This is a genomic window from Actinomadura sp. NPDC000929, from assembly GCF_040492065.1.
GTDB lineage: Bacteria > Actinomycetota > Actinomycetes > Streptosporangiales > Streptosporangiaceae > Spirillospora > Spirillospora verrucosospora.
The window spans coordinates 57,027-114,697 of sequence record NZ_JBEUPA010000007.1 but is presented as its reverse complement, the minus strand read 5'-3'; the positions used below and the strand labels follow the sequence as shown (position 1 = coordinate 114,697).

Annotated in this window: 47 protein-coding genes and 4 tRNA genes (1 of these 51 only partly in view); 33 read left to right on the top strand and 18 right to left on the bottom strand. The window is 73.2% G+C overall.

All coding sequences use genetic code 11. The annotated features are described in order from the left end of the window. Both ABWI04_RS04900 and ABWI04_RS04895 read left to right on the top strand, forming a co-directional pair. Positions 1–37, top strand: partial view of an inorganic diphosphatase gene (locus ABWI04_RS04900; protein ID WP_345180572.1) — the 3' portion only. The gene continues 464 nt to the left of window position 1, outside the view; only the last 37 of its 501 coding nucleotides appear in the window; its start codon lies beyond the left edge, outside the window; the stop codon is at positions 35–37. Positions 38–49: 12 nt separating this feature from the next. After that, positions 50–1,606, top strand: a complete 1,557-nt coding sequence (locus ABWI04_RS04895) for an FAD-dependent monooxygenase (protein ID WP_353831559.1) — start codon at positions 50–52, stop codon at positions 1,604–1,606. Here ABWI04_RS04895 and ABWI04_RS04890 read toward each other — a convergent pair. Next, entirely contained in the window at positions 1,603–3,081 is a 1,479-nt protein-coding gene (locus ABWI04_RS04890; RefSeq protein WP_353831558.1) for a phytoene desaturase family protein, read from the bottom strand. The two genes, ABWI04_RS04895 and ABWI04_RS04890, sit on opposite strands and share 4 nt — an antisense overlap. A gap of 79 nt (positions 3,082–3,160) precedes the next feature. On the opposite strand from ABWI04_RS04890, the gene ABWI04_RS04885 reads away from it, so the two are divergent. Continuing rightward, the gene (locus ABWI04_RS04885) at positions 3,161–6,001 is read left to right on the top strand and encodes a hypothetical protein (RefSeq protein ID WP_353831557.1); all 2,841 of its coding nucleotides are present in this window, start codon (positions 3,161–3,163) and stop codon (positions 5,999–6,001) included. Between the two features lie 31 nt (positions 6,002–6,032). Here the strand turns inward: ABWI04_RS04885 and ABWI04_RS04880 are convergent, their stop codons facing one another. Both ABWI04_RS04880 and ABWI04_RS04875 read right to left on the bottom strand, forming a co-directional pair. After that, positions 6,033–7,712 (bottom strand): ArnT family glycosyltransferase, encoded by a 1,680-nt coding sequence (locus ABWI04_RS04880; RefSeq protein ID WP_353831556.1) that lies wholly within the window; start codon positions 7,710–7,712, stop codon positions 6,033–6,035. Positions 7,713–7,752: 40 nt separating this feature from the next. Next, positions 7,753–9,483: an alkaline phosphatase family protein gene (locus tag ABWI04_RS04875; protein ID WP_353831555.1), complete on the bottom strand. Its 1,731-nt coding sequence runs from the start codon at positions 9,481–9,483 to the stop codon at positions 7,753–7,755. A 125-nt stretch (positions 9,484–9,608) separates the two neighbouring features. Here ABWI04_RS04875 and ABWI04_RS04870 point away from each other — a divergent pair, with 125 nt between their 5' ends. Continuing rightward, a complete protein-coding gene (locus ABWI04_RS04870) occupies positions 9,609–10,214 on the top strand; it encodes a dihydrofolate reductase family protein (RefSeq protein WP_353831554.1) in 606 nt (201 codons plus the stop codon). On the opposite strand, the gene ABWI04_RS04865 is transcribed toward ABWI04_RS04870, so the two are convergent. The 4 genes from ABWI04_RS04865 to ABWI04_RS04850 all read right to left on the bottom strand — a co-directional run bounded on the left by ABWI04_RS04865 (position 10,183) and on the right by ABWI04_RS04850 (position 14,575). Continuing rightward, a complete protein-coding gene (locus tag ABWI04_RS04865; RefSeq protein WP_353831553.1) occupies positions 10,183–11,019 on the bottom strand; it encodes a class II fructose-bisphosphate aldolase in 837 nt (278 codons plus the stop codon). The genes ABWI04_RS04870 and ABWI04_RS04865 overlap by 32 nt on opposite strands. Continuing rightward, positions 11,012–11,935, bottom strand: a complete 924-nt coding sequence (locus ABWI04_RS04860; protein WP_353831552.1) for a 1-phosphofructokinase family hexose kinase — start codon at positions 11,933–11,935, stop codon at positions 11,012–11,014. The genes ABWI04_RS04865 and ABWI04_RS04860 overlap by 8 nt, the downstream gene beginning before the upstream one ends. Continuing rightward, a complete protein-coding gene (locus ABWI04_RS04855) occupies positions 11,932–12,840 on the bottom strand; it encodes an SIS domain-containing protein (RefSeq protein ID WP_353831551.1) in 909 nt (302 codons plus the stop codon). Before ABWI04_RS04855 ends, ABWI04_RS04860 begins: the two co-directional genes overlap by 4 nt. Positions 12,841–12,919: 79 nt before the next feature. Next, a complete protein-coding gene (locus ABWI04_RS04850) occupies positions 12,920–14,575 on the bottom strand; it encodes a hypothetical protein (RefSeq protein WP_353831550.1) in 1,656 nt (551 codons plus the stop codon). 373 nt (positions 14,576–14,948) lie between these two features. On the opposite strand from ABWI04_RS04850, the gene ABWI04_RS04845 reads away from it, so the two are divergent. Together ABWI04_RS04845 and ABWI04_RS04840 are read left to right on the top strand one after the other, a co-directional pair. Next, positions 14,949–17,900 carry a tetratricopeptide repeat protein gene (locus tag ABWI04_RS04845; RefSeq protein ID WP_353831549.1) on the top strand — a complete coding sequence of 984 codons (2,952 nt, stop codon included), beginning with the start codon at positions 14,949–14,951 and terminating at the stop codon, positions 17,898–17,900. A 132-nt stretch (positions 17,901–18,032) separates the two neighbouring features. Then, positions 18,033–18,389 (top strand): hypothetical protein, encoded by a 357-nt coding sequence (locus ABWI04_RS04840; RefSeq protein WP_353831548.1) that lies wholly within the window; start codon positions 18,033–18,035, stop codon positions 18,387–18,389. A 43-nt stretch (positions 18,390–18,432) separates the two neighbouring features. Here the strand turns inward: ABWI04_RS04840 and ABWI04_RS04835 are convergent, their stop codons facing one another. Continuing rightward, entirely contained in the window at positions 18,433–20,610 is a 2,178-nt protein-coding gene (locus ABWI04_RS04835) for a pectate lyase-like domain-containing protein (RefSeq protein WP_353831547.1), read from the bottom strand. Positions 20,611–20,929: 319 nt separating this feature from the next. Here ABWI04_RS04835 and ABWI04_RS04830 point away from each other — a divergent pair, with 319 nt between their 5' ends. From ABWI04_RS04830 to ABWI04_RS04780, 11 genes are all read left to right on the top strand, one after another. Next, a complete protein-coding gene (locus tag ABWI04_RS04830) occupies positions 20,930–21,691 on the top strand; it encodes a DeoR/GlpR family DNA-binding transcription regulator (protein ID WP_353831546.1) in 762 nt (253 codons plus the stop codon). Further along, positions 21,688–23,058, top strand: coding sequence for a 6-phospho-beta-glucosidase (locus tag ABWI04_RS04825; protein WP_353831545.1), 1,371 nt, complete (start codon positions 21,688–21,690; stop codon positions 23,056–23,058). Before ABWI04_RS04830 ends, ABWI04_RS04825 begins: the two co-directional genes overlap by 4 nt. Next, positions 23,055–24,251: a carbohydrate kinase family protein gene (locus tag ABWI04_RS04820; protein WP_345180607.1), complete on the top strand. Its 1,197-nt coding sequence runs from the start codon at positions 23,055–23,057 to the stop codon at positions 24,249–24,251. The genes ABWI04_RS04825 and ABWI04_RS04820 overlap by 4 nt, the downstream gene beginning before the upstream one ends. Before the next feature lie 59 nt (positions 24,252–24,310). Next, the gene (locus ABWI04_RS04815; RefSeq protein ID WP_353831544.1) at positions 24,311–25,669 is read left to right on the top strand and encodes an extracellular solute-binding protein; all 1,359 of its coding nucleotides are present in this window, start codon (positions 24,311–24,313) and stop codon (positions 25,667–25,669) included. Between the two features lie 90 nt (positions 25,670–25,759). Continuing rightward, on the top strand, positions 25,760–26,731 hold the full coding sequence (locus ABWI04_RS04810) for a carbohydrate ABC transporter permease (RefSeq protein WP_353831543.1): 972 nt from the start codon (positions 25,760–25,762) through the stop codon (positions 26,729–26,731). Beyond that, on the top strand, positions 26,728–27,519 hold the full coding sequence (locus tag ABWI04_RS04805; RefSeq protein ID WP_345180614.1) for a carbohydrate ABC transporter permease: 792 nt from the start codon (positions 26,728–26,730) through the stop codon (positions 27,517–27,519). Before ABWI04_RS04810 ends, ABWI04_RS04805 begins: the two co-directional genes overlap by 4 nt. A gap of 19 nt (positions 27,520–27,538) precedes the next feature. Further along, entirely contained in the window at positions 27,539–30,229 is a 2,691-nt protein-coding gene (locus ABWI04_RS04800; RefSeq protein WP_353831542.1) for a sugar-binding protein, read from the top strand. A 158-nt stretch (positions 30,230–30,387) separates the two neighbouring features. Next, on the top strand, positions 30,388–31,494 hold the full coding sequence (locus tag ABWI04_RS04795) for a S1 family peptidase (protein ID WP_353831541.1): 1,107 nt from the start codon (positions 30,388–30,390) through the stop codon (positions 31,492–31,494). Positions 31,495–31,605: 111 nt separating this feature from the next. Then, positions 31,606–32,172 carry a G5 domain-containing protein gene (locus ABWI04_RS04790; RefSeq protein WP_353831540.1) on the top strand — a complete coding sequence of 189 codons (567 nt, stop codon included), beginning with the start codon at positions 31,606–31,608 and terminating at the stop codon, positions 32,170–32,172. Positions 32,173–32,265: 93 nt separating this feature from the next. Further along, the gene (locus ABWI04_RS04785; protein WP_345180622.1) at positions 32,266–32,835 is read left to right on the top strand and encodes a TerD family protein; all 570 of its coding nucleotides are present in this window, start codon (positions 32,266–32,268) and stop codon (positions 32,833–32,835) included. Between the two features lie 6 nt (positions 32,836–32,841). Beyond that, a complete protein-coding gene (locus ABWI04_RS04780) occupies positions 32,842–34,455 on the top strand; it encodes a TerD family protein (protein WP_353831539.1) in 1,614 nt (537 codons plus the stop codon). Here ABWI04_RS04780 and ABWI04_RS04775 read toward each other — a convergent pair whose 3' ends face one another. After that, complete coding sequence (locus ABWI04_RS04775; protein WP_353831538.1) at positions 34,456–34,923, bottom strand: DinB family protein; 468 nt, start codon at positions 34,921–34,923, stop codon at positions 34,456–34,458. 16 nt (positions 34,924–34,939) lie between these two features. Next, positions 34,940–35,728: an ArsR/SmtB family transcription factor gene (locus tag ABWI04_RS04770; RefSeq protein WP_345180629.1), complete on the bottom strand. Its 789-nt coding sequence runs from the start codon at positions 35,726–35,728 to the stop codon at positions 34,940–34,942. 235 nt (positions 35,729–35,963) lie between these two features. Between ABWI04_RS04770 and ABWI04_RS04765 the strand changes: the two genes are divergently transcribed. Further along, positions 35,964–36,269, top strand: a complete 306-nt coding sequence (locus tag ABWI04_RS04765; RefSeq protein ID WP_353831537.1) for a hypothetical protein — start codon at positions 35,964–35,966, stop codon at positions 36,267–36,269. A gap of 370 nt (positions 36,270–36,639) precedes the next feature. Further along, positions 36,640–37,251: a Clp protease N-terminal domain-containing protein gene (locus ABWI04_RS04760; RefSeq protein ID WP_353831536.1), complete on the top strand. Its 612-nt coding sequence runs from the start codon at positions 36,640–36,642 to the stop codon at positions 37,249–37,251. A 1,030-nt stretch (positions 37,252–38,281) separates the two neighbouring features. Here the strand turns inward: ABWI04_RS04760 and ABWI04_RS04755 are convergent. From ABWI04_RS04755 to ABWI04_RS04745, 3 genes are all read right to left on the bottom strand, one after another. After that, a tRNA-Val gene (locus tag ABWI04_RS04755) sits at positions 38,282–38,353 on the bottom strand. A 31-nt stretch (positions 38,354–38,384) separates the two neighbouring features. Further along, a tRNA-Cys gene (locus ABWI04_RS04750) sits at positions 38,385–38,455 on the bottom strand. A gap of 40 nt (positions 38,456–38,495) precedes the next feature. Next, positions 38,496–38,567: transfer RNA gene (locus ABWI04_RS04745), tRNA-Gly, on the bottom strand. Between the two features lie 127 nt (positions 38,568–38,694). On the opposite strand from ABWI04_RS04745, the gene ABWI04_RS04740 reads away from it, so the two are divergent. The 9 genes from ABWI04_RS04740 to ABWI04_RS04700 all read left to right on the top strand — a co-directional run bounded on the left by ABWI04_RS04740 (position 38,695) and on the right by ABWI04_RS04700 (position 49,513). After that, positions 38,695–39,399, top strand: coding sequence for an ArsR/SmtB family transcription factor (locus ABWI04_RS04740; protein ID WP_353831535.1), 705 nt, complete (start codon positions 38,695–38,697; stop codon positions 39,397–39,399). Beyond that, positions 39,396–40,412: a chorismate-binding protein gene (locus ABWI04_RS04735; RefSeq protein ID WP_353831534.1), complete on the top strand. Its 1,017-nt coding sequence runs from the start codon at positions 39,396–39,398 to the stop codon at positions 40,410–40,412. The genes ABWI04_RS04740 and ABWI04_RS04735 overlap by 4 nt, the downstream gene beginning before the upstream one ends. Further along, on the top strand, positions 40,363–41,199 hold the full coding sequence (locus ABWI04_RS04730) for an aminotransferase class IV (protein ID WP_345180635.1): 837 nt from the start codon (positions 40,363–40,365) through the stop codon (positions 41,197–41,199). Before ABWI04_RS04735 ends, ABWI04_RS04730 begins: the two co-directional genes overlap by 50 nt. An 80-nt stretch (positions 41,200–41,279) precedes the next feature. Next, a complete protein-coding gene (locus tag ABWI04_RS04725) occupies positions 41,280–42,704 on the top strand; it encodes an extracellular solute-binding protein (protein WP_353831533.1) in 1,425 nt (474 codons plus the stop codon). Next, the gene (locus ABWI04_RS04720; protein WP_353831532.1) at positions 42,676–43,659 is read left to right on the top strand and encodes a carbohydrate ABC transporter permease; all 984 of its coding nucleotides are present in this window, start codon (positions 42,676–42,678) and stop codon (positions 43,657–43,659) included. Before ABWI04_RS04725 ends, ABWI04_RS04720 begins: the two co-directional genes overlap by 29 nt. Further along, positions 43,656–44,483: a carbohydrate ABC transporter permease gene (locus tag ABWI04_RS04715; protein WP_345180641.1), complete on the top strand. Its 828-nt coding sequence runs from the start codon at positions 43,656–43,658 to the stop codon at positions 44,481–44,483. The genes ABWI04_RS04720 and ABWI04_RS04715 overlap by 4 nt, the downstream gene beginning before the upstream one ends. After that, on the top strand, positions 44,483–45,637 hold the full coding sequence (locus ABWI04_RS04710; RefSeq protein ID WP_353831531.1) for an ABC transporter ATP-binding protein: 1,155 nt from the start codon (positions 44,483–44,485) through the stop codon (positions 45,635–45,637). The genes ABWI04_RS04715 and ABWI04_RS04710 overlap by 1 nt, the downstream gene beginning before the upstream one ends. After that, the gene (locus ABWI04_RS04705; protein WP_353831530.1) at positions 45,606–46,802 is read left to right on the top strand and encodes a CehA/McbA family metallohydrolase; all 1,197 of its coding nucleotides are present in this window, start codon (positions 45,606–45,608) and stop codon (positions 46,800–46,802) included. Before ABWI04_RS04710 ends, ABWI04_RS04705 begins: the two co-directional genes overlap by 32 nt. After that, positions 46,793–49,513 (top strand): glycoside hydrolase family 38 N-terminal domain-containing protein, encoded by a 2,721-nt coding sequence (locus ABWI04_RS04700; RefSeq protein ID WP_353831529.1) that lies wholly within the window; start codon positions 46,793–46,795, stop codon positions 49,511–49,513. The genes ABWI04_RS04705 and ABWI04_RS04700 overlap by 10 nt, the downstream gene beginning before the upstream one ends. Here ABWI04_RS04700 and ppgK read toward each other — a convergent pair. From ppgK to ABWI04_RS04685, 3 genes are read right to left on the bottom strand one after another with little or no spacing between them, the layout of a single operon-like run. Next, a complete protein-coding gene (gene ppgK / locus ABWI04_RS04695; RefSeq protein WP_353831528.1) occupies positions 49,510–50,322 on the bottom strand; it encodes a polyphosphate--glucose phosphotransferase in 813 nt (270 codons plus the stop codon). The genes ABWI04_RS04700 and ppgK overlap by 4 nt on opposite strands. A 28-nt stretch (positions 50,323–50,350) precedes the next feature. After that, positions 50,351–50,671, bottom strand: coding sequence for a DMT family transporter (locus tag ABWI04_RS04690; RefSeq protein ID WP_345180653.1), 321 nt, complete (start codon positions 50,669–50,671; stop codon positions 50,351–50,353). Then, positions 50,671–51,414 carry an SDR family oxidoreductase gene (locus ABWI04_RS04685; protein ID WP_353831527.1) on the bottom strand — a complete coding sequence of 248 codons (744 nt, stop codon included), beginning with the start codon at positions 51,412–51,414 and terminating at the stop codon, positions 50,671–50,673. Before ABWI04_RS04685 ends, ABWI04_RS04690 begins: the two co-directional genes overlap by 1 nt. A gap of 85 nt (positions 51,415–51,499) precedes the next feature. Between ABWI04_RS04685 and ABWI04_RS04680 the strand changes: the two genes are divergently transcribed. The 3 genes from ABWI04_RS04680 (at position 51,500) to sthA (ending at position 54,455) form a co-directional block, all read left to right on the top strand. Next, positions 51,500–52,123: a TetR/AcrR family transcriptional regulator gene (locus tag ABWI04_RS04680; protein ID WP_353831526.1), complete on the top strand. Its 624-nt coding sequence runs from the start codon at positions 51,500–51,502 to the stop codon at positions 52,121–52,123. A gap of 132 nt (positions 52,124–52,255) precedes the next feature. Then, on the top strand, positions 52,256–52,969 hold the full coding sequence (locus tag ABWI04_RS04675) for an SDR family NAD(P)-dependent oxidoreductase (RefSeq protein ID WP_353831525.1): 714 nt from the start codon (positions 52,256–52,258) through the stop codon (positions 52,967–52,969). 82 nt (positions 52,970–53,051) lie between these two features. After that, positions 53,052–54,455 carry a Si-specific NAD(P)(+) transhydrogenase gene (gene sthA / locus ABWI04_RS04670; RefSeq protein ID WP_353831524.1) on the top strand — a complete coding sequence of 468 codons (1,404 nt, stop codon included), beginning with the start codon at positions 53,052–53,054 and terminating at the stop codon, positions 54,453–54,455. Here the strand turns inward: sthA and ABWI04_RS04665 are convergent. Then, on the bottom strand, positions 54,452–54,865 hold the full coding sequence (locus ABWI04_RS04665; protein WP_345180665.1) for an SsgA family sporulation/cell division regulator: 414 nt from the start codon (positions 54,863–54,865) through the stop codon (positions 54,452–54,454). The genes sthA and ABWI04_RS04665 overlap by 4 nt on opposite strands. 287 nt (positions 54,866–55,152) lie before the next feature. On the opposite strand from ABWI04_RS04665, the gene ABWI04_RS04660 reads away from it, so the two are divergent. Continuing rightward, positions 55,153–55,578 carry a TIGR02611 family protein gene (locus ABWI04_RS04660; RefSeq protein ID WP_353831523.1) on the top strand — a complete coding sequence of 142 codons (426 nt, stop codon included), beginning with the start codon at positions 55,153–55,155 and terminating at the stop codon, positions 55,576–55,578. A gap of 86 nt (positions 55,579–55,664) precedes the next feature. Continuing rightward, a tRNA-Val gene (locus ABWI04_RS04655) sits at positions 55,665–55,736 on the top strand. 1,316 nt (positions 55,737–57,052) lie between these two features. On the opposite strand, the gene ABWI04_RS04650 is transcribed toward ABWI04_RS04655, so the two are convergent. Further along, on the bottom strand, positions 57,053–57,277 hold the full coding sequence (locus tag ABWI04_RS04650; RefSeq protein ID WP_353831568.1) for a helix-turn-helix domain-containing protein: 225 nt from the start codon (positions 57,275–57,277) through the stop codon (positions 57,053–57,055). Positions 57,278–57,671 lie beyond the last annotated feature (394 nt).

The following is a 57,671-nucleotide window of genomic DNA, read 5'->3' as shown; positions in this document are numbered from 1 at the left end:
GCGCGCCCGGGAGGTGGCCGGGAACGCCGCGACGTGATCGGGTGGACGCGTGAGGGACAGCGAACCGGTCGTCGTCGTGGGCGCGGGACCCGTCGGCCTGGTCACGGCGCTGCTGCTGGCGCGGCACGGCGTGCCGTGCGTGGTGCTGGAGGCCGCCGCCGGCCGCGACCCGTCCGGGTCCCGGGCGATCTGCTTCCAGCGGGACGTCCTCGACGTGCTCGACCGGGTCGGGTGCGCCGAAGCGATGATCGCCCGCGGCGTGACGTGGACGACCGGCCGCACCTACCACCGCGGGGACGAGCTGTTCGCCGTCACCTTCCCCGACGCGGGGCGCAGTGCCGTGCCGCCCTGGATCAACATCTCCCAGGCGGAGGTCGAGGCGCGGCTGCGGGAGCTGGCCGCGGCGGAACCGCTGGTGGAGGTCCGGTACGGGCATCGCGTCACCGGTGTGGGCCAGGACGGCGACGGCGTCGAGGCCCGCTCCGGCGGCGCCGCCGGGGAAACCGTGCGCGGCACCCACCTGGTCGGCGCGGACGGCGGGCACAGCGCCGTCCGGGAGCTGCTCGGCATCGGCTTCCCCGGCCGGACCTTCACCGACCGGTTCCTCATCTGCGACATCCGGGCGGACCTGCCGTTCCCGAGCGAGCGGCGGTTCTTCTTCGACCCCGAGTGGAACCCCGGGCGCCAGGTCCTGGTCCACCAGTGCCCGGACCGGACGTGGCGCATCGACTGGCAGGTGCCCGCCGACCACGACCTCGACGCCGAGCGCAGGTCGGGCGCGCTGGACGCCCGCATCCGCCGGATCACCGGGGACGTCCCGTACGAGATCGTGTGGGCCACCGTGTACCGGTTCCACGAGCGGGTCGCGGCGGCGTTCGCGTCCGGCCGCGCGTTCCTGGCCGGGGACGCCGCCCACGTCTACGCGCCGTTCGGCGCCCGCGGCCTGAACTCCGGTGTGCAGGACGCCGAGAACCTCGCCTGGAAGCTCGCGTTCGTCCGGCACGGCTGGGCCCCGCCCGCGCTGCTGCGCAGCTACGACGCCGAGCGCCGGGCCGCCGCCGGGGAGAACCTGCGGGTGACCACGCGCACGATGGAGTTCCTCGTCCCGCGGACCCCGCGGCAGAGGGCCCGGCGGCTGGAGTCCCTGGAGGCCGCCCGGACGCACCCGGACCCCCGCGCGATCATCGACTCGGGCAGGCTCGCCGAACCGTTCTGGTACCTGGACTCGCCGCTGACGACCCCGGCCGGGCCGGTGGAGGACTTCCCGCGCGGTCCCGGCGCCGTCCGCCCGCCGCTGCCGGGCGTCCTCTGCCCCGACGGGCCGTGCGTCGTGGACGGGGAACCGACCCGGCTGCGCCGCCTGTTCGGCAGGCGGTTCGTGGTCCTCACCCAGGGCGGGCGCGCCGAGAGGCTGCCGACCGACGTCCCCCACGAGATCCACGCCCTGGAATCCATCGACACCGACGGGGTGCTGCGGACGGCCCTGCGGGCGGGCCCGGACACGGTGCACATCGTCCGGCCGGACGGTCACCTGGCCGCCGTGCTGCCGGCCTACGACCCTGCCGCGGCGGTCGCGGCCCTTCACCGCGCCTGCGGGCGCTCCTAGCCGGCGTCCAGCACGGCGCGGGCAGCGTTGTGGCCCGGGATCCCGCTGACGCCTCCGCCCCGTCTGGCGCCCGCCCCGCACACCAGCACGCGAGGGTGCTCGGTCTCGACGCCCCACCGCCCGCGTTCCCCGGCCTCCTCCGCGAACGGCCACGACAGGTCGCGGTGGAAGATGTGGCCGCCCGGGAGGCCGACCGCGTTCTCCAGGTCGACGGGCGTCTTGGCCTCCAGGCACGGCGTGCCGTCCGGGGTGCGCAGGAGGCAGTCCTCGATCGGTTCGGCGAGCACCGTGTCGAAGGACGCGAGCGTCGCGCGCAGCGCCGCCGCGCGCGAGCCTTCGGGGTCCGCCCGGAACAGCCGCGCCGGCATGTGCAGGCCGAACAGCGTCAGGGTGTGCGCCCCGGCCTCCCGCAGCTCCGGCCCGAGAATCGACGGGTCGGTCAGCGAATGGCAGTACACCTCGGCGGGCGGGACGGACGGGATGCGGCCGTCGCGGGCCTCGCGGTAGGCCGTGTCGAGCTGCCTCCGGCCCTCGTTGATGTGGAAGGTGCCCGCGAACGCCTCCTCCGGCCGGAGGGACGGGTCGCGCAGCCGGGGCAGCCGCGAGAGCATCATGTTCACCTTGAGCTGCGACCCCTCGGCCGAACCCTCCCGCGGCATGTTGACCAGCACCCACCTGGCCGAGACGGCGTGCTCGGCGCCGTCGGCGTCCCGGAAGGTCACCTCCCCGGCCGGGTCGACGTGCAGGACCTCCATGCCGGAGCGCAGCTCGGCCCCGGCCGCGCGGGCGGCGTCGGCCAGGGCCCCGGTCACCGCGCCCATGCCGCCGACGGGCACGTTCCAGTCGCCGGTCCCGTTCCCGACGACGTGGTAGAGGAAGCACCGGTTGGCCAGCAGGGAGGGATCGGAGGTGTCGGCGAACGTGCCGATCAGCGCGTCGGTGAGGACGACGCCGCGCACGGTGTCGTCGGTGAAGCGCTCGTCCACGACCTCCCCGACGGGCCGCTCGAACAGGTCGCGCCACGCCTCCCGGTCGTCCACCGCGTCCCGGAGCTCCGCGCGGTCGCGCAGCGGCTCCAGCAGGGTCGGCGCGACGCGCTCGGCGACGTGCCCGGCCATCGCGTAGAACCTCCGCCAGGCGCCGGCGTCGCCCCTGAGGGAGGCGGCCGTCCGCGCGGGGTCCCCGTTGTCGATCAGCAGGCCGCCGTCGCCGACCGGCGTGTACGAGGCGAACCGCCGTCCGCGCAGCTCGACGCGCAGGCCGAGGTCCCGGACGATCCGCGACGGCAGCAGGCTCACCAGGTAGGAGTACCGCGAGAGCCGCGCGTCCACGCCGGGGAAGACGCGCGCGGAGACCGCCAGCCCGCCGAAGTGCCCGAGCCGTTCCAGCACCAGCACCCGCCTGCCGGCGCGCGCCAGGTAGGCGGCCGCGACCAGGCCGTTGTGCCCGCCGCCCGCGATGATCACGTCGTACATGACCACAGGGAACCACACGGGCCGCCGGATGCGGGGAAATCCGTTGGCCGGTGCGGGCCCCCGGAGGATGATGGGGCGAATGAAGATCCGGCTTTCTGGGGGTGTGGTGGCGTCCGGGCGCCATGCCTGGATCGCCCGCCCCTCCGGACCGCGGAGGCTGCTGGACGGGGCGGACGCGCACCCGGGGACGCCCGTCGCTCTCGGCCCCGAGGAGGCGCCGGCGGAGGACGCGGCGAACGCCGTCCGGGAACTGTCGCTGCTCGTCGCCGACGGGGGCGCCGTCGCGGCGGGAGCGGGCGTCGATCTCGGCGCCGGGTTCCGCTCCGCGCGGCTGGAGGGGGCGCGCGGGGACCAGCGGGACGCGGTCCTGGCCGCGCTGCGGGCGGTCGGCCTCCACGGCGCGCACCGCCTCGGCGACCGGGCCGGGGTGCTCGTCGCGCTCTTCGGGCCCGCGGTCACCAGGCGGGTCGGCGCGGCCGCCGGGCGGGCCGCCGAGGAGGGGCGCTGGGCGGCGCTGCACCTGGCGTCCGCGGCCAGCGACGTCCTCGGACCCGAGCAGCTCGAACAGGTGCTCGCCCTGGAGGCGCCCGAAGGCGTCGACCTCACCCCCGGCGGATCGCCGTCCGTGCTCGCGGGGTACCTGCGGCAGGTGCTCGGGCCGGTGCCCGCGCCCCGCAGGCTCGCGCTGATCCTGGACCTGTGGGAGCGGGTCGCCGAGCACCGGACCGGGCTGGCCCGCCGGGAGGCGCGGCTGGCGACGCAGAGCCGCCGCGACCGGGTCGCCGACCTGCGCAAGCGCCGCCGCCACGACGACGACGAGCACGTCCTGTGGCAGGTGCGCATGGACCTGGCGGACGAGCATCCCTCGCTCGCCGACATCGCGCGCTGGACCCCCGGCCGCTGGTACTGGCACGAGCGCCTCCAGCGCGTCTTCGCGGACGCGATCGCCGCCACCGCGCTGCTCCGGACCGCCGCGGCGGTCGCCGACCACGGCCTGGAGGACGGCCTTGGGCGGTCGGCGCCGGTGCTGCGCGCGGCCGCGTCCCTGATGCCCGACTGGGCCGCCGGGAAGGCGGCACGGCGCGTGCCGGGGCTGACCGGCCTCCCCACGCGTCCCGGCGCCTACGTCCGCGACCTCGCGCGCAGGCTGGACGGCGCCCGGCCGATGGACGCCAAGTTCGCCGCCTATGTCAGACCGCGGCTGGCCTGCGCCCGCGACTTCGCGCTCGTCATCGTCGAGGACGTCGGGCGGGTGATGGGCGACATGGTCGGGACCCACGACGCCCTGCTGCGCGAGTGGTCACCCAGCCTGGAGAGCTGGCGGCAGGTGGCAGGCTACGACCGTCCTCCCGCCGAGTGGGACGGCATCCTGCCGTGGAGCGGGCCGATGCTGGGCGACACCGAGCCGCTGCGCCGCAGGCTCACCCCCGAGCAGGACCCGGCGACCGTGGAGACCGCCGCCGACCTGCTCTGGTACGTCGACCTGATCGACGCCCTCGCCCGGTTGCACGGGCACGAGCGGGCCCAGCCCGCCCCGGGCACCGGCGATCCCTGGTTCGTCCACGACCCGCCGCCGGTCGTCGAGCCGCTGACCCCGCGCCTCGACTCGCTCATGGGCGCCGTCTCCGGCGCGGCGCAGCTGGTCGCGCTCGGCGGCGTCCCGCCCCGGGCGCCCCGCACGTGGGCGGCCCTCACCGCGGGCCTGGCGTCGGCGACCGCGATCGCCGAGGCCCTCACCGGCGACTTCGCCGTCCCCGCGCCGCTCGCCGCCCTGGACGGCGCGGCCGTCCCCGGGACCCGCCTCCGGCTCAAGATCGGCCGCAGTGCCCGGGACGTCGCCGAATGGGCGGACTACATGGGCAACTGCATCGCGGGACCGGCCTACGTCGAGGAGGCCAGGGCAGGCCGCAGCGGCCTCGCGGGCCTCTACGACGCCGACGGCCTGCTGGTCGCGAACGCGGAGCTGATGCCGCTGCGTCCCGCGTCCCGGGGCTGGCGCGTCAGCGAGATCGCGGCGAGGTTCAACGACCCGCCGGACGAGACCCTCGAACAGCGCTTCCGCGCGTGGGTCGCCGCGATCCCGGGCGCCGTCGAGGACGAGGCCCCGCAGGCGCCGGAGGAGCTCCCGCCGTCCCGGCCGGCGAGGCGGCGCGCCGCGCCCCGCCTCGTCGAGGAGACCGGTCCCGCCCTCGGCGAGCTCGCGGTCCGCTCGTGGGCGCGGGCCGCCCCGGAGGCGCTCGACGTCCTCGCCGCCGTGGCCGGGACCGGGCCGGACGCCGCGCTCGCCCGGCTGCGCCGCTTCGGCGGCCCGCAGCTCACCGGCGCCGTCGGCCGCGCCCTGGACGAGGGCGCCACCGATCTGGTCCGGCTCTGGACGGCCTCCGGCCACCGCCCCCTGCGCTCCGCGCTCGACGCCCTCGACCCGGCGCTGCGCGACCGCTACGACCAGCTCCCGCTGCTGCTCGGCGAGCCGCCGCTGCCGAAGACGCTGCGCAGGCTCGTCAAGCTCCCCGCCGTCGCCGACGCGTACTCCCTCGACCTGGTGGCGCGCCGCGTCCGCCGTGCGATCGGGGCGCTCGCCCTCCAGGACGACCCGGTCATCGCCCGCGCCTTCGCCAAGCCGACGGCCGCGCAGCCGCTGTGCGCGCTGGCGGTCGCCACCACCTGCGCCGCGCCGGCCACCGGCCTCGTCCCCGTGACGCCGCCGCGCACCACCACCGTCCCCGGCTACCCCGCAACGACGCTGGAGGACGAGGAGGGCCCCTGGCAGCGCGCCCTGCCCGCCGCCCGCGAGCTGGGCGCCGACACCGCCGTTTTCTGGGACGAGATCGCCGAGCACGGACTCCGCGTCCCGGCGTCCTGGCTGGCGCACGGCGGCTGGGCGGCGCTCTGGTCCCGCGCCCACACCCACCGCCGCTGACCCGCGGCCCCTCAGAGCCCCGGGGAAGGCGCTACGGGCGCAGGGCGGGCCGGCGGAAGATGGTGACCGAGTACCCGACCTCGTCGATCGGCTCGCTGGTGCGGATCAGCGGCGTCAGCCGCGGGTCGTTCTTGACGAGCCAGCTGTCGGAGACGACCAGCAGCCCGCGCACCTCGCCGGGCGGTGCGGTGAGCGGGTCGCGCGCGCGGATGCCGTAGGCGGACGGGACGCCGCTGCCCTTGAAGACCAGCCAGACCGGCTCGCCCGGATACCGCTCCCGGAGCCGGTCGGCGAGCCGCCCGAGGTCCTGGCCCCAGTCGGCGTTGGAGTCGTGCAGGCGCAGGTGGGTCTTGGACGGGCCGCCGAACGCCTCGTTGGAGTACGGCAGGTAGTAGGGGAAGGCGCGCAGCGAGCTGACCGCGACGAGCATCAGCAGCGCGACCGTCGCGGCCTTGGCCCACCGCCACGGGACGAGGACCGCGCCGCCCGCCGCCACCGCCAGGAAGACCGGGACGAAGATGGCGTAGCGGACGCCGAGGTCGCGGGACCCGGTCATCGCCACCGCCAGCAGGACGGCCGTGGGCGCGAAGAGGTACGGCGCCGCCGGACGCAGCCGGGGCAGCGCCGCAGTCGCGGCGATGCCCGCCGCCCACAGACCGAGCATCCCCAGCGGCGTCTTCACCAGCAGCGCGGCCGGCAGGTAGTACCAGCGGGAGCCGTGGTAGACGTCACCGAACAGGAAACCGGTCCACCGCATGTCCTCGAAACCGAACTGCGCGCGCATCCCGTCCTGGAAGGGCCGGGGAAACGGCAGCCAGCCGGCGGCGAGCCCGCGCAGCCCGCCGGCGGACGGCAGGTCGGCGGGCGCGGCCCAGCGCAGGCGCGGATCCACGGCGAGGTAGCTCGCCCACACCACCGCGACGGCCAGGACGCCGACGCCCGCCGCCGACAGCACGGCGGTCGCCACGGGACGGCGTTGCGGGCGGGACGCCCGGACCGACAGCGCCGCCAGGACGAGGAGCACCGGCAGCGCGGGCAGCGCGCTCATCTTCGTCGCCACGGCCGCGCCGAGCGCCGCCCCGGCGAGCGGCAGGTAGAGCCGCGGCCTGCGCCTCGCGCGCCAGAGCAGCCACACCGACGTCAGCAGCAGGCCGGCCGTGGGGACGTCCAGCGTGGCCAGCGACCCGTGCGCGATGACGTCGGGGGAGAAGGCGTACAGGGTCAGTGCCGTGAGCCCCCCGGCCGGGCCGGCGAGGTCGCGGGCGAACGCGAAGACGACCAGCCCGAACAGCAGCGTCAGCGCGATGACGGGCAGCCGCCCCGCGAGCAGCACCCGCTGGGGGTCGTTGCCCCACCGGTACAGGAACTGCCTCCCGAGCCTGTAGTCGCTGCCGGTGAAGGAGGCGCGCAGGTGCGGCCCGGCGAGCACCGCCCCCGCCCCGATGAGGAGCTTGCCGAGCGGCGGGTGCTCGGCGTTGTGGCGCAGGTCGTGCTCGCGGAGGTAGACCACGCCCGTGCTGATGTAGACGGGCTCGTCGACGGTCGGGCTCTGCTGCACGGCCGTGGTCGCCATCGCGGCGCCCATCTGGGCCAGCAGCACCGAGACGACCGCCGCGAGCAGCCAGCGGCGGCGCAGCGCGCGGAACCGGCCCGGCGCCTCCTCGGCCGAAGGCGCCGCGGGCCGTCCGGGCTCCGCGGACAGCGAGGTCACGCCGCCACCCCTTCCCGGGGAGCGTCCCCCCGATCTCCGTTCAGCCTCCGAACGCGGTCAAGAATCTGTCGCGGAACGCGCTCATCGGCCACACCGGGGTGCCCCTGCCGGGACGCAGGCCGTCCTGCCAGCCCCATCCGGAGATCCTGTCCAGGACGGCGCCGTCCTTCGCCACGATGGTGATCGGGACGTCCCGGCTCGCGCCCGGCCCGGTGATGAGCGGCGCGGGCTGGTGGTCGCCGAGGAAGACCAGCACGGTGTCCTTGCCGCCGTAGGTCTCCAGGTAGGAGACGAGCGTGTTCAGCGTGTACTCGATCGACGCGCGGTACTCGGCGCGGATGCGGCCGGGCGCCGGCCACGGCGCGTCGTAGCCCTTGCCCATCCCGTCGAAGATCGACCCGTCGCCGACCTGCTCCCACGGGACGAGCCGCGGGACGGACGCCCACGGGGCGTGGCTGGACACCAGCGCCGTCTCCGCCATCACCGGCGCCCGGTCCTCCTTCGCCAGTTCGGTGCGCTGGAGCGTCGACAGGGTGTACTGGTCGGGCATCGTGGCGAAGCTGAAGCGCGGGCCTCGGTAGCCGAGGTTCCGGTCGTCGTAGACCTTGTCGTAGCCGTAGAAGGACGCCTCCGGCCAGGCCCGCGTGATCGCCGGCATGAGCGCGACGGTCCGGGAGTCCGCGCGGTGGAACGCCCCGTTCAGCGTCAGCCGGTCGCTGTTCACCAGGGCGCGATACCGCTGCTGGTTGTTCACCCACAGGCCCGACAGCAGCGTGGCGTGCGCGAGCCAGCTGCCGCCGCCCGCCGTCGAGGACGTGAGCCAGCCGCTGCGCGCGGAGAACCCCGCCTCGCGGAGCCGCCGCGTCCCCTGGTCGAGGACGGCGCCGACCTGCGGCGCGTACTGCGGGCTCTCCACGGCCGACCGCCCGTAGCTCTCCACGAACGCCAGGACGACGTCCTTGCCGCGCAGCCCGGTCAGCAGCTTGTCGGGCGGCGCGTCGCGGAACCTGTCCACGGCGGCGGCCCTGGCGAACTCCTCGCGGTCGTTCAGGCTCGTCCTGACCTGGCGCGCGTGGTCGTAGGCGAGGACCGCCGCGCTCCTGGACGCCACCGGCACCCCGTGGACGAACTGCGCCCCGAGCACGGCGCAGGCGAGCCAGACCGTTCCCAGCACGCCGGCGGCCCAGGACGCCGGCCTCCTGTGCCGGACCGCCACGCCGCTCAGGCGCAGCGTCGACAACGTCGTCAGGACGACCACGCCGACCGCCAGCGCCACCGCCAGCACGACGGCCGCGACCGCCCCCGCCTGCCCGGACGACTCCTTGACGAACTCCACGGCCGGCCCCAGCAGCGGCCAGTCCAGCACCAGGTCGAACGGCCGGACGAGCACCGCGTCGAACCCGATGTCCAGCACCTTCAGCACGAGCAGCAGCCCGAGCACCGCCCCGGCGGCCCCCGCCGCGTACCGCCTCGCCCCGGCCGGCAGCACGAGGACCAGCGCGACGCCGGCCACGCCCTCGATCGGGACGCGCACGAACGCCCCCGGGGCCAGGAGGGCGAACTCGGCCGGCGCGACCAGCGCGACCAGCACGAGCAGGAACGCCGCGCCGGTCACCGCCCGCGCCGCGACGCGCCGCCGTCGCGAGCGCTCACCGGCCTCGGGGGCGGCGGCGGGCACGTCCTCGTCTGAGATCCGCTCCAGGCGGCTGTCGGTGGTCAGGTCGTCCTCCCAGGTTCGGCCCCCCGCCGCGTATGCGACACCCCACAGCACGTCCACGCCACGGCCGCGGGTTCAAAAAAATCTCATCTCCGGGGGTCCGGGATGTCGAGAACGCGGCAGTGGGTCCGATCCACTGGTGAAAGGCGCCGCAGGGGCGCCGCCAAGGAGGCACCGCAATGAGCAAGGTCACCTGTGACATCGGGATCTCGGTCGACGGGTTCGCGGCGGGTCCGAACCAGCGCCTGGAGGAGCCGCTCGGCGACGGCGGCGAGCGGCTGCACCGGTGGATGTTCGAGGAGCAGGAGGCCAACGCCGAGGAGATCGCGAAGATCACCTCGGCCGGGGCCTACATCATGGGGCGCCACATGTTCGGCCCCGACCGCGGCCCGGCGTGGAACCCGGACTGGACGGGCTGGTGGGGCGAGGAGCCGCCCTACCACGCGCCGGTCTTCGTGCTGACGCACCACCCGCGCGAGAGCATCGTGATGAAGGGCGGCACGACGTTCCACTTCGTCACCGACGGGATCGAGTCGGCGCTGGCCCAGGCGCGGGACGCGGCGGGGGACAGGGACGTCTCGATCGCCGGTGGGGCGAGCACCGTGAACCAGTACCTCGCGGCGGGCCGGATCGAGGAACTCCGCCTCCACATCGCCCCCGTCGTCCTCGGGGAGGGCGAGCGCCTGTTCGAGGGCGTCGGCGACCTGGCGCTGGAGCCGGTCGACGTGGCCCGGACGCCCCTGGTCACCCACGTCACCTACCGCGTCGGCGGCCCGCGCGGATGACGTGCAGCAGGCGGGCGACCTCGGCGGCGACCGCGTCGCGGCCGGCGGAGACGTAGCGGCGCGGGTCGACCAGTCCGGGATCGGCGGCCAGCCGGTCCCGGACGGCGGCGGTGAACACCTTGTTCAGCTGCGTCGCGACGTTGATCTTGGTCATGCCGTGCTCGACGGCGGCGGCGAGCCCGTCGTCGGGCACCCCGGAGGACCCGTGCAGGACCAGCGGGACGGGCACCGCCGCGCGCAGCCGGGCGATGAGCGCGAGATCGAGGACGGTGTCGCGGGTCAGCATCGCGTGGGACGTGCCGACCGCGACCGCCAGGGCGTCCACGCCCGTGGCGGCCACGTACCCGGCGGCCTCGTCCGGGTCGGTGCGGGCGTGCGGCGCGTGCACGCCGTCCTTCCCGCCGATCTCGCCGAGCTCCGCCTCGACCCACACCCCCTCGGCCCGGCAGCGGGCGGCGACATCGGCGGTGCTCGCCACGTTCGCCTCGTGCGGGAGGGCGGACGCGTCGAACATCACCGACCCGAACCCGAGGGCGACCGCCTCGCGGACGAGGTCCGGCGAGGTGGCGTGGTCCAGGTGGACGACGACCGGGACGGGCGCGGCGCGGCCGAGCGCCAGCACGGCCCGCCCGATCGGGCCGAGCGCGCCGTGGTAGGCGACGCAGTTCTCGCTGATCTGCAGGACCACGGGCGCGCCCGCCCGCTCCGCCCCGGCGACGATCGCCTCGGCGTGCTCCAGCTGGATCACGTTGAACGCCCCCAGCCCGCGGCCCCGCGCGTCCGGTCCGGCGATGACGTCACTCATGGGGGCGAGCGGCATGGTTCTCCTCGGTCCGGAGGGTGACACGGGGCAGCAGCGCGGGAAGCCCGGCGGGGTCGATCTCGCCCGCGACGGGGGAGCGGACCGCGCAGGCCGCCAGCGCGACGGCGCGGCGGAGCCGGTCCGGCCAGGGCAGGCCGGCGGCGAGGCCCGCCGCCAGCCCCGCCACGAGCGCGTCCCCCGCGCCCGTCGGGTTGCCCTGGAGAGGACGGTCGAGCGCGGCGCGCAGGACGCCGTCCGGGGTCGCGGCGAGGACGCCGCCGGCGCCGAGGGAGGCGACGACCGCGCCCGCGCCCGCCTCGCGCAGCGCGCGGATCCCCGCGGCCGTGTCGCCGGTGCCGCTCGCGCGGGCGAGCTCCTCGGCGTTCGGCTTCACCACGCCGGGGCGTCCGGCGAGCCCGAGGCGCAGCGCCTCCCCGTCGGCGTCCAGGATCACCGGTCCGGGCGCCGTGCGGGCGAGCCGCGCGTAGGCGTCCGGGGGGATGCCCGGCGGCAGGCTCCCCGACAGCACGACCACGGCGGCGTCCCGGGCCAGGGACTGGAAGGCGGCCAGGAACGCGGCCCACTCCGCGCCGGTCACCTGCGGACCCGGCTCGCAGAACATCGTGGCCTCGGCGCCGACGACGGTGACCGTCCGGCGCGACTCCGCGGCGACCGGAGTGAACGCCGCGGGCACGCCGAGGGAGCCGAGCCCCTCCTCGATGCGCCGCCCCGCGGCGCCTCCGGCCAGGCCGGAGGCAACGACCTCGTGCCCGAGGGCGTGCAGCACCCGGGCCACGTTGACGCCCTTGCCGCCGGGCCGCGAGTGCACCGCGGCGACCCGGTGGACCGCCCCGAGCCGCGCCTGCGGCACCTCGTAGGTGTCGTCGAGGGCGGCGTTCAGCGTGACCGTGAGGATCATGCCGCCGGGCCGCCGGGCGCGGCGTCCAGGACGACCGAGCGGGTGAGGTGCCGGGGGCGCTCGGGGTCCAGGCCCGCCGCGTCCGCCCGCGCGACCGCGAGCCGCTGCACCCGGACCAGTTCGGCGAGGGGGTCGGCGCCGGCGGCGCGCAGCAGCCCGCCGGTCGCGGCCACCTCCTCGCCGAGGCCGTCCGGGAGCCCGCCGAGCATCCACACCGCCCGGCCGGGGCCGGTGATGCTGATCGGCCCGTGCCGGTACTCCATCGCGGGGTAGGCCTCGGTCCAGAAGCACGCCGCCTCGCGCATCTTCAGGGCGGCCTCCTGCGCGAGGCCGACCGTCCAGCCGCGGCCGAGGAAGGTGATCTGCTCGACCTCCAGCAGCCCGGGCGGGAGCGGGTCGGCCACCGCGGCCTCGGCGGCGGCGATCGCGGCCCCCAGGTCCTCGCCGAGGTGCGCGCGCAGCAGCGCCAGCAGGGTGGTGGCGAACCGGGTCTGCACGACCGACTCCTCGTCGGCGAAGTCGAGCACGACCAGCCGGTCGGCGCTGCCGGCCACCGGCGTGCCCGGGTCGGCGGTGATCGCCGTCGTCGGGACCGAGCCGCCGAGCCGGTCCAGGACGGCGAGGACCTCGGTCGTCGTCCCGGACCTCGTGAGCGCCAGCACCCGGTCGTAGCGGCGGCCGTACGGCATCTCCGAGGCGGCGAAGGCGTCGGTCTCCCCGTGCCCGGCCCCCTCCCGCAGCGCCGCGTACGCCTGCGCCATGTACAGGGAGGTGCCGCATCCGACGACCGCCACCCGCTCCCCGCGGGCCGGCAGCGCGTCGCGCAGCCCGTCGGCCATCCCGGCGGCCCGCCGCCAGCACTCCGGCTGCGCGGAGATCTCGGTCATGATGCGGTTCCCGGCCATGAGCCCCTCCCGAAGTCCGATCCTTCCGGGACCTTATGCTCACTTGTGCTCGAAAGTGAAGACTACAGAGCAGAAAACATCATGAACGGTCGGGTGATTGCAGCCGCACCACGCGGACGAAGCGCACGTCCAGGTCGTCGCCCGCGCCCGTCGCGATCCGGAAGTCGGTGCCGCCGGGGAGGCGGTTGGCGAACGCGGGCCGGGGGAGCCGGAACGTCGCGGTCTTCCACGCGCCGTCGCCCGTGCGGCGCACCGCCGGCGAGCGCCCGCCCCGGTGCTCGATCCACCAGTCGCCCCTGCCGGCGTCCAGGTACGTCACCTTGATCTGCACCGGCCGGAGCCGCCCGCGCAGGAACCGGTCGTCGAGGTCGAAGTACAGGGACGTCTGCCCCTGCGCCCGGTCGGTGCGCAGTCCCTCGTAGGCGGTGCCGTTCTCCGGCCCGAGGACGCCGCTGTGGACGTCGGCGGTGGAGCGGCGGGCCCTTCCGTCGGGAGCAACGTCCCGCTGCACGAGCCAGCGTTCGAGGTTGCGCACCCACGGGCGCCCGGGCCACCGGCGGGCCCCGGTGAAAGGCCCCGTCGTGTCCTTCCAGTACGTGTCCTCGGCGTCGCGCAGTGCGGCCCACGCGTCAGGCGAATCGGAGGCGGTCTTGCCGATGCTCAACCGCACCCATCTCCAGTGCTGCGGATACTCCTTCATGTAGGAAGGGCCTGGGACCACGTAGACCCAGTTCGTCCGCAGTTGCAGCGCCTTGAGGTTCGACTGCCGGACGGCGTAGTACGGCTCGCTCGTGTGGTAGCCGCAGTCGTTGAAGCACTCGTTCTCTGTGGCGGCGACATGCCGCCCGTCATGGAGAGGCAGGGACTCGTCTACCGTCAGGTGCCCGTCGGGCTCGACGCGGCTCCCGTAGGACGGCGCCTCGCTCAGATGGAAGTTGAACACCTCGGTGATGCCGGTCCGGATGCCGAGCCCCGCGTCGACGGCCTGCCTGGCGAACAGGTCCGTCCTCGAACCCCACGGACCCCACGGGTAGTCCTCGCCGGTGAACACGAGCTTGCCGCTGTACGGCCCGAAGACGGCGGTCAGATCCCGCCAGGCGTGCCGGTACCACGACCGGTACTTCTCGAACGTCAGCCCCTGTTCCGCCGCCTTGCTGATCAGGTCGTAGTCGTACTCCGCCCACGTGAACGCGCCGGGGACGTAGACGAGCCTCAGCCGCGGGTCGGCGCGCAGGCCCTCGTCCACGAAGACCCGCCGGTAGAGCGCGAGCAGCCGCCCCCAAACGCACTCGTCCCAGAGGGGCAGGTGGTACTGCCCGTCGTAGTCGGGGCCGAGCGGCTCCACGCCGCACTGGTCCGCCACCCATTCGGGCGCCCACCGCGACCCGCTGGCGAAGATGCGGACCCAGAAGGGCCGCCGGTCCGCCAGTTGCCGGCTCAGCGGCGGGAAGCTCATGTCCTGGGCGGAGCCCGCGGTGCGGGTGTCCAGCGTTCCCGGGCCGTCCGGCTGGAGCTGGCGCCAGCTCAGGTCCAGGCTGCGCGTGCCGACGCCGAACCGCGGGGCGGCCGTCTCGGAGAACAGCCCCGAGTTCGCCGACGGACGGACCCAGCCCGGCAGCGTCCAGTCGTCGCCCGGCCGCACCCGCACGCTGCCGGCCACGGCGGTCGTGGGCCCGGCGCCCGCCACCGCCGACAGGACCACCAGTCCGGCGAGAACCGCCACGATCCGTTTCACGACCCGCTGCCCGCCCCTCGTCCTTCTCTGTCTCCGCGTGCGCGTTTCCGTTCGGAAACCATGCTCATCCTTCGGGTCTGAGCATGGAAGGGCAATTCGTGACCGGACCGCCGGTCGCGCCGCCGCGTCGTTTCGGAGGGGCCCTGGCGGGCCCGCCGCTAGCGCCGCCCGGCGGTCGACCTGGCCGATCATTTCGCGTCCCCGGGTATCGGGGGGACCGAAAAACCGATCCCCGTCCCTGCCGCGTCTCATGGACGTGCCCTGCCGGGCGCTTCGGGAGACGGCGCCACGGCCGGCCAGGCGGACGGGAGCGAGCTTGCGAGACCGACCGGCGAGACGGCGGCGCCTGTGGGGGCGGCCCCGTTCCCTGGCCGTGCATCGGGTCCCGGCCGCGGCGGGGCTGACCGTCGGCCTCGGCACCTATGCCGGATTCGCCGCCCAGGTCCCGCCGTCCGCAGGAGCGGGTCCCCTCGCGCTCGGCTTGTTCAGCTCCCTCGTCACGGGCGGCGGCACGTACCTTGGGCTCCTGCACGAACGGACGCGGCGGCTGCCACCGGCCAGGGAGCCCGGCGAACCCGCCCCGCCCCGGCGCACGGTGGCGGTGTCCTACCATCCGGCCGACTCGGCGTACGCGGAGTGGGTGGCGGCCGCCGTCTCCCTCGCCACTCCCGCGCATGTCGAGATGCGCCCGTGGGGTTCGCCGCCCGCTGCTCCAGACGGGGAGACCTGGGAACTGGTCGTGCATTCCTCCACGAGCGAGATCGCCCAGCGCGGGGACGAGTCCCAGAGTGACGGCCGGGACGGCGCACGACGGATCGAGGTCCGGGTCGACTCCTGCGCGGGCGACGCGGAGGCGGACGCCATCGACATCGAAGGCATGGCGGAGAGCGCGGCGTGCGCGGTCATCGTCCGCGGGCTCGCCGCCCTCGACGCCGCCGCCCCGGCTCCCGGACCGGACCGGCGCCCCTCCCGGCACGGGGTGCGCTTCCCCGGCGACGGCCCCCGCGTCAGCAACCTCCCTCCGCCCGACCCGGGCTTCGTCGACCGCGACGACCTGACGCGCCGCGTGCGGGCCGCCCTGACCCGCGGGCACGCGCCCGACGGCGCGACCGCCGTCGCCCTGTGGGGCCTCGGCGGCGTGGGGAAGACGGCCCTGGCCGCGGAGTACGCCCACCGCTACGGCGGGTGCTACGACATCGTGTGGTGGCTGAACGCCGAGAGCGCGGTCGAACTGCGGCACGGGCTGCTCGGGCTGGCGGCGGCGCTCGGCGTACGCGAGCAGCCCGACGCGGACCGGGTCGTCGCCGAACTGTGGCGGACGCTGCGCGGCGACGACCGCTGGCTGCTGGTCTACGACAACGCCGACGCCGACGCCGCGCCCGGCGCCGGAGGGAGCCCGGTCCAGCACTGGCCCGCCGGCCGTGCCGGGCATGTCCTGTTCACCTCCGCGCGGTCGGACTGGGGCGGGCTGATCGATCCCGGCGGCCGCGTCGAGGTGCGTCCCATGGCGCCCGCGACGGCGGAGCGGTTCCTGCGCGAGGGGACCGGCGACGACGACCCCGAGGCGGCCCGCGAGATCGCCCGGGTGCTCGGCGGGCTGCCGCTCGCCCTCGCGCACGCCGCGGCCTACTGCCGGCAGGCCGCCGTGCCGCTGCGCACCTACCGGCGGCTGCTGGACGACTCGCTCGGCCGGGTGCTGTCGCGCTTCCGGCCCGACGACCGGGTCCAGCCCGTGTCCATGACCTGGAACCTGCTGCTCGCCCGGGCGGGGGAGCAGCTGCCGGCGGCGCTCGATCTGATGCGCCTGTGGGCGATGCTCGCCCCCGTCGGGATCCCCCGCGACCTGCTCGACCCGGCGGTGCCGCTGCCCGGCGGGCTGGCGCACCTGGCGGACGACCTCGTCGAGCACGACCTGGCCGTCCAGCGGCTGGCGCGGTACTCCCTGGTCACCGCGGAGGCGGGTCGGCTGCACGTCCACCGCCTCGTGCAGACCGCCGTCCGGCTGGACACCGAATCCGCCGAAGAGTGGCTGGAGGCCGCCGTGGCGCTGCTCGACCGGCGGTTTCCCCGCGACGTCGCGGACAGCGGCCGGTGGGGGACGTGCGCGGAGCTCCTGCCCCACGTCCTGGCCGTCCAGGCCCGCCATCGGGAGCAGGGCGACGGGGAAGACCGCCCGCCGTCCAGGACGGAGAGAGCGCTCGGCGACCTGCTCCACCGCGCCGGGTCCTACCTGATCGAACGAGCCGGCTACGCCGAGGCGCGCGAGCCGTTGGAAACGGCCCTGGCGCTGCGTGAACGCGCGTACGGACGCGGCAGCCCCCAGTGGGCGGAGACGAAGCTCCGGCAGGGCGTCCTGCTGTACAGGCTCGCGGACCTCGCCGCCGCCCGGACGGCCATGGACACGGCTCTGCGCGTCCGGGAGGAGACGGCGGGCCCCGACGATCCGGCGCTCTTCCCGTTCCTGGTGTGGCGGTGCCGCCTGCTGATCGAGTTCTCCGAGCTGGGGGAGGCCCGCCGCGCGGCCGAGCGGGCACGCCGGATCCTGGAGTCCGCCGGTGTGCCGCGCGCGGACCTGCGCCGCGTCGAGGTCGACGACCTGCGCTGCACCGTGCTGTGGCGGGGAGGCCGGGTCCGCAGCGCGCTGGAGCTGAGGCGGCGGAGCGTGGCCGTCCTGCGCGAGGCTCACGGGGACGGTGACGCCCGCACTCTCCTGGGCCTCGGACGGCTCGCCTTCGTCGAGGCCGAGATGGGAAGCCTCCTCGACGATCCCGTGATGCTGCGCCGCGCACGGGACCGCGCCGCCGGAGCCGCCGCGAACCTGGCGCGCGGCTACGGCGACGAGCACTTCGAGGTCATGGAGCAGCACAGGGCCGAGGCCACCGCGCTGTGCGCGCTGGGCGACCACGCCGCCGCCGAGCGGCTGCTGCGGCGCGTCGCCCGGGCGTTCCGGGAGAGCCTGGGCGAGCATCCCACGACGGTCGCCGCCGAGACCCTGCACGCGACGGCGCTCGCCCGCCTGGGCGAGACCGGCACCGCGGACGCGATCCTGCGGAGGGGCCGCGAGCTGTACGAGCGCCTCTACGGCCCCGGCCATCCCTACGTCGCCGAGGTGCTCGCCAGGCACGGGCCCGTCCTCGCCGCGATGGGCGACGCGGACGCCGCCGCAGGCGCCCTGGTCAGAGCGCGCCGCATCTACGAGGAGCGGTACGGGCCGGAGCACCCCGGGCTGATCCCGCTCCTCACCGGCCTGGCCGAACTCTCCGGCCGCCCGGACGAGGCCGCCGAGCTCAGAGAACGCGCCGACCGCATCCGGCGGCGCCTGTGACGACGCCTGGGAGGAACCATCAACGTCACCGAATTCGCGGACACCTTCCTGACCACCCACATCAGGGCCCAGCTCACGCTGGACGGCGAGTCCGGGTTCGCCGTCGAGGAGTACTTCGGCTCCTCGCGCGACGTGCTCGGCGACCTGTTCACCGTCTGGTACGCCGGTCCCGGCGGCCGCCAGGCGGAGTGGCGCGACCCCGAGGCGGAGCCGCTGCGCGTTCGTGACGCCGCGCGCGGCACGGTCCTGTGGGAGCGCGACCGGCGGCGGAAGCTCGACGACTTCGGGACGCTTTTCCGCGCCCAGACCGAGCCCGTCCAGCTCGTCCTTCCGGTGCTGCGCGCGGAGTCCGGCCGGAGGCTGCTCCTGGACGGCACGCACCGCGCGGTCGCCGCCTACGGTGCCGGCGCGCCGGTCACCCTGTTCGTCTTCGCGCTGCGGGGCCCGGCGGGCCCGGAGATGCTGCCCGACCTCGTCCACCACCTCTGACACTGCGGGCCGCTCGGAGGCGGGCCCGCAGTGTCAGAGCGGATCAGGGATAAGCGACCACGTTGGCCGGGACCGTGCCGGCGCCGGACGCCTCCGGGCCCGTGTCGTTGACGACGTGCCGGATGACCCCGTTGCCGCCCAGCGAGACCGTGAGCAGGTCGTGGAACCGCACGCCCGGGCGGTCCGGGACCTCGAAGCCGCGCGCCGCCACGATCGACGGGTCGACGTTGAAGTAGCAGTAGCTGCCAAGCCCCCAGCCCTCGTGCGCGGTGACGGAGTCGGCGACCTTGTAGGCGGCGTAGCCGCCGGGGGAGTCGCTCCGCCAGGCGGACTGGTTCGGCGGGTCGTACGGCATCTCGTTCTGGAAGAAGACCGTTCTGCCGCGCTCGCCGTTCCAGACGAGCTGGTACTTCTGGTAGTGCTCGACGAACAGCCCGTAGGCGGTGACGTCGTCGCCGTTGACGACCACGCCGTTGGCGGCGGTGTTGACCGTCCAGCCGACGCCGCTCCCGTGGTCGGCGCGCCACGCCCAGATGTGGTCGAGCAGGGCGTCGTCGCTGTTCACCACTAGGCTTGTGGCCGCCTTCCCCGGCCCGGCACCGCCGATCCTGAAGAAGACATCCTGCACCGAGGCGGGGTCGCCGGAGTGGTCGGCGCCCGCGCCGTCGGGGCCGAGCCGGAGCAGCACCGGCGATTCGGCCGTCCCGGCGTCGAACAGCATCCCGGCCAGCTTGACGCCGTCGACGTCGGCCACGCTCATCGCCGCCGCGCCGCTGTCGGGGACGAGGGTCGGGTACCCGATGCCGAGCACCACCGTGTCCGGACGCGTGACGTTGATCGTCTGCCCCAGGTGGTAGACGCCGGGGGTGAGCAGCAGGTTGAGGCCCTGCCCCAGCGCGGCGTTGATGGTGGCGGCCGAGTCGCCCGGTCTGGCCACGTAGAACCGCGACAGCGGGATGGACGAACCGGGTGTGGAGCCGCCTGCCCAGGTCGTCCCGCGCGAGTCGCGCCGCAGCGCCGGGACGAAGACGCTGTACGCCCCGGACGCGTCGACGTACAGGTAGGGCTTCTCCCTGGTCACGGGGCTGGTGTTCAGGGTGGTGTAGGGCGGGTTCGGGAAGCTCTGGGCGGGCGCCCCCTCGACGCCGGAGAACACCATGTTCCACACGCCGTTGAGGTTGCCGCCGATCCGGCTGTCGCGCGTCAGCCACTGCTGCTGCGAGTACGGCTGCACCTGTCCGTCCACCTTGGAGTCGGCGATGTAGCCGCCGCTGGCCCAGCCGTAGCCGGTGGGGGCGAGGTTCAGGTCGCCGCGCACGTGGATGCGCCGGAACGGCGCGGCCTGCGCCACCGCCCACCGGTCCGACCCGCCGGACGGCGTGATCGACAGGTTCTCGGCGGACCGCCAGAAGTTCTGCGTGGCGTTGCCGCCGAACCAGCCCGCGTCCACGGTGACGCCGCCGTTGACGGTGACGTCGTCGGGATCGCGGCCGAGGCCGGCGATGGAGGTGTAGAAGCCGATGCGGGCGTTGACGTTGTAGCCGCCCGGCTTGAACAGCAGCGCGTACCGGGCCGTCCCGAACTGGTTGCTCTCCTGCTCGCGGAAGACCGCGTCGATCCGGCTCTGGACGTCGGACGCGCTCATGGACGGGTCGAACACCAGGACGTTGGGCCCGAGGTCGCCCCCGCCGGGGAGCGTGCCGCCGCCGGAGCCGGTGTGCACGGCAAGCCCGAACAGCGAGTATCCCCACTGCGTGGCGCGGGCCGTGCCGTACACGCGGACGTAGCGGCCCTTGCCGGCGACATTGACCGTCTGGGTTCCGCCGGTGCCGTTCGCGGTGGAGTAGATCGAGGTCCAGCCGGTGGCGTTGTCGGATACCTCGATATGGAAGGCCGTGGCGTAGGCGCTCTCCCAGGCGAGGACGATCTGGCAGACGTCCTGGACGGTGCCGAGGTCGACCTGGAGCCATTGCGGATCGCCGAAGGCGCTCGACCAGCGGGTCGCGGGATCGCCGTCGACGGCGGCGGAGGCGGGGAAGGACGCGTTCTCGGTGGAAGAGGCGGTCGCGGGCCGGTTCAGTGCCGCGTCCGACGAGCCGCAGGCCGCCGCTGCGGCACGTCCGGCCGGTGCGGGAACGGCGAGCGCGACGGCGAGCAGCAGGGTGAAGACGGCGGCCGGCCAGGCTCTCCTGGACGGCTCTCGGGGTGGGACGGGATGCATGCGCATCTCCTTCGCGTGGGGGGTGAGCGGGGGCCCTCAGAGCACGCGCGTTATTTCACATCATGATTTAAGGTCGAAATTATGCACCGGTCAAGAGCCCTTTTTGTCTCGGTTTGACCCTTCGTCCTGACAACCGGCGCGCCGCCCCGGACGCTCCGGCCCCGGTGCCTGTGGAACGTTCCGGGCCCTCGACAGCGACCGCTGACTTCACTGGCCCCCTGACCGGATCCGCGCACGTCAGAGAAGTGAATGACGGACTTCGCGCAGGTTTCCGCCGGGGTGATGACGGATGTCGAGCAGCGGTGTTACGTTCCACCGCGTGACATCGAGCATCCGACGGGCGCAGATCGTGTCGTCCCTGCGTGCCAAGGGCGCCGCCTCCGTGCGGGAGCTGGCCGAGACCCTCCAGGTCAGCGAGTCCACGATCCGCCGCGACCTCGACGTGCTCGACCGCAACGGCGAGCTGCTGCGCACCTACGGGGGAGCGGCGCTCTCCCCGCGCCCGGCGGCGCCGGAGATCTCGTTCGCGGCGTCGGCCGAGCACGACAGCGCCGAGAAGGCGGCGGTCGCGGAACGGGCGGCGGAGCTGGTGGAGGACGACATGGTCGTGGTCCTCGACATCGGCACCAGCACCCGGCTCCTCGCCCGGCACCTGCGCGGGCGTTCCGTCACCGTCATCACCGCCAACCTGGCCGTGCTGGACGAACTGCGCGACGACGACGCCGTCCGGCTGTGCCTGCTCGGCGGCGTCGTGCGGCGCAACTACCTCTCGCTCGTCGGCTCGCTCACCGAGACCGCGCTCCGCCAGGTCCGTGCCGACCTGGTGTTCCTGAGCTGCACCGGGGTGCGGCCCGACGGCCACGTCATGGACGACATGGAGGTCGAGACGCCGATCAAGCAGGCGATGCTGGAGTCGGCGGACCGGGTGGTGCTGGTCGCCTCCGAGGCGAAGTTCCCCGGCACCGGCTCGCTGCGGGTGTGCTCGCTCGACCGCGTCGACGCACTGGTCACGACGGCCGGGGCCGACCCCCGGACTCTGGAGGTCTGCCGGGAGGCGGGCGGAAAGGTGTACATCGCATGAAGCTGGCCATTCTCGGCGGTGGCGGGTTCCGGGTGCCCTACGTGTACCAGGCCCTGCTGCGCGACCCAGGCTCCCCGCGCATCGAGGAGGTCTGGCTGCAGGACTCCGACGCCGGCCGGCTGGCGGGGATGGCGGAGGTCCTCGCGGCCCTCGCCGGCGGTGCCGAGGACGCGCCGCGCGTGTTCACCAGCACCGGGCTCGACGAGGCGCTGGAAGGCGCCGACTTCGTCTTCGCCGCCGTCCGGGTGGGCGGCCTGCGGGGGCGGGTGTGCGACGAGCGCGTGGCGCTGGACCTGAACGTGCTCGGCCAGGAGACCACCGGCCCCGGCGGCATCGCCTACGGGCTGCGCACCATCCCCGTGATGCTCGACATCGCGCATCGGGTGAAGGCGCTCGCGCCGGACGCCTACGTCATCAACTTCACCAACCCCGCCGGGATGATCACCGAGGCGATGCAGGGCGTCCTCGGCGACCGGGTGCTCGGGATCTGCGACACCCCGTCCGGCCTCGGCATGCGGGTGGCCGCCGCGCTCGGCCTGGACCCGGACCGGATCCGGCTCGACTACGTCGGCCTGAACCACCTCGGCTGGATGCGCCGCGTCCTGCACGACGGCGAGGACGTCCTGCCCCGCCTGCTGGCCGACGACGAGCTGCTCGGGAACCTGGAGGAGGGCGTCGTCTTCGGCCGCGAGTGGCTGCGCGACCTCGGCCTCATCCCCAACGAGTACCTGTACTACTACTACTTCAACCGGGAGGCGGTCCGCGCCACCCTGGACGCGCCGCAGACGCGCGGCGAGTTCCTGCTCAAGCAGCAGGAGGCGTTCTACGAGCGGATCGCGGCGGCGTCCGGCGGCGCGGCCATGGAGCTGTGGCGCGAGACGGTCGCCTCCCGCAGCGCGAGCTACATGGCCGAGATGAAGGGCGCCCGGACCGGCGAGGCGCTCGACGACCACTCCGGCATCGACCCCGCCGAGGAGGGCTACGCCAGGGTCGCGCTGAACGTGATGGCCGCGATCAGCCGCGACGAGCCCGCCAGCATGATCCTCAACGTGCGGAACGGTGAGACCGTCACCGCGCTGCCCCCGGACGCGGTCGTCGAGGTGCCCGTCACCGTCGACGCCCGCGGCGTGCACCCGCTTCCCCTCGACCAGCCCGACCTCCACCAGGCCGGGCTCATGCAGCAGGTCAAGGCCGTCGAGCGGCTGACCGTCGGCGCGGCCGTGACCGGTTCGCGGACCGAGGCCGCCAAGGCCTTCGCCCTGCACCCCCTGGTCGACTCGGCGCGGATCGGCCGGCAGCTGCTCGACGGCTACATCGACCGGATCCCCGAGGTCGCCGCCGTCTTCTCCCGTGAGGAGTCGTCATGACAGTGGAAATCCTGGACGGGAGCCCGCCCGTGGACCGTCCCGCGACCGGCGAGGCCGCGGCCCCCGGGCAGCCGCCCGAGCCCTCCCTGGCCGACCCGTGCACCGAGCGCGTCCCGGCGGGCGAGCTGCTGCGCGGCGGGGACGACCCCGGCCCGGCGCCCGGGCTGGACGTCTTCCTGAGCGGCCAGGTCTTCATGGACATGATCTTCACCGGGCTGCCGGGGCTGCCGCCGCCCGGGACCGAGATGTTCACCGAGGGGCTCGGCTCGGCGCCCGGCGGCGCCGCCAACATCGCGGTGGCGATGAGCCGGCTCGGCCTGCGGGTCGGGCTCGCGGCCCCGTTCGGCGACGACATGTTCGGCTCCTACCTGTGGCGGACGCTCGCCGAGCAGGAGGGCATCGACCTCGGGCACTCCCGCCGCATCAAGGGCTGGCCCACCCCGGTCACGGTGTCGCTCGCCTACGACTCCGACCGCAGCATGGTCACCTACGCCAGGCCCCTGCCGGACCTCGATCCCGGCGAGACGGGCGACGCGGAGGCGGTGCTCGGCTCCCCGCCGCCGGCCGCGCGCGCCTGCTTCGTCGACATCGAGCATCCGGTGCCGGGCTGGGCGAAGGAGATGCGCCGGGCGGGCGCCGCGGTGTTCGCCGACATCGGCTGGGACGCCACCGAGACGTGGTCCAGCGAGGTCCTCGACCGGCTGGAGCACGTGGACGTGTTCCTGCCCAACGCCGTCGAGGCCATGGCCTACACCCGCACGACCACCCCGGAGGACGCGGCCCGCGCCCTTTCCGGGCGGGTCCCGGTCGTCGTCGTCAAGCGCGGCGGCGCGGGCGCCATCGCGATCGACTCGGCGACCGGCGAGGTCGCCGAGACCGACGCCCTGCCGGTGCGGCCGCTCGACGCGACCGGAGCGGGCGACGTGTTCGGCGCCGGGTTCCTGTTCGGGACGCTCGCCGGCCTCCCGCTCGCGGAGCGGCTGCGGTTCGCCAACCTGTGCGCGGGCCTGTCGGTCCGGCACCGCAGCGGCTCGCTCGGCGCACCGTGCTGGGGGGAGATCGCCGCGTTCGGCGAGTCCGGCGAGGTGCCCGAGTCCGCCCTCGAACCGTACGCCTTCGTCGTCGACTTCATCCCCGACTCGGCGACCGACACGGTCGTCCGGGCCGAACCCACCCTCCGGGCCGACCACTAGCGCGCCGTCCCCGACCGACGCGGACGCAGCAGGACAGAAAGCAATAGGGAGCCGTAGCAATGCCGACACTGACGAGGCGAGGAGCGGCCGCGGCGGCCGCGGCCCTCGCGACCCTGCTCGCGGCGGCGTGCGCCCCGGGCTCGTCCGGCGACAAGCCGGAGAGCAAGGCGCCCGCCGCGGTGAGCACCGACGTGGCCAAGGCCGGGAACGTGACCCTCACCGTCTGGGACCAGGAGGTCCAGGGCGGGCAGAAGAAGCAGATCGAGGAGCTGAACAAGCGCTTCGAGGCCAAGTACCCCAACGTGAAGATCAAGCGGGTGTCGCGGTCGTTCAGCGACCTGCAGAAGACGCTCCGGCTCGCGCTGTCGGGCGGCAGCCCGCCCGACGTCGTGGAAGCCAACCAGGGCTACGCGTCCATGGCGCAGTACGTCAAGGCCGGGATGCTCCTCCCGCTCGACTCCTACGACCAGGTCTACGGGTGGCGCAAGCGCTACCCCAAGGGCCTGACCGACCTGAACAGCGTCACCCAGGACGGCAAGCTCATCGGGTCCGGCAACCTGTACGGCGTCTCGCTGAACGGCGAGATCGTCGGGCTCTACTACAACAAGGAGAAGCTCGCCAAGCTCGGCGTGCAGCCGCCGAAGAGCTGGGCGGAGTTCGACCAGGCCCTCGCCACGGCCAAGGGCAAGGGCGAGGTCCCGATCGCGTTCGGCAACCTGGAGAAGCTGCCCGCGATGCAGCTGTACGGCATCCTCCAGGACGGCGTCGCCGACAAGGAGGCCGTCCGCAAGCTCGTGTTCGGCAGCGGCGGCTCCTGGACGGACGCCGCGAACGTCCAGGCGGCGCAGAAGCTCGGCGACTGGTCGAAGAAGGGCTACTTCACCAAGGACGCCAACGCCGTCAAGTGGGACGACACCCCCGTCAACTTCGCCAAGGGCGACGGCGTGTTCATGTTCGGCGGCACCTGGTGGGCCTCCGAGCTCAACGACAAGATGAAGGACAAGGTCGGCTTCATGCTGCCGCCCCCGGCGCAGGCCGGGTCGCCGTCGGCGACGATGGGCGGCGAGAGCCTGCCCTGGTCGATCACGTCCAAGAGCAAGAACCCGGACGTCGCCGCCGCCTACATCAACTTCATCACCTCCCCGGAGGCGATGGACGTCTCGGTCGAGACCGGCAACCTGCCGGCGCTCGCCGCGCCCTCCAAGCAGCCGGCCGGGCCGCTGCTGAAGGAGGTCGCGACGGCGTGGGGCGAGCTGAGCAAGAACGACGGCATCACCCCGTACCTCGACTACGCGACGCCGACCTTCGCCGACGCGTTCGGCGGTCCGCTGCAGGAGCTCGTCGCCGGGCGCAAGCCGGCCGACGAGGTCATGAAGGCGGCCCAGGACGACTACTCCGCCTTCCAGAAGAAGAAGTAGGGATCGGCCTTACCCGCCCCCGGCCGCGCCTCGCCTGCGGCGCGGCCGGGGAGCGGGACGGCGCCGGACGCACGACCAAGGAGCCCGCACATGACGACCGTCGCGCGGCGTAAGACCCCCAAGTCCAGGCGCGAGGCATCGGCCCCGCGCGCGGCACGGCGGCAGGGACGCGCCCTCTCCGGGTCCCCCGGGGAGCCCGGCCGGATCGGCTGGCTCTACGCCCTGCCCGCCCTGCTGGTCTACGGCGCGTTCCTGCTGTGGCCGCTGGCGCGGGGGGCGCAGTTCTCCCTCTACCACTGGGACGGCCTGGGCGAGGCGACGTGGGCGGGGTTCTCCAACTACACCGCCACATGGACCGACCCGTCGCTGCGCGGCGCGTTCGGGCACCTGCTCGTCCTCATCCTGTTCTACTCGGTGCTGCCGTGCTGCATCGCGTTCGTGCTGGTCGCGGCCATGTCGCGGACGAAGGTCCGCGGCCTGACGTTCTTCCGGACGGTGCTGTTCCTGCCGCAGGTCGTCGCGATGGTGGCGGTGGCCGTGGCATGGCAGTGGGTGTACTCCGCGGACGGGCCGGTCAACACGGTCCTCGGCTGGCTGCACGCCGTCGGCCTGCCGGACTGGCGGCGCGGCTGGTTCGGCGACTTCACCTTCGCCCTGCCCGCGGTCGGGGCCGTCGGGACGTGGGTGGGGATCGGCCTGGCGATGGTGCTGTTCCTCGCCGGGGTGCAGAAGATCCCGCGGGAGCTGTACGAGGCCGCGCGGATCGACGGCGCCGGGGCCGTCCGCGAGTTCTTCGCCGTCACCCTGCCCGGGCTGCGGCGCGAGCTGGCGGTGGCGCTCACGCTGACGACCATCATGGCGATCCGCAACTTCGACCTCATCTACATGGCCACCGCCGGCGGGCCGGGCGACGCGACGAAGGTCCCCGCCTACGAGGTCTACAACCGCACGTTCAACACCGGTGAGGTCGGCCTCGGCTGCGCGATCGGCGTCACGCTGGCGGTGCTGGCGTTCGCCGTCACGGCCGGCGTCCGGCGGCTCGTGGAAGGGAAGGACGCATGAACGTCCGGGCGGAACGGTTCGTCAACCACGCGATCCTCGTCGTCTTCTCGGTCATCGCGGTGTTCCCGATGGTCGGGGTCGTCGCGCAGGCCCTCCAGCTGCCGCACGCGGACCTGTCCACGTTCGGCACGGCCTGGCGCGAGGGCCATTTCGCCACCTACCTGCGCAACAGCGTCATCGTCACCGTCGTCACCGTCGTCACGGCCGCGGTGCTGTCGATCATGGCGGGCTACGCGCTCGGCACCATGCGGTTCCGCGGCTCCGGCGTGCTGTTCCTGGTGTTCGTGGCCGGGCTGACGATCCCGACCGAGGCCATCGTCGTCCCGCTGTACTTCGACCTGAGGTCGGCCGGGCTCGACAACACCTACGCCGGGCTCATCCTCCCGCAGGTGGCCATGTCGGTGGCGTTCGGCACGTTCTGGATGCGCGCCTACTTCCGCAGCGTCCCCCGGTCGCTGCTGGAGGCGGCGCGCCTCGACGGAGCGTCCGGCTGGACGACGCTGTGGCGCGTGCTCGTGCCGGTCGGCCGCCCGGCCATCCTCACCATGGTCCTGCTGACCACCATGTGGACCTGGAACGAGTTCCTGCTCCCGCTGGTGATCGTCAACTCGGACGAGGGGCTGCGCACCGCGCCGCTCGGGCTGTCCTTCTTCCAGGGCACCCACAAGACCGACTACTCACTGCTCATGGCGGGCGCGCTGATCATCGCCGCGCCCATCGTGATCGTTTATGTCTTCCTGCAGCGCCAGTTCATCGCAGGAATGCTCTCGGGGGCCGTCAAGGAGTAGGGAAAGAACAGGAGAGTTCATGCGAAGACTCGCCCTACCCGCAGTCCTGTCCGCCGCGCTCGCGGCCATGTCCGTCGCCTTCGCGGGCCCGCCCGCGCAGGCGGCCGGCCCGGGCGGGTCCGGTTCCGCCGACGGCCGGCTCGACGTCCTGTTCGTCGGGGCGCACCCCGACGACGAGGCCGGCGCACTGTCGACGCTCGGACAGTGGAACGAGTACGACAAGGCGAAGATCGGCGTCCTCACCGTCACCCGCGGCGAGGGCGGCGGCAACGCCTCCGGCACCGAGGAGGGCCCGGCACTCGGGCTGCTCCGCGAGAACGAGGAGCGGCGCGCCGTCGGCAAGGCCGGCGTCAACGACATCCACTACCTGGACAAGGTCGACTTCTACTACACGGTGAGCACGCCGCTCACCGCCGAGACCTGGGACCACGACAAGACCCTGGAGAAGGTCGTCCGGCTCGTCCGCGAGACGCGGCCGAAGGTGATCGTCACCATGGTCCCCGCCCCGCTTCCGGGCCAGCACGGCAACCACCAGCAGGCCGCGCGGCTCGCGACCGAGGCCTACTTCGCCGCCGCCGACCCGAAGGCCTACCCCGCGCAGCTCGGCGGCGAGGGGCTGAGCACCTGGGCGCCGGGACGCCTGTTCCAGACCGGCGGCGCGTCGGGGCCGGTCGGCTCCGGCTGCGCCGCCAAGGGGACGCCGTCCGCCGCGGCGTCGCTCGCCTACGGGGTGTGGGGAGGGCGCGCGTCCGCCCGCAACGGCGGCAAGACGTGGGCGCAGGTCGAGCGCGAGGCCCAGCGGACGTACGTCAGCCAGGGCTGGGGCGGGTTCCCGGACGTCCCGTCCGATCCGGCCCAGATCGGCTGCGACTACTTCCGGCAGATCCACAGCCGGGTCCCGTTCACGCTCGGCAACACCGACCCGTCCGCGATGCTCGAAGGCGCGGTGGTGCCCGCGAAGGGCGGCCTCCCGCTCGGCAGCCGGTTCTGGCTGACGACGGACGCGTTCGGCGTGACCGCGGGACGCGCCTTCAAGGTGACCGCGCACGCGAGCTCGCCCGAGCGGCTCCGGGCGGCGAAGGCGTCGCTCGCGGTCCCCACGGGTTGGAACGTGACAGGTTCCGGTGACCTGGGGACGGTCGGCGGAGCCGAGCGCACCGCGGCCTTCACCGTCACGCCCCCGGCCGGCGTCAAGGCCGGGCGCGCGCAGCTCTCGGCGACGCTGGCCGGCGGCTCGGCCACCGGCCAGACGGCCACGTCCGTGGAGGTCCAGCCCGCCGTCACCGGCGTCCTGGAACCGCTGCCCCGCGTCTCGGACTTCGACACCTGGGCGGGCAAGACGGGCGTCCCCGCACTGACGGGGCAGGTGAAGCGGGTGCTCACGCTGGCGTCCGGCGCGTCCCGGCAGGTGCGCGTGGACCTGTCCAACACGACCGCCTCGGCGCAGTCCGGCACGGTCAAACTGACCCTGCCCGCGGGCTTCACCGCCGACGCCGCGTCCAAGCCCTACTCCCTCGACGCGGGCAAGACGGGCTCGGCCACCTTCACCGTCACCAACACCGACAAGTCGCTGCCCACCTCCAACCAGGGCGGGACCGACGGCGACTACGACCTGACCATCACCACGACCTCCTCCTCGGGCGACGCCGACGTGCAGAACGGCGCCCTGGAACTGGTCCCGACGGCCGAACTGCCGAAGGCGTCCACCGCGCCCGCGGTCGACGGCAAGGAGTCGCCCGGCGAGTACCCGGGGCCCGAGCTGAACCTGTCCCGGCGCTGGGAGGGGACGGCCTGCGAGTCCGCCGACGACTGCTCGGCCACCGGCAAGGTCACCTGGACCGACAAGGCGCTGCACGTGCTGGTCAAGGTCCGCGACGACAAGCAGGGCACGGTGCTCGGCGCCGACGACTGCAAGCGGCACTGGCGCACCGACTCGGTCGAGATCGGGATCGACCCGCGCGGCGACTCCGAGAACACCTCCACCACGTTCAAGACCGGCATCTTCCCGAAGATGTCGGACGGGAAGCCGTGCTTCGAACGCGACGCTGACGCGCGCCAGGGCCCCGGCGAGGAGACCGCGCCCGGCATGCGGGTCGCCTCGACGGTCGCCGACCCCTACGACGGGTACGTCGTCGAGGCGGAGATCCCGTTCACCGCGCTGCCGACCGCGGTGGACCCGCGGCGCATGGGCCTGAACGTCTTCGTCTACGACTCCGACACCCAGGACAAGACCGGCCAGACCCGGATCGGCTGGTCGACCTGGAACGGCGTCCAGGGCGACCCGTACCGGTGGGGCCTGGTGTCCCTGCCCGGCCACACCCCGCCCTCGGGCATGCCGACCACGCCCCCGCCGCCGGTCATGCCGACCGACGCGACGCGGTCGGTGAACGCGCCTGAGTCGATCATCCAGGCCGTGCGCACGGGCGTCCCGCTCGCCGCCGGTCCCGCGGCGCCGCGCTCGGACACGGCGAAGATCGTGGGACGGCCGGCGGTCTCCGGCGGCTCGACCACCGTCAGGCTCCTGGCGACCGGGCCGGGCACCGCGCACGTCCACGTGTGGGACGGCAAGCTGCTCGGCACCAAGGAGGTCCGGATCCGCGGCGCGGGCACCACCACCGTGACCGTGCCGGGCGCGACCGGCACCCTCACCGTGGCCTTCGAGGCGGCGAAGGGAGGAACGGCGAGCGGCGCCGTCCGCCTGGGCGGCTGATCATGCCCCGCCGGGCCGGGGGAGCGGACGCGCCCCCCGGCCCGGCGGCATGCCGGACGGAATCCGGGCCGCGTTGAACTCCGTCCCGCCGGGGCGCGTATCCCCACGCGTAGATCGACACCCCGGAACCGGGAGGGTTCATGAGGCGCCGGAAGAGCGTGAGGAACAGTCGGCTGCGCACCGCGGTCGCGACGACCGCGGTGGCGGCCGGATCCGCCGGGCTCCTGGCCGGCTCGCTGTACGTCGTGCACGCCGAGGGACGGTCCGGCGGCCAGGAGGCCAGGCTCGCGGGCGACGCCCGCGCCGGGCGGCCCGCCACCGGGCAGGCCGCCGCGAAGGCCGCCCGGATCGCCGGCCGTCTCGGCGACCGCACGACCGGCGCCTACGTCGACCCGTCGGGACGCCCCGTCGTCACGGTCACGAACGCCACCGACGCCGCCGCGGTACGCGCCGCGGGGGCCGTCCCGAAGATGGCGGAGCGCAGCCCGGCGGCCCTCAGGAGAGTGACTGGCGCCCTGCGCAGCGCGTTCTCGGACATCCCCGGCACCGGATGGGCAGTGGATCCCGCGACATCCAAGGTCACGGTGTGGACGGACGACACGGTCACCGGCGCGCGGATGGCCGCCGTCCAGCGCACCGCGCGCCGGATGGGGGCGGCGGTCCGGATGGTCCGCATCCCGGGCAGCCTGCACACGCTCGCCCTCGGCGGCGACGCGATCTTCGGCCAGGGGGCGCGCTGCTCGCTCGGCTTCAACGTCGAGCGCGGCGGGCAGGGCTTCTTCCTCACCGCCGGGCACTGCGGCAACGAGGTGCGGACCTGGGCCGCCGACCAGCAGGGCGCCGAGACGCTCGGAACGACGGTGGACAGCGACTTCCCCGGCAACGACTTCGCGCTCGTCGAGACCGAGCAGGGCGCCGCGGGCCAGAGCGCGGTCGACCTCTACAACGGCCGGGCGCAGCCGATCACCGAGGCCGGCGAGGCCGTGGTCGGCCAGCGCGTGTTCCGCAGTGGCAGCACGACCGGCGTCCACTCCGGCAGCGTGACCGCGACGGGCGCCACCGTGAACTTCGCGGAGGGAACGGTCACCGGAATGATCCAGACGACGGTGTGCGCGGAGCCGGGCGACAGCGGAGGCCCCCTGTTCGCCGGCGGCACCGCGCTCGGCCTCACCTCCGGAGGCTCCGGCGACTGCCGGACCGGCGGCGTCACCTTCTTCCAGCCCGTCACCGAGGCCCTCCAGGTCTTCGGGGCCCGGATCGGTTGACAGCATCGGCGAAGAATCCCGGGCCGGATCCGGCCCGGGATTCTTCGCCGATGCCATTGACGCGGATTAACGGACGGGCGGACGATTTCCTCCTACATATGGGGGGAATTCATGAGGCGCGCCATTCTTGTTGTGCTGGCGTCCGCCGCGCTCGTGCCGCTCGGCGCCTGCGGGACGGAAAAGGCCCCGGTCGAGGCGGGTCCGTCGAAAGCCGTGGCGAACACGTCCCCGTCCACCGGTGCGAGCGCGAGCTCTCCGGCCACTCCGACGGCGGTGAAACGCACGGTCACGGAAACGCGGAAGATCCCGTTCAGGACGAGAAAGGTGAACGACGCGTCCCTCGCCAAAGGCGCGACCAAGGTGCGCACTCGCGGGGCCGCCGGACTCAGGACCCTCACCTATGAGGTCACCGTCGCCAATGGCGTGGAGACGGATCGGAAACTGATCCGCGCGGTGGTCACCAGGCGCGCGGTCACCCGCGTCATCGCGGTGGGCACGAAGCAGGCACGGCGGTGCGACCCCAACTACACCGGCGCGTGCGTGCCGATCGCCAGCGACGTCGACTGCGCGGGCGGCAGCGGCGACGGCCCCGGCTACGTGGCGGGCCCCGTCCGCGTGGTGGGCAGTGACATCTACGACCTGGACCGTGACGGTGATGGCATCGCCTGCGACACCTGAGTCGTGAACCGGATGACAAGGAGCGGATCGGCTGAAAGGCTGTGCCCGCACCATGTTCGGGGTGCCTTCGGAAACAGCGAGGAGGCGACGGCCGTGACCGTCTCAATGGTGAAGGGCCAGCGGATATCGCTGGAGAAGCCCGGCGGTGCGCTCAGCATGGTCCGGATGGGACTCGGCTGGGACGCGGTGAAGAAGAAGGGCTTCTTCGGCTCCCGGGAACGGGAGATCGACCTCGACGCCTCCTGCGTGCTCTTCGCCGACGGGAACCTCGCCGACGTCGTCTACTTCGGCAAGCTGGTCAGCGACGACGGCTCGGTCCGGCACACCGGCGACAACCTCACCGGGGCGGGCGACGGCGACGACGAGTCCGTCATCGTCGACCTGGCCCGGCTGCCCGTGCACGTGACCTCGCTGGTGTTCACCGTCAGCTCCTTCAACGGGCAGACGTTCAACGAGGTGGAGAACGCCTTCTGCCGCCTCGTCAACGAGATCGACGGCGGCGAGCTTGCCCGCTACACGCTGACCGGCGGCGGCGCCCACACCGCCATGGTGATGGCCCGCCTCTACCGGCACGGCGAGACCTGGAAGATGAACGCGATCGGCGAGCCCTGCCACGGCCGCACCTTCCAGGACATGCTGCCCACGATCACCGGTCTCGCCTGACCGCCCATGGCCGAACTGTCGCCCGGCGCCAACGCACCGCTGCCCGCCCGGCGCGTGACCGCCACCGCGTCCTGCGCCGTCCCCGTCGACGTGAGCGCCCTGCTCGTGGGTACCGGCCTGCGGGCGCGCTCCGACGCCGACCTGGTGTTCTACAACGCGCCCGAGGCGCCCGGCGTGCGCTGGTCCGGCGACGGCCGCCAGCGCGTCGAGGTCGACCTGGACGCGGTCCCCGCCGATGCCGCGGCGGTGCTGATCGCGGTCAGCCTGACCGGCGCGACGACCTTTGGCACGATGCCGCCGCCCCGGCTCGCCCTGACCTCATCGACGGGTGACCCGCTCGTCGAGTTCACCGTCCCGGGTCTGGGCCCGGAGAGGGCCATCATCGGGCTGGAGCTCTACCGCCGCGACGGACGCTGGAAGGTCCGGGCCATCGGCCAGGGCTACGCCGGAGGCCTGGCCGAGCTGCTCGAAGCGCACGGCATCGAGGTGGACGACCCGGGCGAGCCCGAGCCGGCCCCCGCCGTGGGCCCGCCCCCGCCGGCCCCCTCACCCTCGATCCCGCCGCCCGCGAGCCCGCCGCCCGCGGATTCGCGACCGCCGGCCCCGCCTCCGGCGTCGGAGGTCGGCTACGTCGAGCGGTGCTGGCTCGTCTGGGAGGACGCCAGCCGGTCCCTGGCGGCGTTCCACTCCTCCACCGAGCACGCGCTCGTCCTGCGCAACGAGGAGATCGCGGGGCGCAAGCCGCCCGGCGGCTTCCAGCGGCTCATGGAGGCGGCCGACCAGCGGCTCCGCGCCGACGCGGCGCAGCTCCGCGAGGAACTGGCCCGGGTGGAGCCGCAGGTCACCCCGGAGGCCGCGCCCTTCGACGCGCCGGCGTGGCTCACCTGGCAGCCCCGCGCCGACCTGGCCGAGGGCATGCTGCTCGGCCGCCTGTCCACCGCCGAGCTGCCCGCCCTGCAGGTGCCGCTCATCCTCCGGCTGCCGCTGCGGCGCGCCGTGTGGATCTCGCGGGGGACCATGCCGGGCGACTCGGCCGCCTACGCGTGGTCGCTGGTGACGCGGTTCCTGGCGGCCGTCCCGCCCGGGCTCGCCGGCCTGGAGGTGATCGACGCCGCGGGCCTGTCGGGCGCCGGCTGGCTGCACGGGTTCGACCCGTCCACCACGGCCCGCCTGCTCGGCGGCGGCGTGGCGACGGGCCCGGCGGCCGCCGAACGCCTCCGCCGCCTCCTCGACCTGGTCGATCTGCGCCGCATCGGCGGCGACGACGGCCCGGCCGCGGGACCGCCGCTGCGCATGGTCGTCGTCATGGACGCCGGCGCCGCGCTCGACGGCGAGGAGGCCCACCACCTCCTGCGCCTGGTCGAGGACGGCCCCTTGGTCGGGGTCCCGGTGCTCCTGGTCGAGACCGACACGCCCGCGGCGGAGTCGGTGCGCACCATGCGCGTCCGGCAGTCCTGCAACGACCTGCCCTCCAGCGAGGGCTCCATCGGCGACTCGTGGGTGGGCGCGGAATGGACGCTGACCCCCGACGTCCTCCCGGACACGGTGGGCGGCTCACGGGCTCCCGCCCTGTTCGCCCACGTCCTCGGCATCCACGCCCGCGCCGGCACGGCGCCGTAGTCACGGCTCCAGGGCAAGGATCTGCCGGGTGTGGCCGGGCAGCTCCGTCTCCGCGAGACCGCCGAGGAGGGCGCGCAGGGGCACGGGCTGGTCGACCAGGAGGTCGCCGTTCGACACGAGCCGGGTGGGCACCAGGGTGTCGAGTTCGGCGTCGTCGAGCATGGGCCCGAGCGCGCAGAGAGCGTCCGCCTGGGACGCGATGCGGTCCCGGAGCCCCGCGCCGCCACCGGCCTGCGCGATGACGCGCTCGATGGTCCAGGCCTCCTGGGCCATGCGGTTGTCGTAGGTCGCGATCGCGGCCGAGGCGACGGCGGAGACGGCGCTGATCGTGACGGCGCTGACGATGCTGACGTGCGCCAGGATCTGCTCCAGGTTCCATTCGCCCGGCGGCGGGACGGCATCGGAGTCGGCCGCGGCGGCGGCGTCGAGCAGAGCACGGTAGGCGTCCCGCAGCGGAGCGATGTCCATGATGTCTTCCTTCACGTCAGGCCTGCGTACCGGCCATCTCCCACGGCACCTGCGGGAGGACGTCGCCGGTCTCCAGCAGCGACTTGAGGTTGGCCACGACGGCCGGCCACCCCTGCGAGATGCCGTTGAGCATCTCCTCGTTGGGAAGGTTCTCGTGGGTCACGGTGAGCCGGACGATGTCGTGGTGCGGCTCGACGAGGAAGGTGACGACCGACGCTTCCCTGGTCGGCTCGACGCCGGGGGAGTCCTCGAAGGTGATGGCCAGGCGCGTCGGCGGTTCGGCCACCAGCACCCGGCCGACGCCGTCGACCACCCCTGACCCGTCGGAGCGCCGGTGCTCCCAGGGCGAGCCCGGCCGCCAGTCCGAGATGTTCTCGTGCCCCCAGTACCGCGCCGTCAGGTCCGCGTCGGTCAGGGCGCGCCACACCTGCTCGGCGCTCGCGCGGATGTAGGTGACATAGACATAGGTCGGGACGGTCGTCGGTTCGCCGGTCATGGCGTACTCCTCTGCCTGGGCCTTGATGGCGCTGAGCACTTGCAGGCGGGGCCTGTCGAATTCGGAGATCCAGCGCTCCTCGATCTCGTGGATCGGCGCCGGATTGAGGTAGTGGACCCGCTCGCGCCCCCGCCTGACGACGGTCACGAGCCCGGCCCCCACCAGGATGTCGAGATGCTGCGTCGCCGACTGCCGCGCCATGTCCAGCCGCTCGCACAGCTCACGCAGCGTCTGCCCGTTCTGCTCCCGCAACCGGTCGAGCAGAAGCCGCCGCGTGGGATCGGCCAACGCCTTGAAGACCGAATCCATCCCTCCAGAATCCACGCCCACATTATGCAGGCATCTACCTGCCTAACGTCAACACGCCACCTCACCCGAGGGGACTGCATCACAGCCACAGTGCGTCGCAGCCACCAACAGCGCCTCACCCCGAGCCCACACGACCGGTGTTCCTAGACCGGAGTCGGCGGAGAAAGAGGAGAACGAACCACCGGCCGCCGGGGCGTCCGAGGGGGCGGACGAACGAAGGGACCGAGCCGCGATCGTGGTGGCGATCTCGCTGCTGTACACCGCCCGCAACTACCAGCTCTCCCGCCCCGGCCAGGTCACCGACCGGTTCACCAAGGCATTGGAACGGCTCAGCGCGCCTGACATCGAACGCCCGGCTCGGCGGCACCTACGCCCTGGCCCACGTCGCCGCCGACTCCCGCCGCACCATGACGACGTCGTGGAGGTCCTGGAGACCTCCGTGCGCCGCCGCGCTCCCGCCGCGACGACGACGTTGCCCCCACGCTGGGCCGGCCTCGCCGCCTGCCCGACCGGCCCGAGGCGGACGTCCAAGCCGCGCTGACCGCGCACGGCACGCGGCCCCACCTGGATCACGAGGCTGCAACCTGGCGGATCGGGGCTGTGTGGAATCGGCAGGCAGCCGCCTGGCCGAGCTTTGGCGGACTGATAGGCGGGTGCACAGTCGAAATCCGGGAACAGCCGGCCGGCGCACCCGTGATCGCGCAGGGGGTGAAAATGCCGCCGACGCCGTATAAACTCCGCACCAGCGGCGGTTGAACGTCCCGCCCGCTCCGAGCCACAGGTGCCTACGCCACCCGGCGAAGAGGACAAGGTCCACCGGATCAGCGTTCCCGATTCCTAGCCGTATGTCTTCCCTTGCGGGCACAGGTCCCGGCGGGGTGCGTAGGACGCCGCCCGAGAGGACGAAGACCATGGTCAAGGACTCCGCCCGAAAAAGGGCGATCAGGGAGCGTATGGCGCAGACGGGCAAGAGCTACACCGACGCCGTCCGCGAGCTTGACCGGGAAGCCGCCGAGGCCGCTCGCCCCGAGCAGCGGGGGCCGGTGGTCACCTTCGACCGGTTCAGCAGCCAGGCACGCGACGTCGTAACCATGGCCCGCGAACATGCCCGATCACAACGGCACGGGACGGTTGGCACCGAACACCTCCTGCTGGGCCTGCTCGACGACAGAGCGGGCGGCCTTGCCTTCGAAATCCTGGACGACCTGGCGGGCAGTGTCGAGACTGTCGAATCGGCCATCGCCGCTGCATCGCCCAAGGACACGACCACCGCCCCGCAAGCGCTCCACTTCAGTCAGCACGCCGCGTTCGTGCTGGCCAAGGGCGCACCCCGGCAGGCGGACAAGACCGGGCACGGTTACATCGGATCCGAGCACATCCTGCTCGCCCTGCTCGCCCGTCACGACAGCCGCGCCTGCCAGATCCTCGCCGCCCTGGGGATCGCCTACGACCCCGTCAGAACCGAGGTCGTCGATCGGCTGACCGCCATGGGAGTGCTCAGCCGTTACAGCAACCCGCGCTGACGTACCCCTTTGGGTCCGTTACCGGTTCGGTTCCTCCGGGCGCCACCCGCCCGGAGGAACCGATCAATCGTCACCACCCCTCCCACAGGGCGTGTCGATCACGAAAGACGAGCCAGATCCAGTTTTCACGTGTCGTCGAGGATCTGAATGCTCACTCTGTGTCCTCGAATCGGGATGTGGGAGGACGCTCAAGCTGTGCCGATTGGGCGCAGCTCCGGGCGCAGGCCGCCGTTGAACGGCGCATCGCCCCCTCGCGCTGCGCCGGGCTCGGATCGGCACAACGACCAATCGCCCCATCCACCCCGTCCGCTGACATAGCGCAATACTCTCGCTACTCAAGGTCGTTTGCCCGTCCACTTCTGCGGGAGCCTCTTGTCAGGCGACTGGGGGAAGTTGTCGAAAGAACGGGGGCCGCCGGGCGGGACGAGCGCGAGGACTAGGGGGACGGCGGCCCGTGCGCGGCACTGCGGGGAAAACCAGCGGAGCAAGTTACGCAGTCGGTCAGACTGATCTGCCGATCAGGTGTGTCCCGCCGTCCGGCGGGTCGCTCCGCTTGGGGGTTGGGCGTGGCCGAAGAACGCGACCGGTGAGGACGACAGGTGACCGCGGTGAACGTGAACCAGCGCGCCAAGGCCGCCAACTCAGGGGCTTCCGCCGGACGAGCTGGCGCCCGCGCTCCGTTCCGTCCAGCAGGCCATGGAACGGCTGCAGGCCGCCGTGGAGCCGTTGTGGCCGAGCGCCGTTATGCCCGGGGGGGGGGGCTTCGCCGAAGAGAGAAGTACCCGAGCTGAACGACGACCTCAAAGGCACGAACGCGACCCCGGCCCGCACGCAGGGGGCGTGGGGGACGGAGTCCCCCACATCGGGGGTCTGGGGGTCGCCCCCCAGGAAAGCATTGCGGGCCACCGGGAAGGTGCCAAAGGCACCGACCACGACGGCCCGACTCGGGGGTCTGGGGGTCGCCCCCCAGGAAAGCATTGCGGGCCACCGGGGAAGGCGCCGAAGGCGCCGACCAAGGTAGCCCGACTCGTGGGCGATACTGGGATTGAACCAGTGGCCTCTACCGTGTCAAGGTAGCGCTCTCCCACTGAGCTAATCGCCCGGGTCCGTGTCCTCCGAAGAGGGACGGGTTGAGGTGGAGACGGGATTTGAACCCGTGTACACGGCTTTGCAGGCCGTTGCCTCGCCTCTCGGCCACTCCACCAGAAGGAGACCTTCTGGTCATAGCCTGAAAGGCCCCTCAGAGCGGAAGACGGGATTTGAACCCGCGACCCTCACCTTGGCAAGGTGATGCTCTACCCCTGAGCCACTTCCGCTTGCGCCCTGCGGCGACGGGGAAAACATTAGCGCGTCCGGGGCGGTGACGCGAACCGGTTTGCGGGGCGGGGCGGGGCGCGGATGCTTCGTCGCTGGTCGAAGGGTGGGTCGCCTAGGCTCGGTGGCATGGGCTCGGAACAGGTCGTGGGTGTGGACTTCGCGCCGGTGGCGGCTCTGCTGGCGGACCGGGCGCGGGCCGCGATGCTGACGGCGCTGCTGGACGGGCGTCCGCTCGCGGCGGGGGAGTTGGCGAGGACGGCGGGGGTGAGCGCCCAGACGGCGAGCGCGCACCTGTCGCGTCTGCTGGACGGCGGGTTCGTGACGGTCGTGAAGCAGGGGCGGCACCGGTACTACCGGTTGCGGGGCCGTGACGTGGCCCAGGTGATCGAGGCGCTGTCGCGGATCAGCCCGCCGGTGCGGGTGAACGGCCTGCGGCAGTCGCGGGAGGCGCGGCGCCTGCACGAGGCGCGGACGTGTTACGACCATCTGGCCGGGCTCGCCGGGGTGACGTTGTTCGCGGCGCTGGTGGACGGCGGCCTGATCGAGGCCGCGGACGGCGACGCCTACGAGGTGACGGAGAAGGGCGAGGAGCGCCTCGGGGCGCTGGGCCTGGATCTGGCGGCGCTGCGGGGGGCGCGGCGGCGGTTCGCCTGGCACTGCCTCGACTGGACGGAGCGGCGGCCGCACCTGAACGGGGCTCTGGGGGAGGCGCTGACCAGCCGGATGATCGAGCTGGGCTGGTTCGAGCGGGGCAGGACGCGGCGGGCGCTTGTGGTGACCGAGACCGGGCTGGCGGGCCTGGCCGATTCGTTCGGGTGCGTGCTCGGGTGAGTTTCGCCTATGCCGGGGGGCTGCTGGCGACCGGGCTCGCGGATGTGACCTCCGATCTCGGGGCGCTGGATTCGCGCGGCTGGTGGGCGGTCGTGGTGACCTATGAGGGGAAGGTCACATGCGCCCGGTTCGAGACGGTCAGGCCCGCGCCGCATCCGGGGGGTCCGTGGACCGGCCCGGGGGAGTGGACGAGTTCGCTGGACGAGGCCGCCTATGTCGCGGGCGTCGAGCGCATCCGCGGCGCGATCGCGGACGGTGTGGTCTACCAGGCGAATCTCTGCCGGGTGCTCTCCGCGGAGTTGCCCGGCGGCGCCGGCATCGCCGGGCTGGGGGCGAGGCTCGCCGAGCGCCATCCCGCGCCGTACGCGATGACGCTGAAGCTGCCCGGTCTGGAGGTGGCGTCGGCCTCGCCGGAGTTGTACCTGCGGCGGGACGGGCGGGTGGTCGAGTCACGTCCGATCAAGGGGACCGGCAGGACGGCGGAGGACCTGCTGCCCAAGGACCGCGCCGAGAACGTGATGATCGTCGACCTGGTCCGCAACGACCTCGGGCGGGTGGCGGAGACCGGGTCGGTGAGCGTGCCGGAGCTGTGCGCGCTGGAGGAGCATCCGGGGCTCGTCCACCTGGTGTCGGCCGTCCGGGCGCGGCTGGCGGGGGGAGGCTGGCCGGAGCTGATCGCCGCGACGTTTCCTCCCGGTTCGGTGACGGGCGCCCCGAAGTCGAGCGCGCTGAGGCTGCTGGAAGAGCTCGAACCCGTCCCCCGGGGGCCGTACTGTGGGGCCGTCGGCTGGGTGGACGCGGACTCCCGGCGCGGCGCCCTCGCCGTGGGCATCCGGACGTTCTGGGCGCAGGACGGCCTGCTGCGGTTCGGCACCGGCGCCGGCATCACGTGGGGGTCCGATCCGCTTCGCGAGTGGCGCGAGACCGAGCTGAAGGCGGCTCGGCTATTGGAGGTGGCTTCCGGTGACGGAGCAGGCCAGGATCTGGCTGAACGGGGAACTGCTCGACCCTGAGCGGGCGACGGTGTCGGTCTTCGACCACGGCATGCTCGTCGGGGACGGGATCTTCGAGACCGTGAAGGCGACGAACGGGGAGCCGTTCGCGCTGACCCGGCATCTGCGGCGGCTGGCCCGTTCGGCGGCGGGCCTCGGCCTGCCCGAACCCGACCACGACGCCCTGGCGCAGGGCACGCTGGAGGTGCTCGCGGCCGCGCCGAAGTGGCCGCTGGCCCGGATCCGCATCACCTACACGAGCGGCCCGGGCCCGCTCGGCTCCGCGCGCGGCGACGAGGGCCCGACCGTGTCGATCATCGCCGGCCCGCAGGATCCGTTCCCGGCGACGGCGGACGTGACGGTCGTGCCGTGGCCGCGCAACGAGCGGGGCGCGCTGTCCGGCCTCAAGACCACCTCCTACGCGGAGAACGCCCTGGCGCTGGCCTACGCCAAGGAGCGCGGCGGCGGCGAGGCGATCTTCGGCAACACCGCCGGGAACCTGTGCGAGGGGACGGGCAGCAACATCTTCGTCGTGCTCGGGGGCCGGCTGATCACGCCGCCGCTGGCGTCCGGCTGCCTGGCCGGGGTGACGCGCGCGCTCACGCTGGAGTGGTGCGGCGGCGAGGAGGAGGACGTCGCGCTGGAGGACCTGTACCGCGCGGACGAGGCGTTCCTGACCTCCACGACCCGCGACGTCCAGCCGATCCGGGCGGTGGACGGGACGGTCCTCCCGGCGGCCCCGGGCCCGATCACGGCGAAGGCCGTGGAGGCGTTCGCGGCACGGTCCGCCGAGCTGATGGACCCCTGAGCCAGAAAAACGATCTCCGGCTCTTTACGTGATCGAATTCTTCGTTCACGTTATGTGGTGACGCTTGTAGGAGGTCACCCATGGTCTTCTCCAGCAGGGGCTTCTCCAGGAGGCGGATCGGCGCGGCGGCCGCGCTCGCGATGGCGGGCGCGGCGCTCGCCGGGTGCGGCGGCGGGTCCTCGACGGACCCCGACCGGGGCAAGGACGCCAAGAGCTTCTCCCTGACGATCACCCGCAACGCCATCGAGGGCGGCAAGAACACCGAAGAGGCCGTGTGGCTCACCAGAACGGTGATCCCGAAGTTCGTCGCGGCGCAGAAGGCCAAGGGCGTCATCGCGAAGGTGACGTTCCGCGGCCAGGGCGTGGACGACGAGGTGTACAAGACCAAGCTGGCGCTCGACCTGAAGTCGCGCTCCGGCGCCGACATCATGGACATCGACGGCATCTGGGTCGGTGAGTTCGCGCAGGCCGGCTACATCCTGCCGCTCTCGAAGGCGGTCGGCGCCCCCGCCGGCGCCTGGGACGGCTGGTCCCAGATCCCCGGGTCGGTCCAGCGGCTGGCGATGTTCGAGGACGAGCGGTACGGCGTCCCGCCCGGGACCGACGGCCGCCTCATCTTTTTCAACAAGAAGCTGTTCGCGAGGGCCGGGCTGCCCGCCGACTGGCAGCCGAAGAGCTGGCAGGAGATCGTCGCGGCGGGGCGGGCGCTGAAGAAGGTCCCCGGCGTGACCCCGATCCAGCTCGACGCGGGCACCGCGATGGGTGAGGCCACCAGCATGCAGGGGGCGCTCCCGCTGCTGGCCGGGGCGGGCGCCGAGATCTGGGCGGACGGCAGGTGGACGGGCGACGGCCAGGCGCTCAAGCAGGTCCTCGGCCTGTACGCGCAGGTCTACGGCCGCGAGGGCCTCGGCGACCCGAAGCTCCAGCAGGAGGCCAAGGGGCGCGACAAGTCGTTCGAGGAGTTCGCCGCCGGCAAGATCGGGATCCTGTTCGAGGGCGACTACTTCTGGCGGGACGTCCTCAACCCGAAGACCGGCGTGGCGAAGATGGCCGGCCGCGACCAGGACGTCGGCTACGCGCTGATCCCCGCCGTCTCCCAGGGCCGCGGCGTGCGCGGGCAGTCGTTCGTGAGCATGTCGGGCGGCTCGGTGACCGTCCTCAATCCCAACACCCGGTACCCGCAGCAGGCCTTCGAACTGCTGGCCTTCATGAACTCCCCGGAGATGGTCAAGGCGCGGACGGCCGGCACCCCCGAGATCACGTCCCGGACGGACGTGAACAAGGAGATCCTCGCGGGCGACCCGTTCCTGACGTTCGTGTCGGAGAAGGTGCTGCCCGTCACGTCCTACCGTCCCGGCCTCTCGGCCTACCCGCAGGTGTCGACGGCCTTGCAGGAGGCCACGGCGAGCGTGGTGTCGGGCAAGAGCCCCGACCAGGCCGCCGCCGAGTACGGCAAGAAGCTGGAGGGGATCGTCGGTGGCGCCTCCCACGTCGCCCCGCGCTGACGTCGCGTCCCCGGCCGCGTTCTCCGAGGACGACGCGGCCGGGCTGGGACGGGGACGCGCCGCCGCCTTCGTCGCGCCCGCGCTGGTCCTGGTCGCGGTGTTCCTGGTGTTCCCCGCGCTCTGGACGCTCTACCTGGGCACGACCGACTACCGGCTCACGGGCGTCGCCGCCAGCGAGCCGCGGTTCGTCGGGGCCGTCAACTACCGGACGGTGCTCGGCGACGGCGACTTCCACCGGTCGCTGTGGCTGACGCTCCAGTTCGTCCTGGGGTCGGCGGTGATCGGGCAGACCGCGCTCGGCTTCTCGATCGCGTGGGTGATGCGCGACCGCGCGGGCCCGCTCAGGCGGCTGGTCGAGGGCCTGGTGCTGCTGGCCTGGATCCTGCCGTCCTCGGTCATCGCGTTCCTGTGGATCGCGCTGCTCGACCGCGACGGCGGGACCCTCAACGCCGTGCTCGGCACCCCGGGCACGGCGTGGCTGCTCGACCACCCGATGGCGTGCGTCGTCGTGTTCAACGTCTGGCGCGGCACGGCGTTCTCGATGATGCTCTACGGAGCGGCGATCGGGAACGTTCCACCGTCCCATCTGGAGACGGCTCGGCTCGCGGGCGCCTCCACGTGGCAGACGCTCCGCGACGCGGTGCTCCCGCGCATCAGGGGCCACCTGCTGACGAGCCTGCTGCTGGTCAGCCTGTGGACGTTCAACGACTTCACCCCCTTCCTGATCACCGCGGGCGGCCCGGACGGGCGCTCGGAGATCATGTCGGTGTACGTGTACCGGACGGCGCTCGGGGACGGCCGGCTCGGGTTCGGCGCCGCCATCTCGCTGATCATGATCCTGGTCAACCTGGTGATCGCGCTGGTCTACCTGCGGGCACTGCGCGACCGCGGCCGCGCCCCCGGCGCGGAGGCCGGCGCGGTGAAGGCCGGCGCGGCGGAGGGGGCGGCCGCGTGAACGGCACGGTGCGCGAGCTGCTGCGCCGGATGGGGCTGGCCGTGTTCGTCTCCGCCGTCCTCGGGTTCTTCGCGCTGCCGCTGCTCTGGCTGGCCTTCGCGCCCTTCGACGCGAACCCGGGCATCGCGGCGTCGCTGCCCGAGTTCACCCTGCACAACTTCCGGATCCTGCTGGACAACCCCTACGCGCTCGCGTCGCTGCGCAACTCGGTGCTGCTGGCCGCCGGGACGGCCGCGCTGGTCGTCACGACCGCGTCCCTGGCCGCCTACGCGCTGAGCCGGGTCCGGGTGCCGGGCCGGGACCTGCTGCTGTACGTCCTGCTCCTGCTGTCGTCGATCATCACCGGGACGGCCGCGATGGTGCCGGTGTTCCTGCTGGCCTTCAACCTGCACCTGATCGACTCGCGGCTCGGCGTGGTCCTGGTGCTGACCGGCGGGCTGCTGCCGGCGGCGATCTTCCTGCTGAAGGACTTCACCGACGCCACGCCCACGTCCTACGAGGAGGCCGCGCGGGTGTTCGGCGCCTCCCCGCTCCAGGTCCTGCGGCACGTGGTCGTCCCGGTCATCCGCCCCGGGCTCGCCACCGTGACGGTCTGGACGGTCGCGCAGGTGTGGGGCGACTTCCTCATGCCGTTCCTGCTCCTGCGGAACCCGGACAAGGCCCCCGCCTCGGTGATCATGTACACGTTCTACACCGAGGGCGGCCAGCCGGACCTGCCGCTGATCTCCACGTTCTCGCTGCTGTACTCCCTGCCGGTCGTGCTCATGTACCTGTTCGTCAGCCGCCGGTACGGGTTCCGCTTCCACGGAGGGATCAAGCGCTGATGGCGTCCATCACGATCCGGCGGCTGACGAAGGTGTACCCGGGCGGTGTGCGGGCCCTGGACGCGCTCGACCTCGACGTCGCCGCGGGCGAGTTCTTCGCGCTGCTCGGCCCGTCCGGCTGCGGGAAGACGACGCTGCTGCGCACGGTCGCCGGCCTGGAGGCGGCAACCGGCGGGACGATCCGCCTTGGCGACGAGGACGTGACGCGGCTCCAGCCGGGGCGGCGCGACGTCGGCATGGTGTTCCAGGACTACGCGCTGTTCCCGCACATGACCGTCGTGGACAACATCGCCTACCCGCTGCGCGTCAGGAAGCAGAGCCGCGCCGTCCGGCACGGGCGGGCGGCCGAGGCCGCCCGCGAGCTGGGCCTCCAGGGGCTGGAGCGGCGGCGGCCCGGGGAGCTGTCCGGCGGCCAGCAGCAGCGGGTCGCGCTGGCCCGCGCCGTGGTGGCCGACCCGCGGGTCCTCCTGCTGGACGAGCCGCTGTCCAACCTGGACGCGCGGCTCCGCCTGGAGGCCCGCACGTTCCTGAAGAGGTTCCAGCAGCGCCTCACGTTCACGTCGGTGTTCGTCACCCACGACCAGGCGGAGGCCCTGGCGCTCGCCGACCGGATCGCCGTCATGGAGGCGGGGCGGATCCGGCAGATCGGCACGCCCGCGGAGGTGTTCCGGCGCCCGGCGAACCTGTTCACGGCCTCGTTCATCGGCTCGACGCCGATGAACCTGCTGCCCGGCACGGTCCGCGGCGGGGCCGTCGCGGTCGGCGGGACCGAGATCCCCGTCCCGGAGGAGGCGCGCGGCCTCGTGCCGGACGGGCAGGAGGTCGTCTGCGGGGTACGTCCCGAGTACATGGAGTTCAGCGCCGAGCCGGTGAACGGGGCGTTCGGCGGGAGGGTGTCCGTCGTGGAGAACCTCGGCGCGTCCTCCCTCGTGACCCTGGACGTCGGCGGCGAGACGGTGCGAGTCGTCGTGGGGGAGGGCCGCGAACCCCGGCTCTCCTCCGAAGGGTGGGCGTCGCCGCGTCCGGGGCGCGTCCTGCTCTACCGCGACGGCGAGCTGGTGACGGGCGGCGGCGACCGGGCCGGACGGCCGGCGGCGCCCCTGACCGAGGAGGGAGGAGCGGATGACCGTGCACAGCGGACGGTGGACTCTTGAAGACCGTCTGGAGCAGGGGCTGCGCGAACTCCCCTTCGAGGTCCCGCGGGGCACGGCGTCCGTCACGGTGGAGCTCTCCTTCGACGGCGGCGTGATCGACCTGGGCTGCCATGGGCCGGGCGGATTCCGCGGCTGGTCCGGCGGGGCACGCCGCCGGTTCACGATAGGCGCCGACTGGGCGACGCCCGGGTACCTCCCCGGCGAGCCGGAGCCGGGCCTCTGGCACGTCTGGCTCGGGCTGCACCGGATCCCACCGGACGGCGTCCCGTACGAGGTCACCGTCACCACCTCTGGGCGGAGCCCAAGGCGGCCGGACGAGTCTCCGCCGCCACGTCCGCCGCGTCCGCCCCGCCCGGAACTCCCCGCCCCGGAAGGGATGCGCTGGCTCGCCGGTGACCTGCACTCCCACACCGTCCACAGCGACGGCACGCTCACCGTCCACGAGCTGGCGTGCCTCGCGGCCTCCCGCGGCCTGGACTACCTCGCGGTGACCGACCACAACACCGTCAGCCACCACCCCGAGCTGCCCGCCGCCGGCGCGCACGCCGGGATCCTGCTGCTGCCCGGCCAGGAGGTCACCACCGACCTCGGCCACGCGAACGTCTTCGGCGACACCGGCTGGATCGACTTCCGCGCGCCGAGCGCCGACTGGGCCGCCTCCGCCGCCGCCCGCGGCGGGCTCATGTCGATCAACCACCCGCTCAGCGGCGACTGCGCCTGGCGCCGCCCGCTGCCCGCCGAGCACCGGCCCCGCTTCGCCGAGATCTGGCATTCGTCCTGGTGGGACCGCCGCTGGGGCGCCCCGCTGGCCTGGGCGCAGGTGTGGCGGCCGCAGAGCGTCGTCCCGCTCGGCGGCAGCGACTTCCACGATCCGGCGCAGGAGAAGAGCCTCGGCGAGCCCGTGACCTGGGTCCTCGCCGAGGGAACGGACGTCCTCGGCGGGCTCGCGGCGGGCCGGACGGCCGTGTCCGCCGGCCTGGACGCGCCGGTGCTGCTGCGCGTCGCCGGCGAGCTCGTCGCCTTCGGCGCGGACGGGACCGTGCTGGTCGCCCCGGACGGGCGGCGGACCGCCGTCCGGGGCGACCGCGTCCGGATGCCGGCCGGCGGGGCGGGCATGCACCGACTGGAGACCCACGAGAACGAGGTGATCGCACTGTGCGGGTAGAAGGCCGGACCGGGGACTCGCAGATCGTCGTCGTGCCGCACACCCACTGGGACCGCGAGTGGTACCTGCCGTTCCAGCGCTTCCGGCTCCGCCTGGTGTCGCTGCTGGACGGCGTCATCGAAGGGATGGAGGCCGACCCGCGCTGGCACTTCACGCTGGACGGGCAGATGGCCGCCGTCGACGACTACCTGGAGATCCGCCCCGAGCGGCGCGAGCGGCTGGCCGCGCTCGTCCGCGAGGGCCGGCTGGCCGTCGGGCCCTGGCAGATCCTGCACGACGAGTTCCTGTGCTCGGGGGAGAACATCGTCCGCAACCTGGAGCTCGGACTGCGGCGCGCGGAGGAGCTGGGCGCCGCGATGATGGTCGGCTACCTGCCCGACCAGTTCGGGCACTGCGCCCAGACACCGCAGATCCTCAAGCTCGCGGGGATCGAGCACGCCTGCGTGTGGCGCGGCGTCCCGGACCGGGTCCGCACCCGCGCGTTCGCCTGGGAGGCGCCGGACGGCACCGCGATCCGCACCCAGTACCTCCCCGAGGGCGGCTACGGCAACGCCGCGTCGATGTTCGAGGAGTTCGAGGACGGCGCGTCCCTGCTGCCCGGCCGCGTCGCCGGGTTCGCGGAGGCGATGGGCCGCTGGTACCCGGGCGGCGGGCCGCTGCTGGCCATGTACGGGGCCGACCACACCGCGCCCGCCCCCGACCTCGCCGACCGGGTCGCCTCCGCCGGGCTCCCGATGCGGCTCGACACGCTCGCCGGGTACTTCGCGGGCGAGACGCCGTCCGTGGACGGCCTGCCCCACGTCCGGGGGGAGCTGCGGTCGCACGCCCGCGCCAACATCCTGCCGGGCGTGCTGTCGGCCCGCGTCCGGCTCAAGCAGCTGATGGGACGCGCCGAGCGGCTCGTGGAGCGGTACGCCGAACCGCTGACGGCCCTCTGGTACACCGGCGACGCCCAGCGGTTCCTCGACCTGGCGTGGCGCCGCCTCATCGAGGTGAGCTGCCACGACTCGGTCACCGGATGCGGCAGCGACGAGACCGCCGAGCAGGTCGCGGCCCGCATGGCGGAGGCCGAGCAACTCGGCCGCGCGGTCTGCGACCTGGTCACCGTTGAACGCGCCGCGACGGTGCCGCTCGGCTCGCACCTGGTGTTCAACCCGACCCCTGCCCCGCGAACCGGCCTCGTCACCCTGGACATCCCCTGCGAAGGGGAACCCGGGCTGGAGACGGGGGACGGGCGGCCCGTCCCCGTCCAGACGCTCGACGTCGCGCCCACCGTCCTGGACGACGCCGTCCACCCGGCCTCCGAACTGCCGATACTTCTGGAGCGGGTGTACGGGCGGGTCCTGTTCGGGCAGGAGATCCGCGACTGGACGGTGTCCAGGGAGGACCGCACGCTCACCTTCCACGTGACCTCCCGTGCCGACGTCCGGTTCGACATCGGCGAGGTGCGGGACGCCCTGCGCGACGCCGACGGGGACTGGCGCGTCCGGATCCTGGCCGATCCGCGCCGCACGGTCGCCGCGCTGGTCGACGTGCCCGCCCTGGGGCTCACCGCCGTCCGGCCCGTCGCGCCGGGCGACGCCGCGGAAGGCCTGGTGAGGGCCGAGGGGAACGTCCTGGACAACGGGCTGCTGCGCGCCGAGGTCCGGGAGGACGGCACGCTCCAGCTGCGCACCCCGTCCGGCCACGTCGTCGAAGGGGTCGGCCGCGTCGTGGACGGCGGCGACCTCGGCGACTCCTACAACCACGCGCCGCCCGCCGAGGACCGCATCGTCGGCGACCCCCTGGCGATGGACGTCCGGCCCGTCTGGGACGGGCCGCTCGTCGCCGCGCTCGACATCGTCCGGAGCTACCGGTGGCCCGCCTCCGGAGACCTCGCCCGCGACGCCCGGTCCGACGCCGAAGAGGACGTGACCGTCACCACCCGCGCGGAACTGCGCGCCGGCGAGCCCTTCCTGCGGCTGCGCGTCGCGTTCGACAACCGGTGCGACGACCACCGCGTCCGGCTGCACATGTCGCTGCCGCGCCAGGCCGGCTCGTCCTTCGCCGAGGGGCAGTTCGCGATCGTCGAGCGCGGGCCCTCGGCGGAGGGCGGCTTCGGGGAGCGGCCGGTGCCGACGTTCCCCGCGTCCGGGTTCGTCGCCGCGGGCGGCCTCGCCGTCCTGCTGGAGCACGTCACCGAGTACGAGGTGCTCGGCGGACGGGAGCTGGCGCTCACCCTGCTGCGCTCGATCGGCTACCTGTCGCGGGACCGCAACGCCTACCGCGACCAGCCCGCCGGGCCGCAGCTTCCCACACCGCAGGCCCAGTGCCGGGGCGAGCGCGCGGTCGGCTTCGCGATCATGCCGTACTCCGGTGCGGCGCCCGGAACCGATGTCCTGCAGGCCGCGGAGGCATACCGCCATGACCTGCTCACCGCCGCCGGTTACGGACGGGCGGCCACGCCCCTCCCGGCCTCCCGGGAGGGCCTCTCGATCACGGGCGACGGCGTGGCGATGACCTCCCTCCGCCTCCGCGACGGCTGGACCGAGACCCGGATGGTCGCCCAGTGCGCGCGCCCCACCACGGCCGTCCTGCGGGGCGACTTCACCGAGGCGACCCGCGTCGACCTGCGCGGACGCCCCGGCATCCCGCTCGACGTGCACGACGGGACGACCACGCTGGCACTGCGCCCCTGGGAGATCGCGACCGTCCGCTTCCGGACGCCCTAACGCGCGGCCTCCAGAGCCCGCGCCGCCTCGGCCGCAGTGTCATGAGCGGCCTCGGCCGCTGTGTCATGAGCGGCCGCGGCCGCCATCGCCGCCCCCACGATGCCCGCGTTGTTCACCAGCCGCGCCGGGACGATCTCCGCCCGGACCCCCTTGATCAGCGGAAGGAAGTGCTCGGACTTCTTGCTCACCCCGCCCCCCACGATGATCAGCGAGGGGGAGATCAGCGCCTCCAGGTGGGCCATGTACACGCTCAGCCGCTTCGCCCACTTCTTCCAGCTGAGGTCCTCCTCCTCCCGCGCCTTCGCCGCCGCGCGGACCTCGGCGTCCTCGCCGTCGATCTGGAGGTGGCCGAACTCGGTGTTCGGGACGAGGACGCCGTCGGTGAACAGCGCGCTGCCGATCCCCGTCCCCAGCGTGAGCACGACGACCGTCCCGCGCCGCCCGCGGCCCGCGCCGAGCCGCATCTCCGCGATCCCCGCCGCGTCCGCGTCGTTGAGCAGCGTGACCTCCCGCCCGGTCGCGTCCGCGATCAGCGCTCGCGCCTCCAGCCCGATCCACCGCCCGGACACGTTCGCCGCCGACATCGTCACGCCGTCGACCACCACGCCGGGATAGGTGACCCCGACCGGGCCGTCCCACCCGAAATGCTCCACGACCTGCGCGAGCACCTTCGCGACCGCCTTGGGCTTCGACGGCTGCGGCGTGTCCACCCGGAACCGCTCCCGGGTGAACGTCCCGTCCGACAGGTCGACCGGCGCGCCCTTGATCCCCGACCCGCCGATGTCGATCCCCAGCATCTCCCTCGCCATGCCCCCACTCTGCCCGATCTCCGCCGCGCTAAGAGCTCTCCAGCACCTGCAGACCGACCACGCCGACGACGATCAGGCCGAGGAACGCCAGCCGGGCCGGCGACGCGCTCTCCCCGAACGCGATCATGCCGACCACCGCGACGCCGAGCGCCCCCAGCCCGACGAACACCGCGTACGCCGTCCCGACCGGCAGGGTTCGCAGCGACAACGACAGCACCACGACGCTGAGCAGCGCGACCGACAGGCCGATGACGGTCGGCCAGAGCTTCGTCAGGCCGTCCGACTGCTTCAGCGCCGTCGCCCACACCAGTTCCGTCAACCCCGCGATCAGCAGGAAAACCCAGGCCATCAGGCTGCATACCCCCCGTCCACGGCGATCGCCGCACCCGTGACATAGTCCCCGCCCGGGCCCGCCAGATGCGCGACCATCGCGGCGATCTCCTCGGCGCGCCCGTACCGCCCGAGGGCCGTGAACCCGCGCTCGAACTCGGCGTCGGGGGAGTCGGCGGGGTTCATCTCCGTGTCGGTCGAGCCCGGCTGCACCACGTTCGCGGTGATCCCGCGCGGCCCGAGATCGCGGGCCAGGCCCCGGGTGAGGCCCGTGAGCGCCGACTTGCTCATGGCGTACAGCGTCCACCCGGCATAGGGGACGCGCTCGGCGAGGCTGCTGCCGATGTTGATGACCCGCCCGCCCGGCCCGAGATGCCGGGACGCCGCCTGCGCCGCGACGAAGGCCGCCCGGACGTGGATCGCCAGGGTCCGGTCGAGCTCGTCGGCCGACACGTCCTCCAGCGGCCCGTAGGGGGCGATCCCGGCGTTGTTGACCAGGATGTCGAGCCGGCCCAGTTCCGCCGCCGCCCGGTCGACCGCCGCGACGACGGCCGCGGGGTCGGCCGCGTCCGCGGCGATGGCCAGCCCGCGCCCGCCCGCCGCCTCGATGTCGCGGACGACGGCGCGGGCCCGTTCCGGGGCCCGCACGTAGGTCACCGCGACGTCGGCGCCGTCCCGCGCCAGCCGCCGCGCGATCGCCGCCCCGATGCCGCGCCCGCCGCCCGTCACCAGCGCGGCCCGTCCCGTCAGCTCCGCCGTCATCTCAACTCCCTAACCGGAGAAAGTTCCACTTAGCGGAGCTTAACCGGAGAATATTCCGGATACAAACCCGTTAGGCTGGTATGCCGTGCCGAGAGGGGGCTGGATGCGGGAGCTGCCCGTGGTGGGGCGGCCGCCCGCCGAGCGCGCGGACGCGACGCACAACCGCCGCCGCATCCTGCGCGCGGCCGCGGAGATGATCGCGACCCGCGGGCCAGAGGCCGTCTCCATGGACGAGGTCGCGCGGGCCGCCGGGGTCGGCGTCGGCACCGTGTACCGCCGGTTCGGAGACCGGGCCCGGCTCGTCTACGCCGTGATCGACGACCTCGAGCGCGACTTCCAGGCCGCGTTCATCCAGGGCCCCCCGCCGCTCGGCCCGGGCGCGGCCCCCGCCGAGCGCGTCCGCGCCTTCCTGCACGCCCTGGCCGACCGCACCGAGGCCCAGGCGGACCTGCTGCTGATGGCCGAGGCCGACCCGCCCGAGGCCCGCTTCCGCGAGGGCTCCTACATGCTCTACCACCGGCATCTGGCGATGCTGCTCCGCGAGATCCGCCCCGGCGCCGACGCCGCCTACCTGGCCGACGCCCTCCTCGCCCCCCTCGCCGCGAACCTGTTCCTCTACCAGCGCCGGACGCGCGGCATGCCCCTCGACCGCATCAAGGCGGGCCTGGACACGCTCGCCGAAGACCTCACCGCACCCCGGGAGCGATGATCCTTCGCCGCCGTCCGGACGAGGGCGCCGGGAACCGTGAGGGCGAAGCCCAACCGCGCCCACCGACGGCGTGACCGGGCCCGGAGGCGGCCGTTTCAGAGGCGCGGCGCCAGCAGGGTGAACGCCTGGTCGATGAGGGCGGCGCGGTCGGCGGAGCCGTCAGAGCGCAGCCACTCGCGGGCGGCCGCGTCCAGCGCGGCGCCGGCGGCGGCGGACCTGGCCGCTCTGCGGCGCCTCGCCGAGCACGTCGCCGAGCGCTACGACCGCCTCGACGTCCTGGTCAACAACGCCGGGGGCATGAACGCCGAGCGGTGGCTCACGCGGGACGGCGTTGAGGCCACGTTCGCCGTCAACGTCCTCGCGCCGTACGCCCTCACCTGCCTGCTCCTGCCGATGCTGCGCGCGGCGGCCGCGCCGCGCGTGGTCAACCTGACCGGCGGCATGCCCGGCGGGACGATCGATCCCGGCAACCTGCAAGGGGAGAAGAAGTACCTCGGGTGGAGGTTCGCGCACTACAACCACGCCAAGACGGCCCTCATGGCGATGAGCCACCGGTTCGCCTCCCACCTGGACGGGGGGGACCGTCAACGTGGCCTACCCCGGCCACGCCTACACCCCGGGGAACCGGGCCACGCCCATGCGCGCGTTCCCCTACCTCTACCGGCCCGCCGCCCCGCTGATCAGGCTGCTGGGGCCCCTGCTCCAGCGTCCACCTGGCGTCCAGCCCGGAGATGGAGGGCGTCACCGGTGCGTATGTCGACGCCAGGGCGCGCCGCGCGGCCTGGCCGTCCGACGCGCGGGGGCAGCAGGCGGTGTGGTCGGCGTGCGAACGCCTCAGCGGTCTGAACCCGGGGTGAAGCCGTACGGGCCGGGGGAATCGTTCCCTGAAGCCCTTATCGGGCGGACCGCCAGGCGTCACACTGGCGGAGTGAGCGACTTCGATCTCCTCGTCCTCGGCTCGGGACCCGGCGGGCAGCGCGCGGCCATCGCCGCCGCCAAGCTCGGCCGCAAGGTCGGCATCGTCGACCGCCGCGACATGATGGGCGGTGTCTGCATCAACACCGGAACGATCCCGTCCAAGACGCTCCGCGAGGCCGTCCTCTACCTGACCGGCCTCAACCAGCGCGAGCTGTACGGGCAGAGCTACCGGGTCAAGGACGAGATCACCGTCGCCGACCTCGGGATGCGCACCCAGCACGTCATCGGCCGCGAGACCGACGTCGTCCGCAGCCAGCTCGCCCGCAACCGCGTCACCGTGCTGCCCGGCACCGGCCGCTTCCTGGAACCCGACACGATCGCCGTCAGCGGGGCCGGCGACCGCGAGCAGAAGCTCACCGCCGACCGCATCGTGATCGCGACGGGCACCCGTCCCGCCCGGCCCGAGACCGTCGACTTCGACGACCGGACGATCATCGACTCCGACGGCATCATCCACATGGACCGCATCCCCGAGACCATGGTCGTCGTCGGCGCCGGCGTGATCGGCATCGAGTACGCCTCCATGTTCGCCGCGCTCGGAACCAAGGTCACCGTCGTCGAGCGCCGCGAGCGCATGCTGGAGTTCTGCGACCTGGAGATCGTCGAGGCGCTCAAGTACCACCTGCGCGACCTGGCCGTCACCTTCCGGTTCCGCGAGAGCGTCGCGTCCGTCGAGCGGATGGCGCACGGCGCGATCACCGTCCTGGAGAGCGGCAAGCGGATCCCCGCCGACACCGTCATGTACTCCGCCGGACGCCACGGCATGACCGGCGACCTGTGCCTGGAGGCCGCGGGCCTCACCGCCGACCACCGCGGCCGGATCAAGGTCGACGAGCACTACCGCACCGAGGTCCCGCACATCTACGCGGTCGGGGACGTGATCGGGTTCCCCTCGCTCGCGGCCACCTCGATGGAGCAAGGCCGCCTCGCCGCCCACCACGCCTGCGACGAGCCCGTCTCGCAGATCCACGAGACCCAGCCCATCGGCATCTACACCATCCCCGAGATCAGCTTCGTCGGCCTCACCGAGGACGCCCTGACCGAGGCCAAGGTCCCCTTCGAGGTGGGCGTGTCCCGCTACCGCGAACTGGCCCGCGGCCAGATCATCGGGGACTCCTACGGGATGCTGAAACTCCTCGTCTCACCGGAGGACCGGCGCCTCCTCGGCGTCCACGTCTTCGGCACCGGCGCCACCGAGCTCGTCCACATCGGCCAGACGGTCATGGGCTGCGGCGGCACGATCGACTACCTGGTCAACGCCGTCTTCAACTACCCCACCCTGGCCGAGTCCTACAAGGTCGCCGCCCTGGACGCCATGAACAAGATGCGCCACATCGCCCGCCTGTCCGGCTAGGACGGCCAGAGCAGGTTCTCCAGCTCGGCGTCGATGTCGATGAACTCGCTCTCCTCGCCGGCGGGCACCGCCTGGTACGTCCGGTGGAGGAAGTCGGCGAGAGGGGAGAGCGGCACCTCGAACAGCGCGTCCCCGAACGGGGAGGACAGCGCGATGTTGAGCGTGCCGTCGTCCTCGCCGGGCCAGACCTCCACGTCCCCGTTCCCGACCTTGCGCACGATGCCGACGGTGAGCAGCTCCCGAGCGAAGATCCACTCGACCGGCTCGTCGTCGCCCACGTAGAAGGCCATCCGGATCGCGTACGGGTCGTCGGCCGCGTACTCCAGCCCGGCCAGCAGAGGGACGGTCGTGCGGTCGGGGACGACGAGACGAAGGCCCAGCTCTGCTGAGACGGTGGTACTGCTGTTCATGGCCATTCCCTCTTACGTCGGTCCCGCTGGCTCACGGGGTGCCTCGGTGGCGGTACTCCTTCCCACCGACATCCCCGCGATCTATGACGCCTAACTGCCTGAACTCGGCCGAACATTCCGGCGTCCCCGGCGTTTGTGATCCATCTCACCATAGCAAAACCCGCGTCTGACCTGGGCAAAAGCGGATCATTCGCAAGATTCCTTCGTGCCGCCCCGCCTGCCCCGCGGCCCGATCCGCCCACCCTCGCGGCCTCCCGAGCGCCCATCCGCTGGCTTAGAGTAAAACCGTGGCAATAAATCATGAAAAGGACGCCCCGCCCCCGGAACCGCGCCTCTCCCACCGCTTCCGCGCCCGCATCCGGCGCAACCCGCTCCTCAACACCGCCTGGCGCGCCGGCGTCTTCCTCACCGGTGCCGCCGTCCTCGCCGGCGGCCTGATCATGATGGTGACCCCCGGCCCCGGCCTCCTCGGCATCGTCATCGGCCTCGCCATCCTCGCCACCGAGTTCGCCTGGGCCCAGCGCGCCCTCCACCGCGCCAGGACCGCCGCCGACCGAGCCAAGGAGAAGGCCCTCGACCCCCGCGCCCGCCGCCGCAACACCATCCTCGGCGCCCTCGCCGCCGCCGCCCTGGCGGCCGCCCTGACCGCCTACCTGGCCGTCTACGGCGCCACCCTCCCCTGGAACATCGAAGACCCCACCTTCTGGACCTGACCCAAGCCCCGCACCCCCGCAAACCGGCGCGCGACCACCCCCGCAGATGCGCTAGAGTTTCCGACGTCGGAACACGCGTTCCGCAGGGGCGATTAGCTCAGTGGGAGAGCGCTTCGTTCACACCGAAGAGGCCACTGGTTCGAACCCAGTATCGCCCACGTTTTGCCAGGTCAGAGGCTTGCTTGAATGAAGAGCAGGCCTCTTTGGCGTTGTCGCAGCTCCGAAGAGGTCACGGGTTTCGGTCCAGCAGTGCGCGGCCTCGCGCCCGCAGGGCGGCTTCTTGGGGCTCCGGGGGCGGCCACGGGGGCCCGGTGGGAGGAATTCGGGAGATCATCCTTCTCCCGCCGCGAACGAGGCCACAAGAAGACCGTGCTACCAGTCACTCTACGCGGTCGAAGTCGGGTTGAGTGCTCGCCGCATGTCCGCTCAGGAACCACGAGCCGGGGTGGGCTGGAGTCTGCCTTGTGGCATGCCCGACGGGCCGGTGTGAAGGGGGCCTGCGTCCTGCTTTGGGCCGGGTGCAGATAGCAGGTCACCTGGATCGTCTGGAGGCGTCGCTGCTGCAACGTAGAACCGTCTGACCCGTCCCGGGGAAGGCCCGCTGGTATGGCGCGGCCTTCACCGGCTCCGGCTTCGCGGTCATCCGCGCATGCCGTGACGTCCTGCTGGGCGCAGACCCGCCGGTCGCCGTGCTCGAACGAGCCGTCCGCTGCCTCGTCAAGACCCGCGAGGCCGTCACCACTACCGTGCATCCCGCCGGCACCGTCATCTCTTGCGATGGAGGCGATCTCCGCTGGCAGAACCGGCCGGCCATCGGGCCAACGCTGTCCTCACCGCCCCCGCTCCGGCATGACCGACGAGAAGCAGCGCTGGATACCAGTGGCCTTTTGCTTACGCTCCCGCTCCTTCTCGCGGAGAGCAGTACAGAGCAGATGTGAACAATGTAGTGATCTACAACGTAAAGGCTTCGTCCGGTCCTGCGGTACCGCGATTTTGTCCTGTGGACACGAGTGCGGACGAGTTGGCGGTTGCGGTGGCTACCGCCCGGCGGGCCGGGTATTCGCCCGTTCGTAGCGCAGATGCTCGGAAATCTGCGCTTCCGGCGCGGTCTGCAGCACCGTCTTGGTGGCACCGGGCAAGCCCGTCTGGGCCCGCCGGCGACACCCCTGCCTGGGCCCGCTCGATCAGCTCGGCGGAGGCCCGGACATCCAGCCCGCCCGACCGCTCGTCGTCGCTCGCAGATAATCTCGCCGGGTGGGGGCAACGGCCCCAGCCTTGAGGGTCACCACCCCAGCTCTCCGTGGACCAGAGGAACGCCGCCGGCGGCCTGACCGCGCCCCACGAGATCCTTGAAGGTGTGCCACATGGAGCGGCGTACCTCAACGAAACCGATCGACTTCGCCGGGGTATGTCGGAGGTAACCCCATGGTTGACGATGTCGAACTCGGCAGCGCCATCGTCAGCTGTGACGCCGCTAGGAGACGAGTGGTGAACGTGTGAACCAGGGGGTCTGCCGCCCTGGTTCAAGGCTGTCCGCCGCGAGCGTGACGAGGCATGCGACGGCCCGGCCGGGCAGATCGAAACACAGCTCTTCCTTCGTGGCGTAGTGACGATAGATCGACCCGATACTCGAATCTGCTCCGAGCGCGGTGTCGCGGATGGTCGACACCGCAAACCCCCGGCGGGCGAACACCCGTATGGCAGCCGCCTGGATGACCTTGCGTGCCGCCGCTCGCAGCGCCGCAATCCACTCGACAGTGCGCGCATAAACCCTCCAAGGGGAGATGAACCTTCGTTCGTCCTGTCAAGAGCGTCGGTCTGACGGCCGCGGGCACCCAGCCCGCCCGGGCCGGGTGTGCGGCCTGGCGGCTGGTCCCGGCATTCCGGGGGTTCATCACGCTGGCCGTGTTCATCTGCGAGCTGATCACGGAGGACATCAACGAGAGCCCGACAGGTCGCATGCATCCGCGGACGGCAGCTTGGCGGTTGACTGACGCTGACGCCAGTCAGGTTCGCCAAGTCCGAGCTCTACTCACCCGCCTGAAGCCTTGCGTCCCCTATCGTCTGGTTGCTGTCCGTCGGTCATTCCCCAC

Bases quoted from the DNA above. Each gene is read 5' to 3' on its own strand.
- ABWI04_RS04690 (WP_345180653.1), bottom strand. From the start codon at position 50,671: ATGGCCTGGGTTTTCCTGCTGATCGCGGGGTTGACGGAACTGGTGTGG.
- ABWI04_RS04810 (WP_353831543.1), top strand. From the start codon at position 25,760: ATGACGACCGTCGCGCGGCGTAAGACCCCCAAGTCCAGGCGCGAGGCA.
- ABWI04_RS04800 (WP_353831542.1), top strand. From the start codon at position 27,539: ATGCGAAGACTCGCCCTACCCGCAGTCCTGTCCGCCGCGCTCGCGGCC.
- ABWI04_RS04760 (WP_353831536.1), top strand. From the start codon at position 36,640: ATGGTCAAGGACTCCGCCCGAAAAAGGGCGATCAGGGAGCGTATGGCG.
- ABWI04_RS04825 (WP_353831545.1), top strand. From the start codon at position 21,688: ATGAAGCTGGCCATTCTCGGCGGTGGCGGGTTCCGGGTGCCCTACGTG.
- ABWI04_RS04725 (WP_353831533.1), top strand. From the start codon at position 41,280: ATGGTCTTCTCCAGCAGGGGCTTCTCCAGGAGGCGGATCGGCGCGGCG.
- ABWI04_RS04665 (WP_345180665.1), bottom strand. From the start codon at position 54,865: ATGAACAGCAGTACCACCGTCTCAGCAGAGCTGGGCCTTCGTCTCGTC.
- ABWI04_RS04835 (WP_353831547.1), bottom strand. From the start codon at position 20,610: ATGCATCCCGTCCCACCCCGAGAGCCGTCCAGGAGAGCCTGGCCGGCC.
- ABWI04_RS04890 (WP_353831558.1), bottom strand. From the start codon at position 3,081: ATGTACGACGTGATCATCGCGGGCGGCGGGCACAACGGCCTGGTCGCG.
- ABWI04_RS04805 (WP_345180614.1), top strand. From the start codon at position 26,728: ATGAACGTCCGGGCGGAACGGTTCGTCAACCACGCGATCCTCGTCGTC.
- ABWI04_RS04860 (WP_353831552.1), bottom strand. From the start codon at position 11,935: ATGATCCTCACGGTCACGCTGAACGCCGCCCTCGACGACACCTACGAG.
- ABWI04_RS04775 (WP_353831538.1), bottom strand. From the start codon at position 34,923: ATGGACATCGCTCCGCTGCGGGACGCCTACCGTGCTCTGCTCGACGCC.
- ABWI04_RS04820 (WP_345180607.1), top strand. From the start codon at position 23,055: ATGACAGTGGAAATCCTGGACGGGAGCCCGCCCGTGGACCGTCCCGCG.
- ABWI04_RS04885 (WP_353831557.1), top strand. From the start codon at position 3,161: ATGAAGATCCGGCTTTCTGGGGGTGTGGTGGCGTCCGGGCGCCATGCC.
- ABWI04_RS04705 (WP_353831530.1), top strand. From the start codon at position 45,606: ATGACCGTGCACAGCGGACGGTGGACTCTTGAAGACCGTCTGGAGCAG.
- ABWI04_RS04710 (WP_353831531.1), top strand. From the start codon at position 44,483: ATGGCGTCCATCACGATCCGGCGGCTGACGAAGGTGTACCCGGGCGGT.
- ABWI04_RS04780 (WP_353831539.1), top strand. From the start codon at position 32,842: ATGGCCGAACTGTCGCCCGGCGCCAACGCACCGCTGCCCGCCCGGCGC.
- ABWI04_RS04865 (WP_353831553.1), bottom strand. From the start codon at position 11,019: ATGAGTGACGTCATCGCCGGACCGGACGCGCGGGGCCGCGGGCTGGGG.
- ABWI04_RS04675 (WP_353831525.1), top strand. From the start codon at position 52,256: ATGAGGGCGGCGCGGTCGGCGGAGCCGTCAGAGCGCAGCCACTCGCGG.
- ABWI04_RS04685 (WP_353831527.1), bottom strand. From the start codon at position 51,414: ATGACGGCGGAGCTGACGGGACGGGCCGCGCTGGTGACGGGCGGCGGG.
- ABWI04_RS04870 (WP_353831554.1), top strand. From the start codon at position 9,609: ATGAGCAAGGTCACCTGTGACATCGGGATCTCGGTCGACGGGTTCGCG.
- ppgK (WP_353831528.1), bottom strand. From the start codon at position 50,322: ATGGCGAGGGAGATGCTGGGGATCGACATCGGCGGGTCGGGGATCAAG.
- ABWI04_RS04815 (WP_353831544.1), top strand. From the start codon at position 24,311: ATGCCGACACTGACGAGGCGAGGAGCGGCCGCGGCGGCCGCGGCCCTC.
- ABWI04_RS04855 (WP_353831551.1), bottom strand. From the start codon at position 12,840: ATGGCCGGGAACCGCATCATGACCGAGATCTCCGCGCAGCCGGAGTGC.
- ABWI04_RS04770 (WP_345180629.1), bottom strand. From the start codon at position 35,728: ATGGATTCGGTCTTCAAGGCGTTGGCCGATCCCACGCGGCGGCTTCTG.
- ABWI04_RS04740 (WP_353831535.1), top strand. From the start codon at position 38,695: ATGGGCTCGGAACAGGTCGTGGGTGTGGACTTCGCGCCGGTGGCGGCT.
- ABWI04_RS04790 (WP_353831540.1), top strand. From the start codon at position 31,606: ATGAGGCGCGCCATTCTTGTTGTGCTGGCGTCCGCCGCGCTCGTGCCG.